This window comes from Halalkalibacter lacteus (assembly GCF_036663595.1).
Lineage (GTDB): Bacteria > Bacillota > Bacilli > Bacillales > Bacillaceae_D > Halalkalibacter > Halalkalibacter lacteus.
This window is the reverse complement of the sequence record NZ_JAWRVL010000024.1, coordinates 1-57,671: the sequence shown is the minus strand read 5'-3', so window position 1 is coordinate 57,671 and position 57,671 is coordinate 1. Positions and strand designations below refer to the sequence as shown.

Annotated in this window: 61 protein-coding genes and 5 pseudogenes (1 of these 66 running past the window's edge); 49 read left to right on the top strand and 17 right to left on the bottom strand. The window is 36.7% G+C overall.

What is annotated here, in order from left to right; all coding sequences use genetic code 11:
- The 8 genes and pseudogenes from SAZ04_RS16375 to SAZ04_RS16335 all read left to right on the top strand — a co-directional run.
- Positions 1-839, top strand: partial view of an MFS transporter gene (locus SAZ04_RS16375; protein WP_332697180.1) — the 3' portion only. It extends 349 nt beyond the left edge of the window; 839 of the gene's 1,188 nt are visible here — the last part of the coding sequence; its start codon lies beyond the left edge, outside the window; it ends in the stop codon at positions 837-839.
- 28 nt (positions 840-867) lie between these two features.
- A complete protein-coding gene (locus SAZ04_RS16370; protein ID WP_332697178.1) occupies positions 868-2,697 on the top strand; it encodes an IucA/IucC family protein in 1,830 nt (609 codons plus the stop codon).
- 401 nt (positions 2,698-3,098) lie between these two features.
- Positions 3,099-3,920, top strand: coding sequence for a nicotianamine synthase family protein (locus tag SAZ04_RS16365; protein WP_332697176.1), 822 nt, complete (start codon positions 3,099-3,101; stop codon positions 3,918-3,920).
- Between the two features lie 19 nt (positions 3,921-3,939).
- Positions 3,940-5,267: pseudogene (locus SAZ04_RS23535) on the top strand (opine metallophore biosynthesis dehydrogenase).
- 38 nt (positions 5,268-5,305) lie between these two features.
- The gene (locus tag SAZ04_RS16350; RefSeq protein ID WP_332697170.1) at positions 5,306-5,569 is read left to right on the top strand and encodes an EamA family transporter; all 264 of its coding nucleotides are present in this window, start codon (positions 5,306-5,308) and stop codon (positions 5,567-5,569) included.
- A complete protein-coding gene (locus tag SAZ04_RS16345; RefSeq protein WP_332697168.1) occupies positions 5,530-6,183 on the top strand; it encodes a DMT family transporter in 654 nt (217 codons plus the stop codon). The genes SAZ04_RS16350 and SAZ04_RS16345 overlap by 40 nt, the downstream gene beginning before the upstream one ends.
- Before the next feature lie 343 nt (positions 6,184-6,526).
- Positions 6,527-6,715 (top strand): hypothetical protein, encoded by a 189-nt coding sequence (locus tag SAZ04_RS16340; RefSeq protein WP_332697166.1) that lies wholly within the window; start codon positions 6,527-6,529, stop codon positions 6,713-6,715.
- 131 nt (positions 6,716-6,846) lie between these two features.
- Entirely contained in the window at positions 6,847-7,239 is a 393-nt protein-coding gene (locus tag SAZ04_RS16335) for a GntR family transcriptional regulator (RefSeq protein WP_332697164.1), read from the top strand.
- A gap of 481 nt (positions 7,240-7,720) precedes the next feature.
- On the opposite strand, the gene SAZ04_RS16330 is transcribed toward SAZ04_RS16335, so the two are convergent.
- Complete coding sequence (locus SAZ04_RS16330; RefSeq protein WP_332697162.1) at positions 7,721-7,867, bottom strand: YjcZ family sporulation protein; 147 nt, start codon at positions 7,865-7,867, stop codon at positions 7,721-7,723.
- A gap of 383 nt (positions 7,868-8,250) precedes the next feature.
- Between SAZ04_RS16330 and SAZ04_RS16325 the strand changes: the two genes are divergently transcribed.
- On the top strand, positions 8,251-8,472 hold the full coding sequence (locus tag SAZ04_RS16325; RefSeq protein WP_332697160.1) for a phage holin: 222 nt from the start codon (positions 8,251-8,253) through the stop codon (positions 8,470-8,472).
- Positions 8,473-8,719: 247 nt separating this feature from the next.
- Entirely contained in the window at positions 8,720-8,929 is a 210-nt protein-coding gene (locus tag SAZ04_RS16320) for a hypothetical protein (protein WP_332697158.1), read from the top strand.
- A gap of 94 nt (positions 8,930-9,023) precedes the next feature.
- Here the strand turns inward: SAZ04_RS16320 and lexA are convergent, their stop codons facing one another.
- On the bottom strand, positions 9,024-9,647 hold the full coding sequence (gene lexA, locus SAZ04_RS16315) for a transcriptional repressor LexA (protein ID WP_332697156.1): 624 nt from the start codon (positions 9,645-9,647) through the stop codon (positions 9,024-9,026).
- 148 nt (positions 9,648-9,795) lie between these two features.
- Between lexA and SAZ04_RS16310 the strand changes: the two genes are divergently transcribed.
- The 7 genes from SAZ04_RS16310 (at position 9,796) to mnmH (ending at position 15,392) form a co-directional block, all read left to right on the top strand.
- Positions 9,796-10,032, top strand: a complete 237-nt coding sequence (locus tag SAZ04_RS16310) for a hypothetical protein (RefSeq protein ID WP_332697154.1) — start codon at positions 9,796-9,798, stop codon at positions 10,030-10,032.
- Entirely contained in the window at positions 10,025-10,675 is a 651-nt protein-coding gene (locus SAZ04_RS16305) for a YneB family resolvase-like protein (protein WP_332697152.1), read from the top strand. The genes SAZ04_RS16310 and SAZ04_RS16305 overlap by 8 nt, the downstream gene beginning before the upstream one ends.
- A gap of 212 nt (positions 10,676-10,887) precedes the next feature.
- Complete coding sequence (locus SAZ04_RS16300) at positions 10,888-11,127, top strand: DUF896 domain-containing protein (RefSeq protein WP_332697190.1); 240 nt, start codon at positions 10,888-10,890, stop codon at positions 11,125-11,127.
- Positions 11,128-11,269: 142 nt separating this feature from the next.
- Positions 11,270-13,267 (top strand): transketolase, encoded by a 1,998-nt coding sequence (gene tkt, locus SAZ04_RS16295; RefSeq protein ID WP_332697150.1) that lies wholly within the window; start codon positions 11,270-11,272, stop codon positions 13,265-13,267.
- A 177-nt stretch (positions 13,268-13,444) separates the two neighbouring features.
- Positions 13,445-13,903: a sporulation inhibitor of replication protein SirA gene (gene sirA / locus SAZ04_RS16290; protein WP_332697148.1), complete on the top strand. Its 459-nt coding sequence runs from the start codon at positions 13,445-13,447 to the stop codon at positions 13,901-13,903.
- A gap of 127 nt (positions 13,904-14,030) precedes the next feature.
- On the top strand, positions 14,031-14,246 hold the full coding sequence (locus SAZ04_RS16285; RefSeq protein WP_332697146.1) for a YneF family protein: 216 nt from the start codon (positions 14,031-14,033) through the stop codon (positions 14,244-14,246).
- A 90-nt stretch (positions 14,247-14,336) separates the two neighbouring features.
- Positions 14,337-15,392, top strand: a complete 1,056-nt coding sequence (gene mnmH, locus SAZ04_RS16280; RefSeq protein WP_332697144.1) for a tRNA 2-selenouridine(34) synthase MnmH — start codon at positions 14,337-14,339, stop codon at positions 15,390-15,392.
- Between the two features lie 102 nt (positions 15,393-15,494).
- On the opposite strand, the gene SAZ04_RS16275 is transcribed toward mnmH, so the two are convergent.
- Entirely contained in the window at positions 15,495-15,665 is a 171-nt protein-coding gene (locus tag SAZ04_RS16275) for an aspartyl-phosphate phosphatase Spo0E family protein (protein ID WP_332697142.1), read from the bottom strand.
- 268 nt (positions 15,666-15,933) lie between these two features.
- Here SAZ04_RS16275 and SAZ04_RS16270 point away from each other — a divergent pair, with 268 nt between their 5' ends.
- Complete coding sequence (locus SAZ04_RS16270; protein ID WP_332697140.1) at positions 15,934-16,431, top strand: CcdC family protein; 498 nt, start codon at positions 15,934-15,936, stop codon at positions 16,429-16,431.
- 606 nt (positions 16,432-17,037) lie between these two features.
- A pseudogene (locus tag SAZ04_RS16265) lies at positions 17,038-17,343 on the top strand (group II intron maturase-specific domain-containing protein); the annotation flags it as partial.
- Between the two features lie 55 nt (positions 17,344-17,398).
- On the opposite strand, the gene SAZ04_RS16260 reads toward SAZ04_RS16265, so the two are convergent.
- Entirely contained in the window at positions 17,399-17,527 is a 129-nt protein-coding gene (locus SAZ04_RS16260; protein ID WP_332697138.1) for a DUF6254 family protein, read from the bottom strand.
- Between the two features lie 189 nt (positions 17,528-17,716).
- Positions 17,717-18,151 (bottom strand): DUF2621 domain-containing protein, encoded by a 435-nt coding sequence (locus SAZ04_RS16255; RefSeq protein WP_332697136.1) that lies wholly within the window; start codon positions 18,149-18,151, stop codon positions 17,717-17,719.
- A 122-nt stretch (positions 18,152-18,273) separates the two neighbouring features.
- Here SAZ04_RS16255 and SAZ04_RS16250 point away from each other — a divergent pair, with 122 nt between their 5' ends.
- The 9 genes and pseudogenes from SAZ04_RS16250 (at position 18,274) to SAZ04_RS16210 (ending at position 23,647) form a co-directional block, all read left to right on the top strand.
- Positions 18,274-18,693: a hypothetical protein gene (locus SAZ04_RS16250; RefSeq protein ID WP_332697134.1), complete on the top strand. Its 420-nt coding sequence runs from the start codon at positions 18,274-18,276 to the stop codon at positions 18,691-18,693.
- A gap of 139 nt (positions 18,694-18,832) precedes the next feature.
- Complete coding sequence (ald, locus tag SAZ04_RS16245) at positions 18,833-19,954, top strand: alanine dehydrogenase (RefSeq protein ID WP_332697132.1); 1,122 nt, start codon at positions 18,833-18,835, stop codon at positions 19,952-19,954.
- 249 nt (positions 19,955-20,203) lie between these two features.
- Positions 20,204-20,398 (top strand): hypothetical protein, encoded by a 195-nt coding sequence (locus SAZ04_RS16240; RefSeq protein ID WP_332697130.1) that lies wholly within the window; start codon positions 20,204-20,206, stop codon positions 20,396-20,398.
- Between the two features lie 99 nt (positions 20,399-20,497).
- Positions 20,498-20,611 (top strand): annotated as a pseudogene (locus tag SAZ04_RS16235) (NAD(P)H:quinone oxidoreductase, type IV); the annotation flags it as partial.
- A gap of 167 nt (positions 20,612-20,778) precedes the next feature.
- On the top strand, positions 20,779-20,985 hold the full coding sequence (locus SAZ04_RS16230) for a hypothetical protein (protein ID WP_332697128.1): 207 nt from the start codon (positions 20,779-20,781) through the stop codon (positions 20,983-20,985).
- Positions 20,986-21,152: 167 nt separating this feature from the next.
- The gene (locus SAZ04_RS16225; protein ID WP_332697126.1) at positions 21,153-21,365 is read left to right on the top strand and encodes a hypothetical protein; all 213 of its coding nucleotides are present in this window, start codon (positions 21,153-21,155) and stop codon (positions 21,363-21,365) included.
- Between the two features lie 249 nt (positions 21,366-21,614).
- A complete protein-coding gene (locus SAZ04_RS16220; RefSeq protein WP_332697124.1) occupies positions 21,615-22,382 on the top strand; it encodes a gamma-glutamyl-gamma-aminobutyrate hydrolase family protein in 768 nt (255 codons plus the stop codon).
- On the top strand, positions 22,357-22,992 hold the full coding sequence (locus SAZ04_RS16215) for a hypothetical protein (protein WP_332697122.1): 636 nt from the start codon (positions 22,357-22,359) through the stop codon (positions 22,990-22,992). The genes SAZ04_RS16220 and SAZ04_RS16215 overlap by 26 nt, the downstream gene beginning before the upstream one ends.
- Positions 22,993-23,155: 163 nt before the next feature.
- Positions 23,156-23,647 carry a YajQ family cyclic di-GMP-binding protein gene (locus SAZ04_RS16210; protein WP_332697120.1) on the top strand — a complete coding sequence of 164 codons (492 nt, stop codon included), beginning with the start codon at positions 23,156-23,158 and terminating at the stop codon, positions 23,645-23,647.
- 283 nt (positions 23,648-23,930) lie between these two features.
- Here the strand turns inward: SAZ04_RS16210 and SAZ04_RS16205 are convergent, their stop codons facing one another.
- Positions 23,931-24,140 carry a CDGSH iron-sulfur domain-containing protein gene (locus SAZ04_RS16205; RefSeq protein WP_332697118.1) on the bottom strand — a complete coding sequence of 70 codons (210 nt, stop codon included), beginning with the start codon at positions 24,138-24,140 and terminating at the stop codon, positions 23,931-23,933.
- A 69-nt stretch (positions 24,141-24,209) separates the two neighbouring features.
- Complete coding sequence (locus tag SAZ04_RS16200; protein WP_332697116.1) at positions 24,210-24,407, bottom strand: hypothetical protein; 198 nt, start codon at positions 24,405-24,407, stop codon at positions 24,210-24,212.
- A gap of 403 nt (positions 24,408-24,810) precedes the next feature.
- Between SAZ04_RS16200 and SAZ04_RS16195 the strand changes: the two genes are divergently transcribed.
- Positions 24,811-24,933 carry a hypothetical protein gene (locus SAZ04_RS16195; RefSeq protein WP_332697114.1) on the top strand — a complete coding sequence of 41 codons (123 nt, stop codon included), beginning with the start codon at positions 24,811-24,813 and terminating at the stop codon, positions 24,931-24,933.
- On the opposite strand, the gene SAZ04_RS16190 is transcribed toward SAZ04_RS16195, so the two are convergent.
- The 3 genes from SAZ04_RS16190 to SAZ04_RS16180 form a co-directional block, all read right to left on the bottom strand.
- Entirely contained in the window at positions 24,930-25,277 is a 348-nt protein-coding gene (locus SAZ04_RS16190; RefSeq protein ID WP_332697112.1) for a YhjD family protein, read from the bottom strand. The genes SAZ04_RS16195 and SAZ04_RS16190 overlap by 4 nt on opposite strands.
- A 62-nt stretch (positions 25,278-25,339) precedes the next feature.
- Complete coding sequence (locus SAZ04_RS16185) at positions 25,340-25,702, bottom strand: hypothetical protein (RefSeq protein WP_332697110.1); 363 nt, start codon at positions 25,700-25,702, stop codon at positions 25,340-25,342.
- A gap of 233 nt (positions 25,703-25,935) precedes the next feature.
- Positions 25,936-26,100: a hypothetical protein gene (locus SAZ04_RS16180; RefSeq protein WP_332697108.1), complete on the bottom strand. Its 165-nt coding sequence runs from the start codon at positions 26,098-26,100 to the stop codon at positions 25,936-25,938.
- A gap of 232 nt (positions 26,101-26,332) precedes the next feature.
- Here SAZ04_RS16180 and megL point away from each other — a divergent pair, with 232 nt between their 5' ends.
- From megL to SAZ04_RS16140, 8 genes are all read left to right on the top strand, one after another.
- Positions 26,333-27,523 carry a methionine gamma-lyase gene (megL, locus tag SAZ04_RS16175; RefSeq protein WP_332697106.1) on the top strand — a complete coding sequence of 397 codons (1,191 nt, stop codon included), beginning with the start codon at positions 26,333-26,335 and terminating at the stop codon, positions 27,521-27,523.
- Positions 27,524-27,994: 471 nt separating this feature from the next.
- Positions 27,995-28,453, top strand: a complete 459-nt coding sequence (locus SAZ04_RS16170) for a response regulator transcription factor (RefSeq protein WP_332697104.1) — start codon at positions 27,995-27,997, stop codon at positions 28,451-28,453.
- 11 nt (positions 28,454-28,464) lie between these two features.
- A complete protein-coding gene (locus tag SAZ04_RS16165) occupies positions 28,465-29,202 on the top strand; it encodes a HAMP domain-containing protein (RefSeq protein ID WP_332697102.1) in 738 nt (245 codons plus the stop codon).
- Between the two features lie 186 nt (positions 29,203-29,388).
- Positions 29,389-29,784, top strand: coding sequence for a sensor histidine kinase (locus tag SAZ04_RS16160; protein ID WP_332697100.1), 396 nt, complete (start codon positions 29,389-29,391; stop codon positions 29,782-29,784).
- Between the two features lie 557 nt (positions 29,785-30,341).
- Entirely contained in the window at positions 30,342-31,742 is a 1,401-nt protein-coding gene (locus SAZ04_RS16155; RefSeq protein WP_332697098.1) for an efflux RND transporter periplasmic adaptor subunit, read from the top strand.
- 17 nt (positions 31,743-31,759) lie between these two features.
- Entirely contained in the window at positions 31,760-34,882 is a 3,123-nt protein-coding gene (locus tag SAZ04_RS16150) for an efflux RND transporter permease subunit (RefSeq protein WP_332697096.1), read from the top strand.
- Between the two features lie 95 nt (positions 34,883-34,977).
- The gene (locus SAZ04_RS16145; protein ID WP_332697094.1) at positions 34,978-35,211 is read left to right on the top strand and encodes a hypothetical protein; all 234 of its coding nucleotides are present in this window, start codon (positions 34,978-34,980) and stop codon (positions 35,209-35,211) included.
- A 163-nt stretch (positions 35,212-35,374) separates the two neighbouring features.
- Complete coding sequence (locus tag SAZ04_RS16140; RefSeq protein WP_332697092.1) at positions 35,375-36,550, top strand: TraB/GumN family protein; 1,176 nt, start codon at positions 35,375-35,377, stop codon at positions 36,548-36,550.
- Between the two features lie 235 nt (positions 36,551-36,785).
- On the opposite strand, the gene SAZ04_RS16135 is transcribed toward SAZ04_RS16140, so the two are convergent.
- A complete protein-coding gene (locus SAZ04_RS16135) occupies positions 36,786-37,598 on the bottom strand; it encodes a LysM peptidoglycan-binding domain-containing protein (protein ID WP_332697090.1) in 813 nt (270 codons plus the stop codon).
- 537 nt (positions 37,599-38,135) lie between these two features.
- Between SAZ04_RS16135 and SAZ04_RS16130 the strand changes: the two genes are divergently transcribed.
- On the top strand, positions 38,136-39,584 hold the full coding sequence (locus SAZ04_RS16130) for a DEAD/DEAH box helicase (RefSeq protein ID WP_332697088.1): 1,449 nt from the start codon (positions 38,136-38,138) through the stop codon (positions 39,582-39,584).
- 159 nt (positions 39,585-39,743) lie between these two features.
- Positions 39,744-42,188 carry a transglycosylase domain-containing protein gene (locus SAZ04_RS16125; RefSeq protein ID WP_332697086.1) on the top strand — a complete coding sequence of 815 codons (2,445 nt, stop codon included), beginning with the start codon at positions 39,744-39,746 and terminating at the stop codon, positions 42,186-42,188.
- Positions 42,189-42,273: 85 nt separating this feature from the next.
- On the opposite strand, the gene crcB is transcribed toward SAZ04_RS16125, so the two are convergent.
- The 4 genes from crcB to SAZ04_RS16105 all read right to left on the bottom strand — a co-directional run bounded on the left by crcB (position 42,274) and on the right by SAZ04_RS16105 (position 44,267).
- Entirely contained in the window at positions 42,274-42,657 is a 384-nt protein-coding gene (crcB, locus tag SAZ04_RS16120) for a fluoride efflux transporter CrcB (RefSeq protein WP_332697084.1), read from the bottom strand.
- The gene (locus tag SAZ04_RS16115; protein ID WP_332697083.1) at positions 42,654-43,070 is read right to left on the bottom strand and encodes a fluoride efflux transporter FluC; all 417 of its coding nucleotides are present in this window, start codon (positions 43,068-43,070) and stop codon (positions 42,654-42,656) included. Before SAZ04_RS16115 ends, crcB begins: the two co-directional genes overlap by 4 nt.
- Positions 43,071-43,491: 421 nt before the next feature.
- Positions 43,492-43,671, bottom strand: coding sequence for a sporulation histidine kinase inhibitor Sda (gene sda, locus SAZ04_RS16110; protein ID WP_332697081.1), 180 nt, complete (start codon positions 43,669-43,671; stop codon positions 43,492-43,494).
- A gap of 386 nt (positions 43,672-44,057) precedes the next feature.
- Entirely contained in the window at positions 44,058-44,267 is a 210-nt protein-coding gene (locus SAZ04_RS16105; RefSeq protein ID WP_332697079.1) for a YolD-like family protein, read from the bottom strand.
- Between the two features lie 196 nt (positions 44,268-44,463).
- Here SAZ04_RS16105 and SAZ04_RS16100 point away from each other — a divergent pair, with 196 nt between their 5' ends.
- The 8 genes from SAZ04_RS16100 (at position 44,464) to SAZ04_RS16065 (ending at position 51,165) form a co-directional block, all read left to right on the top strand.
- Positions 44,464-45,069 carry a hypothetical protein gene (locus SAZ04_RS16100; RefSeq protein ID WP_332697077.1) on the top strand — a complete coding sequence of 202 codons (606 nt, stop codon included), beginning with the start codon at positions 44,464-44,466 and terminating at the stop codon, positions 45,067-45,069.
- Positions 45,070-45,116: 47 nt separating this feature from the next.
- Positions 45,117-45,890 carry an APH(3') family aminoglycoside O-phosphotransferase gene (locus SAZ04_RS16095; RefSeq protein ID WP_332697075.1) on the top strand — a complete coding sequence of 258 codons (774 nt, stop codon included), beginning with the start codon at positions 45,117-45,119 and terminating at the stop codon, positions 45,888-45,890.
- Positions 45,891-46,394: 504 nt separating this feature from the next.
- Positions 46,395-47,102, top strand: a complete 708-nt coding sequence (locus SAZ04_RS16090) for a DNA alkylation repair protein (RefSeq protein ID WP_332697073.1) — start codon at positions 46,395-46,397, stop codon at positions 47,100-47,102.
- Positions 47,103-47,334: 232 nt separating this feature from the next.
- Entirely contained in the window at positions 47,335-47,796 is a 462-nt protein-coding gene (locus tag SAZ04_RS16085; RefSeq protein WP_332697071.1) for a 2-thiouracil desulfurase family protein, read from the top strand.
- 338 nt (positions 47,797-48,134) lie between these two features.
- The gene (locus tag SAZ04_RS16080) at positions 48,135-48,725 is read left to right on the top strand and encodes a TetR/AcrR family transcriptional regulator (RefSeq protein ID WP_332697069.1); all 591 of its coding nucleotides are present in this window, start codon (positions 48,135-48,137) and stop codon (positions 48,723-48,725) included.
- Between the two features lie 85 nt (positions 48,726-48,810).
- Positions 48,811-50,187, top strand: coding sequence for an MFS transporter (locus tag SAZ04_RS16075; protein ID WP_332697067.1), 1,377 nt, complete (start codon positions 48,811-48,813; stop codon positions 50,185-50,187).
- Between the two features lie 47 nt (positions 50,188-50,234).
- Entirely contained in the window at positions 50,235-50,849 is a 615-nt protein-coding gene (locus SAZ04_RS16070) for an FMN-dependent NADH-azoreductase (RefSeq protein ID WP_332697065.1), read from the top strand.
- Positions 50,850-50,928: 79 nt separating this feature from the next.
- Positions 50,929-51,165 carry a luciferase domain-containing protein gene (locus SAZ04_RS16065; RefSeq protein ID WP_332697063.1) on the top strand — a complete coding sequence of 79 codons (237 nt, stop codon included), beginning with the start codon at positions 50,929-50,931 and terminating at the stop codon, positions 51,163-51,165.
- Positions 51,166-51,725: 560 nt separating this feature from the next.
- On the opposite strand, the gene SAZ04_RS16060 is transcribed toward SAZ04_RS16065, so the two are convergent.
- Together SAZ04_RS16060 and SAZ04_RS16055 are read right to left on the bottom strand one after the other, a co-directional pair.
- Entirely contained in the window at positions 51,726-51,995 is a 270-nt protein-coding gene (locus SAZ04_RS16060; RefSeq protein ID WP_332697061.1) for a hypothetical protein, read from the bottom strand.
- Positions 51,996-52,524: 529 nt separating this feature from the next.
- Positions 52,525-53,046: pseudogene (locus tag SAZ04_RS16055) on the bottom strand (LLM class flavin-dependent oxidoreductase); the annotation flags it as partial.
- Between the two features lie 306 nt (positions 53,047-53,352).
- Between SAZ04_RS16055 and SAZ04_RS16050 the strand changes: the two are divergent.
- Together SAZ04_RS16050 and SAZ04_RS16045 are read left to right on the top strand one after the other, a co-directional pair.
- Positions 53,353-54,634: pseudogene (locus tag SAZ04_RS16050) on the top strand (IS110 family RNA-guided transposase).
- A gap of 1,976 nt (positions 54,635-56,610) precedes the next feature.
- On the top strand, positions 56,611-57,564 hold the full coding sequence (locus SAZ04_RS16045) for a DUF4367 domain-containing protein (RefSeq protein WP_332697059.1): 954 nt from the start codon (positions 56,611-56,613) through the stop codon (positions 57,562-57,564).
- Positions 57,565-57,671 lie beyond the last annotated feature (107 nt).

Below are 57,671 nucleotides of genomic sequence, written 5' to 3'. Positions count from 1 at the left end.
ATCCTTTGCTGATTGAGCTAAATGGAAAGGGGAAACGGTCTCGGGTTGTTGGAACGTACCATATGCTTTTTCACGGAGCGATCATCTTAGGGACGTTATCAGGGGCATGGATCATGAAACTTGAAGATCCTTTGCTCTTATTTTACGGGTTAGCTGTAATCGAGGTAGTCATTTGGATGATTTGTTGTTTCACATTTCGAAAGCTATCGTCAAGGAAAAAAACGGCACCTACCAAACAGTTGGGTCGCTCAGGAGAAAAGCAATTCCGTTTTTTAGTGACAATCGGTCTTGTCATTTTTGCCTTTCATACAGCGAACAATATGATTCGTCCTTACTTTGCAACGTATACCATTACTGATTTTCAGCTTTCGTTAGTTGAGAGTAGTGTCTTATTTATGATACCGAGTGTAATGGCGATTATTGCTTATCCAACGATTCGGAAAATCTGTTCACCGGAGAAAGTATCATTTGTTTTTGTGTTCGCTTTAGGTATTTTAGCTATAAGTCTTATGTTACAAGGAATGACTAGTAGTTTACTTGTGTTATGTATTGGAAGGAGTATGTACGGTTTCTTTCTGGCGATTGCCCAATCTGCACTCGAACTTTCCTTATTTAATAATAGTAGCAATCAGCTACACGTTAACTATACGATCGCATCATCATTCCAAAATGGAGGTTTGCTCGTCGCACCATTGCTCGCGTCAACGTCAGTTAGTTCATATAACTTAGCAACGCCTTTCGTTTTTGCCGGAGTCATTTGTTTGCTTACACTGTTTGTAGCACGCCTAACGATATGTAAAGATCAAAAGCCGCCCGTTCAAAAAGTAGATGCTGCGTAAAATAATGAAAATATAGGAGAGTGGAATCATGCAAAATAGTATCGATGTACAAGAAATATTGAAACCAGCAATTTGGGATCAAGTTAGCCTGAACTTATTATCAAAAATGATCACAGAATTTATGTACGAGGAAATCATACACCCTGACATTATTGAGGAAACAGAACGTGGCACCGTTTATCAACTTGTCCTCAAGAAAGGCGAGAGCGGTCAAGAAGTCCGCTACCAATTTGAAGGGAAAAAACGTTTAATGGACAGCTATCGAATTGATCCAGAAACGATCCGTTGCCTACGAAATGGAGAATGGAAAAAAGGCAATAAACCGATTCAATTTCTTTTAGATATTCAACAAATGGTCGGAATGAAGCCTTTGACAACAGCACATCTCATGAAAGAATATAACAACACCTTAGTAGCAGATGCCCATATTCTACAGAAAAAAGAGCAGCAAAGTGTGGAAGAGCTAGTCGATATGGATTATGGAGAATTAGAAGGAGAGATGGAAGGACATCCATGGATTACATACAATAAGGGACGAATTGGATTTGATTACCAAGACTACCTTTCTTATTCACCAGAACAAAAAAAGCGAGTGAAGCTTTCATGGGTAGCCGTTCATAAGGATTATGCAACCTTTCAGTCTGTTTCAACAGTAGATTATGAAACGTTACTTCAAGCAGAGCTAGGGAAGGAAAGATTCGAGCATTTTATGGAACTTTTAAGTAAAGAGGTAGAATCTGTAGATTACCTGTTCCTACCTATCCATGAATGGCAATGGAATAATATCATCATTCAGTATTTCCCAGAGGATATCGCTCAAAAACGAATCATTCCTCTTGGCGAGGGAGAAGATGAGTATCTTCCGCAGCAGTCGATTCGGACGTTTGTGAATACAAGTGACAAAGGCAAACATCACGTTAAATTACCAATGAGTATTTTAAATACGTTAGTATACCGTGGTCTCCCTGGGGAACGAACCGTTGTCGCACCAATCATTACGGAGTATATTCACAGCATCCGTGATCAGGATTCTTTCTTGCGAGATGAATGCCGATTGATCTTGCCTGGAGAAGTGGCTAGTGTAAACTATGACCATCCATATTATTCAACGCTTGTGGGAGCACCTTATCAATGTCTTGAAATGTTAGGTAATATTTGGCGTGAGAGCATCTACTCATTTTTAGACGAAGGAGAACAACCAATCACATTGGCTTCTTTGCTTTATGTAGACAACGCAGGCAAGCCATTTGTGGCATCCTTAATTGAAAGATCGAAGTTATCGGTTGATGAGTGGATAGAAAAGCTATTTAGCGTAACATTGCCACCACTCTTGCATTATCTTTATCAATATGGAACGGTGTTTTCACCACACGGACAAAATACCGTATTAGTGTTAAAGGATTATGTCCCGCATCGTTTAGCGATGAAAGACTTTGTGGATGATGTCAATGTTAGTGACGAGCCACTTCCTGAACTACAACAGTTACCGGAGGAATTAAAGCCTATTCTTCGCAGTGAAGGGGCAGAAGGGTTATGTCAATTTATTTTCACGGGGCTTTTTGTCTGCCATTTCCGTTACTTAGCTGATATTTTGGAAACCTATTATCAATATGATGAGGAAAGATTTTGGTTTTTACTACGAGAAACGATACTTGCTTACCAAAGCCGTTTTCCAGAACTTACGGAAAGGTTCGAACTGTTTGATTTGCTAAAACCATCTTATACGAAGCTATGCTTAAACCGTAACAGAATGATTGATTATGGCTACGAAGATGATGACGATCGCCCACATGCATCTGAATTTGGAAACGTTCAAAATCCGTTGCATTTCGTAGCTAAAGAAAGAGTGACATCGTAAGCGGGATGCTGCATAGTTATAACAAATTGCAGTGATCATCATAACGCCTATATTTTAAGATAAATAAACGCTAGGATAGTGGCTGATCCTAGCGTTTATTATTACCGTTTTTCTAAACTATTATTTGAATTCATCTTCTATTGACTATTGCTTCAGCCATGATTGGTGTGGATACCTTCCTTGTTACTTCTCATGACTTACTGTTAATATATAATGCCTGAGATAGTCCTTAGGACACAAAAAGAGGATATATATACGGTTCTAATATACTCATTACGTTCGCTATTTCTAACTATTATAGGGTATATTTACATATTTACAACAGGTGTTCTTGTATTATACGATTTAAATCGTAATCATTACGATTTAAATATAGGATTAACCAAGGTGAGGTGGATGCAGTGGATGAAAAAGAGAAATACATCTTTATAATCTGTTTAAAATTATTAGAGTTTGAAATTAAAGAGCTTGGCGTTCTCTCAAAGAAAAGGTCAACTTGTTATGATCTTTTAAGACAAAAAATTGATACTCTATCCTCGTTTGTAGTCTCTGAAAGTAACAGAATGTTATGGGAGAAGTGGGGAGGAGATCCAGAAGTGAAGAAACAGACTAATAATTTGAGAGAAATGATTGTTCAAGCAATCTGTGATTTAGAAAAATATGAGTCTAAACAAATTATCGATCAAGACATTAATACTGGCTCTTATTTTAAAAGTCTTTCGGAACAGGTTGAGGTAGAGACTAAAACTTATGATATTAATGAAAATTCTTATGTCTTATTTATTGGTGCCGGTGCTCTCCCAATATCAGCCTTAGCAATTGCTAATAAAGCGAATGCTCAAATGGTTTGTATCGATATTGATATTGATGAAGAAGTAATACCCTTAGCAGAACGAGTCACAACTAGTTTTAGACTTGATTCGCTTGTATCTTTCTCAAATTTAAAGGCATCTAGTTTACCTACAATTCATAAAGTTACCCATGTAATTGTAGCATCATTGGTAAAAGATAAGGACGGAGTAATCTCAGATTTATATGGTGTACTTAAACCAGAGTCAAAAATAATTGTGAGATATGGGAATGGATTAAAGTCAATATTCAATTACCCATTAGAAAAAAACAATTCGTTACTTTGGAATTGGCGAAAAAGAGAGAGAAAAAAGCAATTTTATGATACGGCGCTAGTTAAATGGTTCTCCACAAATAATGTAGGTGTAAATTAAGGAGAGAGGAGGAAATCTTATGAAGCTCTATGAAGTACAGGCTAATGCTAAAAATAAGACGGAGTTAGGAAGAGTATTAATTGTTGGGACTGGTCCAGTGGCTGTTCAGCTTGCCATCATACTTTCAAAGATTGGTATAAAACAAATTGGCATGGTAGGTCGGAGGAATACATGGAATTATGGATTGAAAACCCTTTATGAATCAGATCAACTTTTATTTCACTCTGAGATACATAAAAAAGGCTATCCTATTTTTGAAGGAAAGGTTAAAATAACAAGTTTTTTTCTTCACCTAAAAGACGTAGATCAACCATGGGATACCATCTTTTACTGCACTCCAAGTGATACATATTCATCTGTAACCAAAGAAATCAATAATCACTTTTTATGTAATTTACAAACTATCGTTTTAATGTCACCTAGTATTGGAGCGAACTTACTCGTTAAAGGTCAACTAGAAAAGGATATTGAAGTGATTAGTCTATCTACTTATTTTGCAGCAACAAAATGGAAGACAATAATCGAAAAACTCAGGTATGTATTACGAAAGCAATAAAAAAAAGGATTTATATCGGTTCAACACAAGGTGTTTCAAAAACTTGTTCATTCATGAAATCATTAATAGAAAGAATTGGTGTTGAGTGTACCATTTTAAAAAGTGCATTAGCAGCTGAGAGTAGAAGTATCACCACTTATGTTCATCCACCACTATTTTTGAATAGAATGGCTTTACATGACATTTTCTTTGGAGAAGGTGCTAAAAAAAGCATGTACAAACTGTTTCCCGAAGGACCGATTACTCCACCTGCAATAAAGAACATGGTATCTTTATGGAAAGAGATCTCAACGTTTTTACAATCGTTTGGAATTACTCCTTTTAATTTATTGAAATTTTTAAACGATGATAACTATCCAGTTCATGAAATGATGTTGTCGAGGACGAACATAGATGGTTTTATGAATTGCGACAGTCTTGAGCAAGAGTACTTATTATATGTGCGGTATACCGGACTATTAATAGATCCTTTTTCAGAACCGGATAAAGAGGGAAGATATTTTGATTTCTCGCGAGTTCCTCTTGAACGGGTAAAACAAGTAGAGGGTAGATGGGAAATTCCTAGAGTACCGTTAGAGGATTACAAGAAACTAAAGCTATTGTCGAAACTAGCTTATTGTTTAAAACAGGATCTTCCGACAGTTAATGATTTAGTACAAAATTTTGAAGAGGTCGTTTCCTTGTTTGGAAGCAAGGAGGGTTTAAACTTTGACTTGGAGGATTTCCAACAGCAATTAAATAACGAGGTTTCATTCATACTAAAACATTATCAGGATAATGAAGCGAAATAGAACTATTTGTTTCTTGAACAAATATTGGAGGTTTTCTAGTGAAAAATGGTGTCATTCTTGCTGTTGCATCAGCGTTTATTTTTAGTATTATGAATGTCTTTGTCAAGGCAGCTAGTGAGACAATTCCGGTTTCTGAAATTGTTTTTTTTCGAAGTGTAATTGGTACGCTAATCATTTTATTTCTGATGAGGAGAGCAGATGTTTCTTTTTCAAAAAAAGGGGTTCCGATGCTAGCTCTTAGGGGATGTTGGGAGCTTTGTATTTGCTCGCGTACTTTTATACCATTGCCCATATTCCATTAGGAGATGCTAGTATACTTGCTCATCTTTCTCCATTCTTTGCCATTTTGTTATCTGCAATCTTTTTGAAAGAAAAAGTCAGTAAAAACATAATAATAGTTTTTCCATTCTTTGTTATTGGGGCGGTATTATTAATTAACCCTTTTAGTTATAGCTCCTATACATTGTATGCCCTAGTGGGGGTACTTAGTGCATTATTAGCTGCTGGAGCAGCCACGAGCATTCGTTTTTTGACCAAGTCTCACCATAAGTATGAAATTGTATTTTACTTTCTTGCAACCGGGACAGTAGTATCTATTCCACTTATGTGGTATGAATTTGTAATACCTTCATTTATTGGTTGGGTTTACCTAATTTGTATTGGTGTCGTCTCTCTAATTGGACAGCTCGTCTTAACAAGTGCTTTTACTCACGAAAATGTTATGGTTGTCGAGGTTGTTCGTTACATAGGGATTTTCTTTAATATGCTCTGGGGGTTCATTATTTGGGGCGAGACACTAACGATCTTTTCAATATTAGGTGGTACACTTATTATAGCCGGATCTATTGCTCTTTCAAGACGTAAAAAAGAAATTCTATCTGTTAAACAAGATACTATTAAAAAAGGTATTTCTTAGAAATGATAATCATAATAAATGAAGTACTGTTTGTTCATGTATAAATTTCACACAGTATATAAATGTATAAGCCACCTTATCAATAAGTTGAAAAAACAAATAATTATTGGTTACTGACAGGAGCCTTTAGGCTTCTGTCTTTTTCTTAGGCTGTTTTCGCAATGATTATTGCTTATGAAATTAAAGAAGGAAAAAATTCACTTTAATATGATTAGTGCAATCATCCTCCTTTCAATAGGTGGATCTAAATGTTATAGTGTTAATGTGAATATATACACTATAACAGTAAAAAAGACAGCGTTTATTTTAATTTTTCCTAGGATAGAAAAAGAGGGGATATACTATGGTACAACAAGCCTTTTGGTTAGCGGAGAAAGAACTGAAATCAAACTGGATTGCACTTATATTTACCGGAACTGCTACGGTTTTCTATGCTCTGCTTTCCATTATTCTTCTTGAGCAGGATTCAAGAAATTTATTCGGTACGGAGACGATGTATTATAATAATTTTTTACTTGATATCACCTTTTAGTAAAAGATTACGGATGGATGATAGCGTTGATTTCTGTCGTGATGGGATTAATTGGTTGTTATGTATGGAATACATTACTCAAACTTCGTTTAGTCAAAAGAGATTATTTATAATGGAAGGAGGATGGAAATATGAAGTTGCCAATTCGTGTCTCCGAAGAAAGCAGAGAGCCGATTTATCATCAAATTGAAACACAAGTTAAGGCGCTTATTGTAAGTGGTCAACTTCCATCTGGTACCCCGCTTCCTTCCATTCGAGCAATGTCAAATGAGTTAGCGTGTAGTGTCATTACAACAAGAAGAGCTTATCAAAATTTAGAAACTTGCAGTTTTATTAAAACAGTTCAAGGAAAAGGCACATTTGTAAAAGAGGTAGAAGGGTTAAGAAAAGAAGAGACAAAGCAAAAGGTTGTTTATGATGCCTTTGTAAAGGCATTTGAACATGCAGAGCGAATGGGCTGTTCTGTAGAGGACATGCAGAAAGTCTTTAATGTCGTTATACATAACAAAACGAGTGGAGGGTGAACATGAATAACGTAGTAGATCTAGTTTGGTTAACGAAGCATTTACAACAGACCTATTTGGAAGTGGATAGGCAATGAGATAGGTGTGATTTTCAAACTTATACGGTTATCAGTATAATAGCTGACAACCGTTTTTTTTGTCGAAGTTTTGTAATCAAAATTGTTGAAAATGAAGATTTACTTGAACCTCCAAATAAAGCAGAACAAATGTCGTTGTCAGTTGGCAAAACGACAATTAAATCAGGTTATCGATTAGCTTGTTTAGCCAAATTTAAATAAGATGTACATATAAATTTCAACTACCGAACTAGCAAGATTGAAAAGCCCACTAATAGAAGTCTTTCTAATTAGCGAGCTGTTGATTGGTTTTAAGCCTAATATGAGTGGGTTTCTTAATTCACAGGGTGTTACACGTTGCTAGCTAAGTGAAGCCATTGCACCCATTTTTTAGACATTCTCTATTGCTCAAAAAACGAGACTAATTATGAACAAAAATAAACGCCAATAATGATCAACAAAATAAATAATACAAGAATCAATATAAAGTCTGTTCCATAACTGTAACCGCTCTTTGTATCATCAACTGGTCCTCCGTACCCATATCCACAATTGTACCCATAATAACTCATTGAGATTCCCACCTTTCCAATATAAGAACACATAAATAACAATCTAGATTGAAAGAATTAACTAACAAATAGTTAGTGAGGTCCTGAGCTGCTTTCTCATTTATCCTATGCAGGATTATGAAAAGTGACAAAAGCCTATAATGAGAATTTGTCCTAACAGGCTGAAAAACAGAGTGGATCGATAGTACGACTTTATAGATTGCACTAGAAAGAGAAATGGTCATTTCTGTTCGGATAAAACATAGACTAGCTCTATATGAACTAATTAGAGCTAGTACTTTGCGGGTCTATCAAAGTTGCCGAGAGTATCCCTTTTTCAAATTTTTGTCAGGAAATTGAGTGGGGCAGCGTTCATAATGGATATAATAGGGGGAGGTAGTGAAATGGACAAAGCATCAATTTCACGTTTTACAGTTCTTATTGCAGCGGTCATTAATGCAGTTTTAAATTTACTTGGCTATCAAACGATCTCAGAGCAATTTATTAATGATGTAGTTGCAATCATTTCAGGAGTTTATTTTATTTGGGCAGGTTGGAAAAATAATTATTTAAGTAAAAAGGGTCTTCAACAGAAAAATGTACTAAAGAAACATAAGCTTCATTAATGAATAAGGGTGTCTCTTAACGATACTGGATCCAATGAGACACCTCATATAACATGGTTTCAGTTGTGGTTTGTGAAGTGATATTCAGAACCATGTTACATATAGAATGACCTAATCCTTTCATAATTATGAATTTAAAAAGTGAATTTTTAAAAATTAGCGAATCGTTTTCTTATTGCATGTTTATTGACTATTTTTATATTGTAATCGTACTGTCTATCACTAATAATGAAAGTGAGGTGGTTAGATGAGTAAAAAGACAGTTCTATTGATCATGTATGTATTATCTTTTATGTTTTTCGTACGCAGTGTTTTTCGAATCATAGTGAATGAAGGAACAGGTGGCTATGGCATGGTGATTGTTAGTGCTTTAGTGATGACGTTTATTCTTCGTATTTATTTAAAAGAAAGAAGAAAAGAGAAGGGAAAACAAGACGTTGAAACAGCATCCGAATAATGGGGATGCTGTTTTCTTGTGGAGGAGAGAAGGAGCTTCTGTAGTAAAACAACAAAAAAAGAACCTGCCCAATAAATGACAAGTTCGCTTACCTTTAATGTATAGTCCGAAATACGCCAATCACTTTCCCTAGCACCGAACATTCTTTTAGAAGAATTGGCGCCATTGTGGAATTTTCAGGCTGCAGGCGAATATAATCTTTTTCTCGGAAAAAGCGTTTTACCGTTGCTTCGTCATCTTCAGTCATCGCAACAATGATGTCTCCATTATTAGCAGTTTGCTGCTGGCGAACAATTACCATATCACCATTGAATATCCCTGCTTCTATCATACTATCACCTTGAATGACAAGAACGTAAACTTTGTCATCAGAAACAAGGTGTTCAGGTAGTGGAAGATAATCCTCTATATTTTCAATTGCAGTAATCGGTAGACCAGCAGTTACTTTCCCAAGAACTGGTACATATGTAGTTTTTTTATCTGGAAGTGAAACAGCTTCGTTTTCAAGGTTCAACACTTCAATTGCTCTTGGTTTCGTAGGATCTCTTCTAATAAAACCCTTTTTTTCTAAACGTGAAAGATGTCCGTGAACAGTAGAACTTGAAGCAAGGCCAACAGCCTCTCCAATCTCTCGTACGGATGGAGGATATCCTTTCTTTTTCACTTCTACTTTAATAAAGTCTAGTATTTCGAGCTGTCGTTTTGATAGCTTTGTCATTTAGTACACCCCACTTACTTTCCTAATTAGCTAAATTGTACCATGCGAACGTACGTAATGCAAACGTTAGTTCTGAAAAAAGCATTGACACAAACGAGTGTTCGTATTATTATTTAAACGAACAAATATTCTTATCGAGGTGGATACAATGATTAAACGTTTTACAAGTCAAGAAATTTTTATAATTCTAGCGGCAGTGTTTGTATTGCTCTTTATGTATATAACGATTATTTTGTCGGCATCGTCAAGTGAAGCAAGTGATGTAAATGATGAAATTGATCAGAGTATAGTTTCTGTTGAGATTGAATCTATGTTCGAGCAAACTAGTAGTCAATATCGTATTCTAGCTTTAAATATAGGTGGCGTGGGCAAGAACAATGAATAAGGCGATTATCTATTGTCGTGTCAGTACCGATAAAAGGGATCAAGATACTTCATTACAAAGACAAGCTAATGAACTTGTGAGATTAGCTAATCTGCATGATTTAGAAGTAGTAGATATTATTGAAGAAAGAGCAAGTGGATATGATGTAGATCGTGAAGGGATGCTTACTGTATTAGCGCGTTTAGGAGAAGGAACGATTCAAGCTTTATTAATTCAAGATGATACGCGATTAGGAAGAGGACATGCGAAGATTGCTCTATTGCATCAATTACGAAAATTAAACGTCCAAGTGTTAACTATACAAGACAATGGCGACTTATCCTTATCAGAAGCAGATGAGATGGTGTTAGAAATAGTCTCCATTGTAGAGGAGTTTCAACGTAAGTTACATAATAGCAAAATTAGAAGAGGGATGAAAGAAGCTATTAAAAATGGGTATCGTCCTGAATCAAATTTAAAAAGAGGGTCTAGTGGTGGTCGAGCGAAAAAAGAAGCTCCTTTAGAAGAGATTGTAAGACTTCGAAAAATGGATCTAACGTTTCATGACATTGCAGCAACATTAAGAGGATTCGGATATGATATTTCCAAAGCAACCGTTCACAGGCGTTTTCAAGAATATCGTAATCAGCAAATGAGAGAATAGACTGACTTCTTTGTTTTAAGCCTGCTATGTATGGGTTTCTCAATCCGCAAGCGCAACGTGCGGAGCCATTGCCGCTTCTTCGAGGATCTATTTAAGGTCTTTTTTTACTTTTCCAGTGCCCGCCTTTATACAACCGGCTATTTTAGTTGAAAACATCGTTCTGATCATGTAAAGTAGGGAAATGAATGTTTGTCGAAAGAGAGGTTTCTCACGTGCTATCAAAGGAAAAGCTAAGTAGAATTAATGATTTGTCTAAACGGGCGAAAACAACAGGATTAACGAAACAAGAAGAAAAGGAACAACAAGCGCTACGTAAAGAATACATTCAGACATTCCGTAAATCGTTTAAAAATCACCTTCATTCCGTTACGGTTGTGGATGAAAATGGAAACGATGTTACGCCGGATGCTTTAAAAGAAAGCAAAAAAAATCAAGATAAACCTATGCATTGATAAGTCTCCAGTTTCGTCTTTTGGAGGCTTTTTTTGTAGAGACCTGCCGATTACTTGAATGCTTGTGAAAAATAAGGATACAGTATAAGATGAAAAAGGTAGTAATACATTTTAGTTTATTTTGGAAGGTAGGGGTATTAGAATGTCAAAACAAGTAGAACAACTTGCAGTTAATACAATTCGTACACTATCAATTGACAGTATTGAAAAAGCCAATTCAGGTCATCCAGGTATGCCAATGGGAGCTGCACCTATGGCCTATAGCGTCTGGACGAAATTTATGAGCCATAACCCAGCAAACCCAGAGTGGGCAAACAGAGATCGATTTGTCTTGTCTGCAGGTCATGGGTCAATGTTGCTTTATAGCCTATTACATTTAACAGGTTATGACTTGTCTTTAGAGGATTTACAACAATTCCGTCAATGGGGAAGCAAAACACCAGGACACCCTGAATATGGCCACACACCAGGAGTTGAAGCAACAACTGGACCGTTAGGACAAGGGGTCGCAATGGCTGTAGGGATGGCAATGGCCGAACGTCATTTAGCAAGCACTTACAATAAAGAAGATTTCGAAGTTGTGGATCACTATACATATTCAATTTGTGGTGACGGGGATTTAATGGAAGGTGTTTCGGCAGAAGCTGCTTCATTAGCAGGACATCTTAAATTAGGTCGTCTGATCGTCCTTTATGATTCAAATGATATTTCATTAGATGGAGATCTTCACATCTCATTTTCAGAGAGTGTGGAAGATCGTTACAAAGCTTACGGTTGGCAAGTAGTTCGTGTAGAAGATGGGACTGATCTGGACGAAATCAATCGTGCCATAGAAGCAGCGAAACTAGACGATCGTCCGACTTTAATTGAGGTGAAAACCGTAATTGGCTACGGCTCACCTAACAAATCAGGAAAATCAGCTTCTCACGGTGCACCACTCGGAAAAGACGAAGTGGCTCTTACAAAGACCTCATATGAATGGACACATGAAGAGGAATTTCATATCCCACAAGAAGTAAGTGAATTATTTGCTGCTGTTAAAGCAGAAGGTGAGAAAAAAGAAGCAGATTGGAACGAACTTTTCGCGAAGTATAAGCAAGCTTATCCAGAATTAGCTGCTCAATTTGAGCGTTCTATTACTGGTGAATTACCAAAAGGTTGGGACTCAGAAGCACCTGTTTATGAGCCTGGTTCTAGTGTGGCAACTCGTTCGTCTTCAGGGGAAGCATTAAATGCTTTTGCTAAAAAAGTTCCTGAATTGTTCGGGGGATCTGCTGATCTTGCTGGCTCCAATAAGACCTATATGAAAGATCTAGGTGATTACTCTCGTGACAACTACGAGGGACGTAATATTTGGTTTGGAGTCCGTGAATTTGCAATGGGTTCTGCTGTAAATGGAATGGCACTTCATGGTGGAGTGAAAGTATTTGGTGCTACTTTCTTTGTATTCTCGGATTATTTACGTCCAGCTATTCGATTAGCGGCATTAATGAAACTGCCAGTTATTTATGTATTCACTCATGATAGTATAGCTGTAGGGGAAGATGGACCTACTCATGAACCGGTTGAACAACTTCCCGCCTTACGCGCAATGCCAGGTTTGTCTGTTATTCGTCCTGGTGATAGCAACGAGACGGTTGCGGCTTGGAAAGTCGCTCTAGAAAGTAAGGATACACCAACAGCACTTGTTTTAACGAGACAAAATTTAAAAACTTTAGATCATACAGGCGAACTCGCGTATGAAGGTGTTAAAAAAGGTGCGTATATTGTTTCTAAATCAAGTGGGACAACGGACGTTCTTCTTCTTGCATCTGGTTCAGAAGTACCATTAGCTGTGGAGGCGCAAGGAGTTCTTGAAAAAGATGGAATCCATGCTGATGTTATCAGTATGCCAAGCTGGGACCGTTTTGAAGCACAGCCTAAGTCTTACAAAGACGAAGTGATCTCACCAAGCGTGAAGGCGCGTCTTGGAATTGAGATGGCAACTTCATTAGGATGGTCTAAATATGTAGGCGATCACGGTGATGTTCTTGCCATTGATCAATTCGGTGCATCTGCACCTGGAGAGAAGATCATGGACGAATATGGGTTTACTGTTGATAACGTAGTTGCAAAAGTGAAAGTGCTTTTACAGAAATAGTTTTACATGGAACTGGCTCTTTAGGTTGATTCTAACTTCTTTTGAGGATAGAAGCTGCCTATGTGAGTCAGTTTTCTTTATGTTCGACAAAACTAGTGGTTATCTTCTCCGATTTCAGACAATCATTTTACTAGTGCTCTCGTATACTTAGAGAAAACAAAGTACGAGAGGGTGTCCATGATGAGACATTATGAGTTATATATTTTTGAAGAAGATGTTGCTCGTCAATATTACGGACAAGAATCGAAATTATTTTATCTTTTTCTAGAACACGAGAAGGCGAAAGGGTCACAAAAAGAAATTTTACGAAAACAAATTCAATATATTACAAAGCCAATTCCGTCTCTTCTCTTACAACAAAAGTTAAAACAAAATTTAGTGAAGGTCGAGGAGTACAGAAAGAAAAAGAATACACATGTTATTGAAATGAATGAACGTGATTCTAAAGCAGAATTAGTAATTGAAGCAGATGCTCTTTATTTAACTGCGGCAGGATCTTTTGAAGTGGAAACCATGTTTTTTGAAATTCTTAGAAAATGCGAACCTGCATTTTTTGCATTTTCAATTGAAGAACACCGCTATGGTTGGTTGAAACCACTGAAACAAGAGGATTTCTTACGAACAAATCAATTATAATTTTCGCTTGCTCATGATATTTTTCTGAAGTGCTTTTAAATCCCTTGTCATTAAGATATAATAGATAAGGTTAATTCGGGAATGATCCCGATCAGGTTTAGATAGCACGAAGGAGGACGTTGGACTTATGTGGATTCATATTTTAGGGTATACACTAGCTGTTGCTGCTGGTCTTGCAATTGGCTTCTTTATAGCACGTAAGACGATGATGTCTTATTTGAAAAAGAACCCACCGTTTAATGAGCAAATGCTCCGTGTCATGATGATGCAAATGGGCCAAAATCCATCGCAGAAGAAAATCAATCAGATGATGAAGGCGATGCAAAAACAACAAACAAAATAGTTTTTGATGGACAAGCACCTCATTTTTTGAGGTGTTTTTCTACTTAAATCTTTTTCATACGTAGGAAGTTAATAGCGAGGAGAATGGTCTGTGTCAACTGTAGAGGTAAAGCAAATTACGTTAGCTGATGTATCATTCGAAGAAGATATTTTGATTGATGTTCGCTCCCCCGCAGAATTTGCTGAATATAAAATTCCAAATGCAATTAATGTTCCGCTCTTTTCGAATGAAGAACGAGCAAAAATTGGGACAACATATAAACAAAAAAGTAGAGAGGACGCTGTAGAGCTCGGCTTATCGATGTATGCACCTAAAATTCCTTCCTTTTTCCAGAAGTTAAAGGGATTACAAGTAGAAATGCCGAATAAACGTATGGTTATTTATTGCTGGAGAGGTGGAATGCGTAGTAAAACGATTGCGGGAACAGTCGGTTTATTAGGAGTGGAGTGCTATCAGCTAGAAGGAGGAATACGCTCATTTAGACAGTATGTGCGGGAAGGGTTAGAACAAGTTGCCCGAAAAAAGCGTGATTATGTTGTGATTGCTGGACATACAGGTTCTAAAAAAACGGAGATCCTTTCTATTCTTAAAGAAAGAGGGTATCCAGTTATCGATTTAGAAGAGCTTGCAGGTCATAGAGGGTCGATATTTGGACATATAGGAATGAACCCAAAAAGTCAAAAGCAGTTTGAATACTTATTACTGGAACAAATACAACAGTTAGAAAACTCGAGTTACATGATTATAGAAGCAGAGAGCAAACGAATTGGCCATATTGTTCTTCCCGATTTCATTATTAAAGGGAAAGAAAATGGAGTAAGAGTTGAGCTCGATTATCCGCTTTGGTCTAGAGTTGAGCATATTTATAACACTTACCAACCCCAGAAATATAAAGAAAACATCCAAGAGGCAATAGGGAAATTGCGTAAATATTTATCTACTCAGTTGTTAGATGAACTTGACGCTCTTCAACAGAAAGAAGATTATAAGACAATCTTATCAAGATTTTTGGAAGAATATTATGATCCAAGATATGCTCATGCTTCTTCAAAATATCAAACTACAGCAACCCATCTAGCATTTGAAGATTTGGATACAGGTGTTGAAAAGGTAGTTTCGTTTATTGAAAAGATGGTACAAAGATAGAAGACGAACCACGTCACGGTCTTTAGGAGAGGTGTCGTAGTTAATAGATGGAGCACTAATTTCTTAAGCAAATGCTCTATAATTCCGAAGAGAGAACCAACTTCATTTTTGAAGTTGGTTCTCTTTTTCATTCTGGTTTTCATAATGATTTAACAATGAATCTAATTCTTGGCTAAGAGTCAGGACGGCTTGTGATGATAGTCCTTTAATTAGGGCTAGCTCTATTAATTCACTTCGTTTTTGTTCAATGATTGTTAGTAATCCTTCGCTCATAGAGATTCCCTTCTTCTCTAAATCTTGTAATAATTATACAAATTACTGACTAAATTTACAACCTTTACTGGAGGAAAGGTAAGGAAACAATTTTTGGGAAAGGTGTATAAAGTCCGCGTTCGAAATTTCCATTCCTTAATTACGCACCGCAGAGAATGAAAACAATCGCTTCGAGTTTGCTAGTTGAAATGAATTGAAACAAGAAGAACTTTCCTGTATCTTAAAGAGGGATTACCTTCACCGTGTCAATGAGAAAGGGGTGAACAGCTTGAATGACATCTATGTTTGGCTAACATCTATTGGAGCGATGGTCATGGCATCATTAGCTATTATTATTCGAGTAAAAGCAACGAAAAGACCGGTTTCAGAAAAGAAGATTATCTTTCCTCCTGTTTTTATGTCAACCGGATTCTTAATGTTTTTATATGAGCCAGCTAGACCAGCTTTTTTACAAGTATTAGAAGCTGTTGCTGTAGGAATGGTTTTTTCGATTCTCTTAATAAAAACATCGAAATTTGAAATTAGGGATCAGCAAATTTATTTGAAAAGGTCAAAAGCGTTTGGATTTATCTTAATCGGCTTATTGCTTGTGAGGATTGTCTTTAAGTTGCTAATAGGAGATGCAATAAATGTTGAAGAACTAGCAGGAATGTTTTTTCTTCTTGCTTACGGGATGATTATACCTTGGCGTATTTCAATGTATATAAACTTCAAGAAGATCGAGAAAGAACTTGATTCAAATTGCATGGTGCCTGCACAAACGTGAGTCTAGTTCTAGACAACTTCCAATATCTACGAAAGTGGTAGTTTAGAACTGAATCATTTGTAGCTACGAAAGGCAGACAAGGTAACCTCTGTCTGCTTTTTAAGATTGTATTGAGGTTGTCTGAATCAAAGATGAAAGAATAGCAAAGGGATTCCCTTTGCTATTCTTTAGGTGTGCCCGGCATGTCTAACAGCTAGGTGGTGAAAGTCCACTACAGGCTTGGCAGTGGGAACTGTTAGCGAATGGCAAGGGTGTCTAGGGTGACCTAGAATCTGAAGGAAGCCGGACGCAAAATCTCGAGACAACGAACAGAAACTGGATATAAGGCTGACTGGAGACGGACGAGTTTGCCTAACGAAACGAAGTCCTACACTGCCCGAATCTCCTGCAGTAAATCCAGTGTCTACGAGAGGAAAGCGGTTAGACTTACCCGGGGAGGTCTTACCGGGGTTTTCGAGATGAAGAAACTTCATAAGAAAACAACGAACTCAGTGATGAGCTCGTGAACGGTAAGAAGTCAGCAGAGGTCATAGTAATCCAATGGATGAAGGACCGAACAATAAGAATCTTGGAACTAACGGAGGTGAGAAGTAAGTAACAAGAGGCTGGATCAACTATTATGGAGTTGGTCTAATGAAAACCTATGTACAACAAATTGATCGATGGATACGCCGACGGATTAGGCAAATGATCTGGAAAAGATGGAAGAGGATTAATACTCGCTTTAAAAGCCTAATGAAATTAAAAATTCCCAAGCAAAAGGCATGGGAATGGGCAAACACTCGGAAAGGATACTGGCACATATCGAACAGCTTCATTCTAAATACCTCTATTCAAAATCATCTTCTTGAACGCATTGGATTACTTAATCTAACACGCTTATACTCTACAATTCATTCCAAACACACTTAACTTATTGAACCGCCGTATACGGACCCGTACGTACGGTGGTGTGAGAGGTCGGAGGCTAATTGCCTCCTCCTACTCGATTATCCTCTTCAGAAAGTTGTTTTAGTGACTTGATTTTCCCGTGGGGATTTTGGGCTTCTTTACGTTTTCTGAATTGTCTTTCTTCTTGTCGTTTTGATTGTGTCATACTATTCCACACCTTTTTTGTTTAATGAATACTAACGTCAAACTATAATGTATTTTGCCACATAGAATGTAAACTATTCTTACACCTTGGTTAATGCTTAATTTGGCAATTTAGTCAGCTTTTGGATTAACTGTTCAAAAAAAGAGGATGCACAATCTTTTGTGTCATCCTGTCGTACCAATTAAATAATTATGATGTTTCTAACAAATCTTGATATGGTGTCATATCGATATTTTTTTCGCGTAATTTCTTTTTGAGGAATTTATGGTCTCGTTTAGGCGTTGCTAAAATATAACCTTTAATAATATAATCTTGTGTCAAATGGTCAATTTCATCTTGCAGCGCAAGTTCCCCGATTTTTCCTGCTATCTTTCCTTTCGCAACATCGCGAAACAATTCAGGAACGGGTTCAACTAAGTCGTTTAATAATTGACGTTGCTCCTCTTCCCAAAGATGTAGCGTTTGTTCAATGTAATAATCTTGCCAGTCAAGAATTGATTTGCCATCTTCTTTTGGAAATCGTTTTAGGAATTTTCGAAACATAAAATACCCACCAATAAACATCACTGTTATTAGAAAGATTGTCCATAAGACAATGAACCACATAAACCAAGTAGGCATCATTTTTCACCTCAGCTTTTTTAACATCTTTATCCTACCACAAAAAACATTGTGCTGGAAATAGTATAGATGATTCCATAATCGAGATACGTTTGGTAAGATGAATAATCGAGGTGATAATAATAATGTTGTATTTAATTAGCTATGCGTTTCATATGCTAGTCTCGTTTTTGTTTTTTTTGCTTATTCCGTTTCCATTTTTAATCAAGGGGAGCTTATTGGATGAGCCAGGCAGATTTGACCTATTGTTACGCATTTACAAACGAATCATTTGGTTAGCACATGGTGGAGTAATAATAGCACTCATTTCTGGTTTTATAATGTCTACACAATGGGTAAGTGTTTGGTTTGTAAGTGTATTGTTCATTTGGCTTGTTCTGAGTGCTCTCTTAGGGATGACGGCGAAAATGGTTCGAATCATTTTAGAAAAGAAGGAAAAAAATGCAGAAGTTGTAGAAGAAATAAATAAATTACGATTGTATAGTCTCTTTCTTATGGCTGGGATTATCACGATGTTTTTCATGAAATTTCTCCTCTATATCTAAAAAATGGTAAATGTTTGGTATTGTTTTTGTGGAAACTAACAAATGAAAAGAGATACGTTTTGCGAAGTAAACAATGTCAAGTTCCTTTGAAATGGCTATACTGACAATAAGTAAAGTATTTGTTAGAGGAGGACATACCATGTTAATTGGAGTTCCAAAAGAAATTAAAAACAACGAAAATCGTGTAGCGATGACACCAGCAAGTGTTATGACACTTGTACTGGCAGGTCACCAAATCATTATCGAAAAAGGTGCTGGACTTGGAAGTGGATTTGAGGACAGTGCTTTCATTCAAGCTGGAGCTGAAATTGAAGCCGACCCAGTAGCAATTTGGGGAAAAGTAGATATGATTATGAAAGTAAAAGAACCACTTCCATCAGAGTACAACTACTTCCGTAAAGGTTTAATTTTATTTACGTATTTACATTTAGCTGCAGAACCTGAACTAGCAAAAGCGTTAGTTGAAAAGGAAGTTACAGCTATTGCTTATGAGACGGTGCAAGTTGGACGTACTTTGCCATTACTGACTCCTATGAGTGAAGTTGCAGGAAGAATGGCTGCTCAAATTGGAGCACAATTTCTTGAAAAACCCAAAGGTGGAATGGGGATTCTCCTATCAGGAGTACCTGGTGTGCAACGCGGAAAGGTAACTGTTATCGGTGGTGGAGTTGTAGGAACGAATGCAGCTAAAATTGCGATGGGTCTTGGGGCAGATGTGACCATAATGGATTTAAGTCCAGATCGCTTGCGTCAACTAGACGATTTGTATGGAACAGATATTCAAACGTTAATGTCAAATCCTCTTAATATTGCAGAGTCAGTAGCAGAGTCAGATTTAGTCATTGGAGCAGTTTTAATCCCAGGTGCTAAAGCGCCTAAGCTTGTAACGGAAGCAATGATTCGATCAATGAAACCAGGATCTGTCGTTGTTGATGTTGCGATTGATCAAGGTGGGATTATTGAAACTGTTGACCGAATTACAACTCATGATGAACCGACTTATATAAAGCATGATGTTGTTCATTATGCAGTAGCAAATATGCCTGGTGCCGTACCTAGAACGTCAACAATTGCGCTAACAAATGTTACGATTCCTTACGCTCTTCAAATTGCGAGTAAAGGAGTTCATCGTGCATTAGCAGAGAATCATGCACTAGAGCTTGGTTTAAATACAGCAGCGGGTGCTATCACGTATGCTGCCGTAGCTGAAGACCTAGGGTTTGATTATCTTCCTGCAGCTGAAGCGCTAGAGAGGGTATAAATCATAAAGAGGTTGGACTTAGGTGGAGGCACTGAAAAGGTGAAAATCGACCTTTTTCATTATCCTCGACATCGGTCGGCCTTTTTCTTCATTTCCCTACTTTTGGACACACGCCCATATATTAAAAATACAAAAATACTCTCGTACTAACGCTGTAATTTATTATCTGATAAAATAAGGTAGCAAATATGATTAGTCTGCTCTTAGATTAATTCTAGTTATATGGTGTGAAGAAAGGAAGGTAATCACATGGATCAAGAAGAAGTGTTAGGCGTTTTACAGAAGCTCCGAAATAATGAAGTGGATTCATATCGAGTAGCGAAAGAAGAGTTTCTTCATTTCTGTGCGGTATTATTGAAGCAAGAGGATGCTATTGACTTTCGTGGTAATGCACAGCATCATGGTGAGACGATCTATACATATGAACCAGGTTGGACAAAATAAGGATAATAGTGATAACTTGATTTGCCTGTACATATAGTTAGGTAAATACTATACCAAAGAAAGTGCCTGTTACATTAAAATGGGTGCTTTCTTTTTCTTTTAGATCAGACTGGTGGACTTTGGTTTAATGGAAAGCTAGTAAATAAAGTAGTAAGTGCGATGTCTTCAGCTCAAAATGCTCATGGTGGACAAGAAGCAACTATTCTTTCATTGAAGGTTATCTTTCCTGGAACGATTGTTAAAACGAAATGTTTCAGCTTAATTTGATTTACTCTAATGGATCGTTTTCTTTGCTATACGTTTGTTTAACCTTTAATTAAATAAAACAGCTGTTTAAGGTGAAGAAACAGCGGGAAAGTGTAAAGCAAGGAGGGGTTATAATGAATCAATACGAGAAAGAATCAAATGTAAAGCATCGAAATAAGGACAAACTTGCCTTTAAACAAAGCAAAAAAAAACAAGCTGAGCGAGATCAACTCGTTATGCCGGTTGATGAACTGCCTTTAGAAGAAATAAAACATGAAGCGGAAGACGAGAGAAATAAAAAGAAAACAAAAAATGATTCATCAAGTGAGAAGGGAGAATAGTTGTTTTTCTGTTTGAATGAAAACATCTTTTGTTCTCTTAAAGTCATTGGTGAATGGTTTGATTAAGTAGCTTGTCTTTATTTTGGCAAAAAAATAATACATAAAGACGCTCACATCCGTTGTTGATCGCATACTATGTATCAACAATAAAGAACGGAGAGATGAGGATGGCTACGAATAAGAAAAAGAAAAAAGTGACTCCGAAAGTAGCGGCAAATGAAAAGTACCAATACACTTTAAAACTCGTTACGTCAGAGACCTGTTTTACTTGTAAACAACAGTGTCCACGGGGATTGGCTTATTTAGAAAAAATGAGTGTACCTGGGGCTATAGGCAAAGGCGTCCCTTGTAGGTTAACGAAAGGTAAAGGATTTAAATAAGGAACGATGCCAAATAAATAATCAAACGCAGGGCTAAACTAAATAGGTTAGTCCTTTTTTTTATTGTTTAAGAGAATCTGTGTTCCTATGTGATTTTTCTTTAAGTTGCGTATTTGCTATATCAAAGCTATATAATGTGATGTATTTATCGTCGTTTATCCGTATAAAATAAGTTGTGAGACCTTGATTATGGTACCACTTCTCAATTTGAAAAACGTGCCTCATAACATCATTAGAGGAGATGAGAGTTTGAAACGCTCTACTAAACCTATCATTGCAATTTCTAGCTCGATTGAATTCCATAATAATATTCCAAGTGTTCTTCTACATGAGAAATATATTCATGCAGTCATTGAAGCAGGAGGGATACCAATCGTCATTCCAATGGGTATTGAGGGAATGTTTGAACATTTGGTTGCTCAATGTGATGGTGTTATTTTAAGTGGTGGAGAAGATATTGACCCACATTATTATAAAGCACATCCTCATCCAAAGTTACAAAAAACGAATGGGAAACGTGACAAAATGGAGATTGAACTCGTTCAAATTGCAAGAAATCAGCAAAAGCCGATCTTAGCAATTTGTAGAGGTGTTATGATCGTTAATGTTGCTTTAGGAGGAACTGTGATACAGGATATTGAAACAAGTATACCTAATGCAATCAACCACTCTCAGAAAGCTGCAAGGTCAGAAGCCACTCATAATATTCAGATTGATAAAACAAGTCGTTTGTATCAAATTTTCAAGTTGGCCAAAATCCGTGTGAATAGCATGCATCATCAGGCTATTGATGAGCTTGCACCTACCCTTAGGAAAGCAGCTGTTGCTCCAGATGGTGTGATTGAAGCGGTTGAAGGAAAAAGTGAATCCACCCTATTATTAGGTGTTCAGTGGCACCCTGAGGAAATGGCTAGCGAAGATCGGAGTATGACTCATCTATTTAAAGAGTTCATTGCTGAATGCTTACATAACAGAAAGTTAGGAAGGATGGATGAGATTAAAGATGGATACAAGTAATTATATTTGGTATGCGAGTTATGGTTCTAATTTAAGTAAGGATCGCTTCTTGTGTTATATAAGAGGTGGAAAACCAATGGGTTCTGAAAAAGTAGAAGTTGGTTGCACGGACCAGTCACCTCCATTAAAAGAAGCAACATACGTAATGAATTATCCTCTCTATTTTGCAAAAGAATCACATCGTTGGCAAAAGCAAGGAGTCGCTTTTATCGGATTAAGTAAGGATGAGAAATACAAAACCTATAGTAGGAAATATTTAATAAAAGAAGAGCAATTTATGGATGTAGTTAAACAAGAAAATAACGGGGTTGAATTACATATCGATTTAAATGAAGTAATGGAAAATGGGTACAAGACCCTTAGAGATTCTTGGTATGGAACGATTCTATACTTAGGTAAAGAGGAAGGAATCCCCATCTTTACGTTTACAGCTGATTGGGACCTAGATGTTCCTTTCAATAAACCGTCTAACGAATATTTAAGGATGATCATAGAAGGTTTAAAAAAGAATGTGAAGCTTAGCGGTCCAGAAATTATCGATTATTTATGTGTGAAACCAGGTGTCACTGGCCATTACAATTACAAAGATATTGAACAATTAATTAAGTGATTGGAAAGGTACAGGCTAAAAGTAACTACTCTAGTCAAATTACTTATCTCGCTGTAGATCTATTGATGAATCATTTTCCTACATATTGATTTATAAAGGTGTTTAGTTGAAGATGCAGTGGTTTATCCCTTATAATGATAGAAATACAATTCGGAGGTAGATTATGTCAAAAGAGAGTTCATTTGATATTGTTTCAAAAATTGATTTATCAGAAGTGACCAATGCAGTCACGATGGCAACGAAAGAAATTCAAACCCGATACGATTTTAAAGGAAGTAAAAGCAGCATAGCTTTTGAGAATGAAGAACTTGTGTTAGTATCCGATGATGAGTATAAATTGGAGCAGTTGAAAGATGTCTTAATCAGCAAACTCATTAAGCGTGATGTGTCTATTAAGAATATAGATTACGGCAAGCTTGAAGGTGCTTCCGGTGGAACAGTTCGTCAACGTGCTAAACTCATACAAGGTATTGATAAAGAACAGGCGAAAAAGATCAATACGATCATAAAAAATAGCGGTGTGAAAGTGAAAAGTCAGATTCAGGATGATCAAATCCGTGTTACAGGCAAAAAACGTGATGAATTGCAAGCAATCATAGCGGCAGTACGCGGAGCAGACTTGTCGATTGATGTTCAATTTATTAATTATCGCTAATTTTTGATACGTTCTTATCGGAACCTAAGCAATATTTGATACTACTATCGTTAATATGAGGTAAATGCGAGAAGGAATACAACTGGAAATGCGAATGGTTATTAAAATGCAGGCTCACTTACGATGAGCCTGCATTTTTTAATTCAGAGGTGAGCTATCTTTTATCGATTCTCTTATTCTGCTATTCTTACTAATACGATAATCTTCTGGGGTTGACTAAGTTGGAATGCTTCTTGTTATAATTAAGTAAAAATACGACCTATTTAACGGGAGATTGACAATATTATTTTGCTCTAGGAGCACTGTTAAATGCAATGGATTTATGTGCACCATCGCAAAATGGTTTGCTATTCGATGCACCACATCGACAGAGAGAGAAGGTTGGCTTGGTTGTATAAATATTTCCTTCTGCATCAATGAGTTCTACATCACCTGTGACACGAATCGAGCCATTGTCGTTCACTTTTACGATAACCTTATTGCCTTCGCTCAAAAAAATCACTCCTTCATTTTTGTTATTGACCGATGTGGACAAAGAAAACAATGAAAAAATGAAACAGGATTAAGCTGAATTGCGTTTTGCTTTTTTTACGTGAATATTTTTAATTTTCGCAATGTTTAATACATAGTTATCGTCAGTAACGATGCATTCCTCACCATTGATATTGAGGCGATACATTTCCTTTCTAACATCTGACTTAGTAGTGAAATCAACTTTCTGTCCGCTAATAAATTCGACGGATACTTGAAATTTTCGCATACTAATCAGCTCCTTTAAGAAAGTATAACACGTTTCTGTAGATATCTATAATTTCCTTCTTATCAGTAGTCATGATTAAGCTACTTTCTTATTAAAATAAGCAGAGTGAAGTAGTTGAATGAATAGGAAAATGCAGAAGGCTTTCTCAATGTTGAAGAGAAAGCCCATTTTTATTTTTACATGGTTTGTGCTGTTTTGTGTGAGGTGTATCTAAACCATGTTACGATCATTATTTAGTAATCTTATTCATGAAAATATCAATTTATGAAAACGCTTGCAAGGTTTCCTCTTTAAACTATATAATGATTATATAGTTTAAAAAATGACAGATTGAGAAAAAGGTCGATAAAATTCTTGTTCAAAAGGAAAAAATAAAACAATAAAGAGGAAAGGGGTTGGTAAGATGGTAACGACAGAAGAATTAATACAACAATTTGAGAATAAGTTACAAAGAGAGCTTACAGAAGAAGAAGTAAGCTTTATTCAATGGATGGTTGCATTACAGTCTCATGAAGCATCAGCTTAAATTTCAAGGAAGTACTTCTTCATATACTCCATAACATCATTCTTCATCAAATGAGGGAAAAGGTTCATCTTCTGTCGATAGCCACGACAGACAATTAAGTATATACACCGTTGTTCGACGTTACCTTGGTCATACACAGTGATTCCTTTTTTGAAAAGTGTTTTTTTAACCTTACCTAAATCCATTCCTACTTTGTTAATGACCTTCTCCATAAATAGAATATAAGGTTCAGTAAATTTCACTTTTGAATTCTTTACTTTCTCAAGATCTTGCACCAAGATTTTTCTAACTAAGGGGAGATAAATAAAGTCAAATATTAATCTTTCCTCTTCCTTATTTAACATACAAATCACCTTTTTACTTCACTATACAAGAACTAATGTTCGTTTGTCAATTCTCCTTCATACTAACGTCTAGTAAAACCATCTAATCGAAAAGGGCTATACGTGTCGATTGAATGAGCCATTATAGCCCCTGATTTGGGAAGATGCTTTCTTAATTCTCGACAAGCATTCACTCTGTAGTCATTAAGATGTGTGATGTTGGAATCATACTTAACGAGAACCTCAGCCATGACAGAGATAGAAGTAACACGCTCATTATGTCTTTCATCAAAGTTCGTCTTAATAATACGTACGTCAGTAACTTTTACGGTGTTGCTTCGAACATTTTTTAAGATATTTAAACGATTAACTAACTCCTCGCTCTGTTCATCTGGTTTTGAATATAAGTAGATGCTAGCTTCACAAAAGGCTTTTCCTCTATACAAATAATAACCCCCTAATTAACTTTAGGTCCATTTTAGCAGAAAGAAAGAATTTCGAGCAATTAGATAAGGATCAGTATGTGTTTAGAGATTGTGTGAATTAGAAGTGATTTCGATTTGGTTGGCGGAAGAGAAAATAATCAAAAGTATGATGTGAAAAGGTAGGTGGGGGGAACTCCAGCGCTTCCCTGAAGCTAGTACGTTAGCTCCTGTTGAATAGCGCTGGAGAGCAATAATTAAAGTGAATAGTCTATTTCTCTAATGTTGTCTTTATATTGCTCTCTAATTTGGCTCACTTCTTCTCTCATTTGCTCCTGTGCAAGTTCCTCAGTATCTGAAGAGCCAAATTGAAGGATATAATCACCATTTTGTAAGAACGCTGTTACTTTCCAATGCACCATAGACATCTCCTCCTGAAAGTAATGTAACAAAAATATATTCACGTAAATCCAAAATAATGATGAAATACAATTGAATAATTTCATCTAATATACTCAAGTTCCTATATAATCATGCAATGAATTTACTAAATAGATAGAACAGGCTCAATTAAAGATTAGAAATAATACAATAATAAAAGAGAGCGCTTTCTACTTTGCTGTGTTATTAAGTATGCGGACAAGGGGGAGAACAATGAAAAAAGAAGAGAAACAACGTTTTGAAACAAAAGCGGTCCATGCAGGGTATGATTCAGAACGTCATTTTGGTAGCTTAACCCCACCCATTTATCAAACATCGACCTTTACTTTTTCTTCGTTGGAGCAAGGGGCGAAGCGTTTTGCGGGTGAAGAAAAGGGATATATCTATTCTAGGCTTTCCAATCCAACCGTTTCGATTCTAGAAGAACGTATAGCACGATTAGAAGGAGGTGAAGCGGCACTTGCATTTGCTTCTGGCATGGCAGCTGTATCTGCAGCATTAATAGGAATTACGAAGATGAATGATCATATTCTATGTTCAAAAGGGGTTTACGGCTGTACGTTTGGACTGTTACAGATGCTTAAGGAAAAATATAATATCGATCACCACTTCCATAATATGATATCTGCAGAAGGGATCCTTTCCAATATTCGAGAAAATACAACTTGTATTTTTATTGAAACACCGATCAATCCAACTATGAGAGTAATTGATTTAGAATTGGTTACAACGGTTGCTAAGAAAAAAGGAATAAAAGTCGTCGTAGATAATACATTTTCTACTCCTTATTTACAAAAACCTTTACAAATGGGCAGCGACTTAGTCATTCATAGTGCGACGAAATACATTGGTGGACATGGTGATGTCATAGGGGGGATAATTGTCGGAAATGGTGATACGATTCGTTATTTGCAGAAAACAACTCAAAAAGATATCGGAGGAGTCATTTCTCCATTTGATGCGTGGTTGCTATTGCGTGGAATCAAAACAATTGCAGTAAGAATGGATCGCCACTGTAAAAATGCCGGGAAGCTTGCTGAGCAATTGAAAAACCATCCGAAAATAAAGGCTGTGTACTATCCTGGTGACCAAGATCACCCGGATTACGAAATCATGAAGAGACAAATGAAAAAAGGCGGGGGTCTTCTTTCATTTGAAATAGATGGGACGTACGAAGACACTGTAAACGTAGTCAATCAACTTAATCTAATACAAATCGCTGTTAGCCTAGGTGATGCAGAAACACTAATCCAACACCCCGCTTCGATGACACATGCTGTCGTTCCTAAAGAAGTGAGAAAAGAAATGGGTATTTCAAATCAATTATTACGTTTATCGGCCGGTCTTGAAGCACCAGAAGACATTTGGGAAGATTTAGAGCAGGCACTAGATTCATTACGGTAAATAAATAGGTTTAGGTGCAATAGAAAATGAACAGCAAGCCTCATTTATTATTAATGAGGTTTTATCTTTTGCTGTTATTTTTTTGCTCAGTTCATTTTCAGTTCACAATCTGGTGTTATTATTGGGTGAAATCCTCTCATATTTGATAGAGATTTAGGTTTACGAAATAAAAAAATAAGTTATACATAGAAAGTTATAAATGGAAGTGAATGAAATATTTTATCGATTAGATGAGAAACAATTGTATGCAATTAAACTTCTTACATTAGGAAGGTTCTCTTGAAGAGGTCGCTAAGTAATGCTGTATTACAAGAATGACGTTATGGAAATGGCGTCAACAACCTTCGTTTAAAAGGGCATTAGAAATTGCATGGGATGTTAAGAATAAGTAGAAGGTAAATGTATAAGGGAAAAACCCCTTTCACTTATCTCGAAAGTAGCATTTATAAAAGCTGGAGGAGTAGAGTAATAATGAATACGATTCTTGTAGTCGATGACGATGCACATATTCGGAAACTGATAAGGTTATATCTAGAAAATAGCCAATTTCCCGTAATAGAAGCTTCCGATGGGAGAGAAGCTATAGATATTTTAACGGATCAACAAGTTGCATTGGCCATTATTGATGTGATGATGCCTCATGTTGATGGAATTGAATTAACAGAAGATATTCGATCATTTTTACCGATTCCTATTTTAATGGTTACAGCAAAAGGAGAGTCACAGGATAAAGTAAAAGGGTTTAGTGCTGGAACAGATGATTATTTAGTGAAACCATTTGATCCAGTAGAGTTAATTCTACGAGTGAAAGCATTGCTAAAACGCTATAATATAGGCTCAGAAAAACTAATTAACATAGGATCAACATCGATTGATTTAGATCGACATGTGATTCAGACTCGAGATGCTACGGTACATTTATATGTGTAGTTATCATTAGTTTGATTGTTTCATATTTGATAACACACTTCTTCTTTCATGAAGAGGTCGTTTTTGAAGAAGAAATGATGAGAGTAACAGAGGGAGTAGTGAGCCTTATAGACATAACAGAAACTGAAAAGATCCCCGATTTAATTGATATGTTAAGTCATTATAATTTTAAATTGTCGATTTTGAATGAAAACAATGATCCTCCTTTTCAAGGAGATCGATCACCTGCTATTACAGATGATATGGTTTTAGAGGTTTTGCACTCATCGGATAATGCTCCTGCTATTTCACCTCATTCTAGAAGAGAAGCAACAAGGATAGTCGGGGTTCCAATTGAGGTTAATGATGAGCATTACGCATTATTTCTTACATTTGATTATCGAGAAGAATTTGCAGCGATCAAAAAAGTCATCCTCGTATCGCTACTATTAGTTTTCGTAGTAGGCAGTTTGTTAATATTTCTAGCATCCCGAAATATTGTGAAACCAATAAAAAAATTAACGACTGCAGCGAAACAAATGGCAATAGGAAATTTTTCTGTTCGGTTAAAAAGCAAAAATAAAGATGAAGTAGGTGAATTAATTACTACTTTTAATCATATGGCAACCGAGTTAGAGAAAATCGATAAGATGCGAGAAGATTTTGTCAGCAACGTATCCCATGAAATCCAATCTCCTCTTACCTCTATTCGAGGATTTACCAAAGCGATTAGAGATGATGTTGTACCAAGACAAAATCAGAAAGAATAGGATATCATTTATCAGGAAACAGAAAGGCTATCTAGACTTAGTGAAAATTTACTACGACTTGCATCACTTGATTCTGAGCATCATCCTTATCATCCAGTTCTGTACAGGCTTGATGAACAACTAAGAAGATCTGTTCTAGCAACAGAGCCTCAATGGAACGAGAAAAACCTGCAAATTCATCTAAAGTTGGATAAACTAGAAGTTTATGCTGATCAAGATCTATTAGAACAAGTTTGGTTAAATCTAATTACCAATGCCATCAAATATACTCAACATAATGGAATCATCGACATCACGATGAACAAAAATGATAATGAGATGTCAGTTAGCATAAGAGATACGGGTAAAGGAATTCCTCCAAAAGCCATCCAAAACCTCTTTGATCGCTTTTATAAAGTTGATAAGGCTCGAAGTAGTTCGGTTGCAGGAAATGGGCTTGGGTTATCAATCGTTAAAAAGATTTTGTCGATTCATCAATATTCATTGAGGTTTCAAGTGAAGAAGGAAATGGCTCAGTCTTTAAGGTCGGTATTCCTAATCAGAAAGCAGCGAAAAAAGCTTAAGCAATATATAAAGAAGTGAGAAAGCTACGAGATTGTTCATAGAAAATATCAAATTAAGCTCTGATAGAAAGTATGATCGTCTTTCATACAAGTTCATACTCATTTCATAGTAGGCGTTTATAATTAGTGAAGAAATATGTAGAAGAGGTGAAGGGATTTGATGAACTATGACAACCCAAATAGAGCAATCGGTTATGTTGCATGGCTCCAATGCAACAAATCATGTTTCTCTACAAAAGAATTTAATAGAACAGATAATAGAAAAGTTAAAGAGCCAACGTGTAATGCTGAGTTATGTAAAAGAGATAAGAGGATGGGTACATAATTGAACGGTCATTGAATAAAAGAAGTCTATAGAGAAAATAATTTTCCAATAATATTCTTTTTGAAACATGGTTGAACTTGAATTATATGAATGGAGTTACTTTTCTAAGCTTTTTTATTTGTTCAATATTAGTTCATATTCAGTTCATGTAGGAGTGATAAAATATCAAATAGGAAATTAGCCTGTATGGTTAGCAAATTATTATAACTGGCAAGAAAATATGATTCTAGTAATATGTGGAGGGTAAGAAGATGGTCGCAAAAAAAAGTATTTGGCCTATATTCATCATGATGATAATGGTCTTAGTAGGTTGCAATTCTCAAAATACTGAAAATCAAGTGTCTGCTGATGAAGAGGAAGCACCTATTCATCCGGTTGAAATCAGTGAGGTCACATCAGGTGAATTAACAAGTGAATTAACTTTAACAGGGAATGTAATGGCAGGTTCGCACATGGCAGTTTTTCCGATGTTAACAGGTGAAGTAAAAGCTGTGCATATAAAGAATGGAGATACAGTGCAACGCGGAGATGCGCTTATAGAATTAGATGCTTCTGATATAGAGTTAAGCAACGCTCAAGCAAGTGCTGGGTTAGAGGCTGCCGAAGCGAGTTTAACAAGTGCGAAAAATATGAGAGAACAAAGCATGAAACAAGCTGAGCTACAATTAGAACAAGCAAAGGACATGTATGATATGGTGGCAAATGCCGAGGCTCCTGAGAACACGGCTCTAGAAGATGTACCAGAAGAGCTTCAAGGAGTATTTGCTAGTTTACTAGGTGGGAATATGCCAACAGAACAAGATAAAACTCAAGCAAAAACAGCTGTCAAGCAAGCAGAAATGGGGTTAGAGCAAGCGAAGTCAACTGATCAAATTAAGGCTGCAGAAGCTTCTGTTAAACAGGCAGAAATTTCAAAGCAAATGGCGGAACAACAAAAGAACCAAGCTGTTGTAACGGCTCCTATGTCGGGACAAGTGACGAGTCTTTCTGTGAGTGCTGGTGAAATGGTTTCACCTCAGGCTCCGCTGATGCAATTAGTTCAAATGGATACACCGATTGTTGAAGTACAAGTAAATGAATCAATGTTACCTAGTCTTGAGGAAGGTCAGAGTGTTGTGGTTCATATTCGTTCTTACAATCAAACGTATGAAGGAAGCATCAAATATATAAGTTTGATGCCAGCTGAGCAAGCACGTACTTACCCAGTTGAAATTGAACTTTCTAACACAGATTCAAACCTCAGAGTAGGGATGTTGGCAGAAGTGAAGGTTGATACTGCTGCATTCAATGAACAAGTATTAGTTCCTGTTGAAGCTGTAACAGAAGAAAATGGCGAACAGTTCGTCTACGTTACGACTGATGGAGAAAGTGTAGAGCGCCGTATAATTACGACTAACGGTGAAACAAGAGAGTGGTTTGGGGTTGAAAGTGGACTTAATGAAGGAGAATACGTTGTTGTCAAAGGAAGTCATCAGTTGTATGAAGAGGCTCTAATTACTATTCGTAATAATATTGATCCAACATCTAATCAACAGTCAGATATAAATGAAGGCGAGCACGAAGAGACAGAAGAAGATCAATTGGAAAATCAAGAAGACCAATCAGAAGACTCTGAAGAAAGCGACCAAGAATCTTCTGCTAAAGGAAATTAAAAACGGAGGTACATTAGTTGAAGTTGATAAATGAATCTGTCAAGCGACCGGTAGGTGTTGTCATCATTACACTTGTAATGATGATATTAGGAGGAGTTTCCTTAAATGGATTAAAGGTTGATTTAATGCCAGATATGGATTTGCCTGTTGCTGTTGTCATGACACCGTATAATGGTGCTGCCCCTCAAGAGGTGGAAAATTTGGTTACTCGCCCTCTTGAAGGAGCCGTAAGTGCTACTGAAGGGTTAGATACGATGCAATCGATCTCAGCCCAAAATCAATCGGTCATTATATTAATGTATGATTTTAATACCGATTTAGATGTCGTCATGTTAGACCTTAGAGATCGGATTGATATGGTTCGTCAGGCGCTCCCTGATGGTGTTGGATCACCTAGTGTTATGCGCTTTGATCCGAACCAAATGCCAATTATGCAAATAGGCATTTCAGCGGAAATGGATCTAACGAGACTAACTCACATTGCAGAGGATTCGATTATTCCTCAAATGGAACGGATTCCAGGTGTGGCTCAAGTCGAACTAACAGGTGGGCAAGTAAGAGAAATTATCGTTGAACCAGATCTGACTATGTTACAACGAAATGGTTTAACAATATCTCAATTATCTCAGATTATTGGTGGAGAAAGTATGAGTGCTTCTGCAGGAGAGGTTGAGCGTGGAGGTCAGGAAGTACCTTTACGAATTGTAGGAGATTTTCGTACAACCGCTGACATTGAGGATATAAATATACCTCTGCCAACTGGACAGTCGGTAAAGCTTTCTGATGTCGCAACAGTAAAAGATACGTTTAAAGATACAGCATCTTTAGCTTATGTTAATGGACAACCAACGTTAAGCATCGATATCGTTAAGCAAGGAGATGCGAATACAGTAGACGTTTCCGAAGCTGTTACAAATCAGTTAGATACAATTCAACAACAGTTATCTCAAGAGGTAACATTAACGAAAATAATGGACTCTGCAGAATTTATCAATGACTCGATCAAAAGTGTAGTTATAAATATGATTCTTGGTGGAGTGATGGCGGTTTTTGTCCTTCTTATCTTTTTAAGAAGTGTTAGAAGTACATTAATCATTGGATTAGCCATTCCTATTGCATTAATTTCTGCTTTTACATTGCTTTACTTCGCTGGGCAGACAATTAATATTATTACGTTAGGTGGATTGGCATTAGGAATTGGGTTGTTAGTAGATAGTTCCATTGTCATTCTAGAAAATATTTATAAATATCGGGAAAGAGGTTACAGTCGCGTTGAAGCAGCTAAAAAGGGAGCTGCAGAAATTTCCTCAGCTGTTGTAGCATCAACTTTAACTAGTTTAGTTGTCTTTCTTCCGATCGTGTTTACAGGTGGAATAGCGGCTGAACTGTTTATGCCGTTAGCATTAACAGTTGGTTTTACATTAATTGCTTCGTTAATTGTTGCTTTGACAATTGTTCCGATGCTTTCTGGCTTGTTATTGCCGAAAATTATTGTTGAAGAAGACCCCAAAGGGTTAGCGAAAATAAGTGCTAATATTGGAAAGGTATTTGATAAAGTTGATAATCTGTATCGTTCTGTTTTAAGATGGGTTATCAATCACAAAAAAACGATTGTATTTGGAACACTATTTTTGTTGATAGCTAGTTTAGGTGGCGTGAAATTCGTCGGTGTTGAACTAATTCCAGCGTTTGATCAAGGTGAAATTTCAGCTAGCTTTGAAATGCCTCCTGGTACCTCATTGGAGGAAACAAGAGAAACTCTCACGCAGCTTGAGGAGTATTTATTACATACAGGAGTAACAGAAGTTGTCTATACCTCTGTTGGTGGAGGAGGTATGATTGGACTGGGAAACGGAGGAGACTCCAATAGTGGAGAACTCTATATCCGTCTCGTTTCAGCGAGTGAGAGATCAGTAACGACCAACGAGGTCATTGAAGAATTTAGTGAATATGCAGAAACCATTCCTGATATGGACTTCACTGTTAGATCGTTTGAAAGTGATGGCATGGGTGGGAACCCAATTGAAATAGAAATAAGAGGAGAAGACTTTGACACTCTTAACTTACTTGCAGATGATATTCGCGATATTATTAGTGAGGTGCCAGACACAACAAACGTTACGCATTCAATGGGAGAAACAAGACCAGAGGTGCAAATTCATGTTGATCGTGATCTTGCTTCTCAATATGGGTTATCATACGGAGAAGTCATGCAGACAGTTATGAACAGTGTGACAGGCGTTGTTGCGACCAAAATGAGAACGGATGGACAGGAAATTGATGTTACTGTTATTTTGCCTGAAGAATCTCGAGATAACTTTAATCAAGTACAAAATCTTCCTTTATTAACACCTGCTGGCGATACAGTATTACTATCAGCCATTGCTGATTTTGTACAAGCAGATGGGCCGACTGTTATTAACCGTCAAGATCAAACACGAGGAGTATCAATTACAGGCGATATTATGGATAGAGATTTAGGAAGCGTCATGGCAGACATAGAAACAAAACTAGACCATTATATTTTCCCAGAGGGTTATGATTATCAAACTGGTGGAGATTATGAGATGATGATGGAAGCGTTTATAGACCTGTCTCTGGCGCTAGCGCTAGCTATCTTTCTTGTCTATGCTGTAATGGCTTTCCAATTTGAAAAAGTCATGTACCCTTTTATTGTTATGTTCAGTTTACCGGCTACGTTTATCGGTATAATACTAGGTTTTGTCTTAACAGGTAGACCGTTAAGTGCACCGGCCTTTATTGGGGTCATTATGCTGGCTGGGATCGTTGTTAATAATGCCATTGTCTTAGTTGATTACATTAACAAGCTAAGAGAACGTGGGCTAGCCAGAGAAGAAGCTATATTAGAGGCAGGACCAACAAGATTACGCCCAATTCTTATGACGATGCTGACGACCGTTTTAGCAATGGTACCGCTGGCGATCGGATTTGGTGAGGGAGCAGAACTACAAGCTCCAATGGCAACAGTTATTGTGTTTGGTTTATCTTTCTCAACATTTATCACATTAGTTCTTGTACCAGTAATGTATATTTATACTGATAACTTTACGAATTGGTGGAAAGGCTTATTTTCTCGTAGAAAGAAAAGAAGGAATGAAGTCGGTCAAGAGGAAAGTTAATTTATAAATTTAAAAGAGGAGATAGTCCAAATTTGGACTATCTCCTCTGCTTTATTATCTAGGCTAAAAATGCATGAAAATAAGTGAGGTTACGAATGATACAGTTTAATTCATTTACACTGTTACATACGCAAGAAATGTTGATTGAACTTGATGAACAAAACCTTATTGGAGTAGGAAAGGTTTGGTACAACGGAACATTAGTCGACGAAGAGGAAATGCCATTTACGAAAGACTATTTTAAACCTGTTAGCGAGTCATTGGATAATCGTCAAGGCGTTACGGAAGCGAGTCATAATTTGAGCTTTATGCTTAAAACAAAGAAATAGTCAAGTTTTTTTAGCGTCAAACCAACCTATTTTCTAAAAGTAGATAAAGATAATTGAAATTTATGCTAATCTAAGTCATTATTGTTTTATGCTCTAAATTATTTTCATAAAAACAAGATTATGGATAGTTTAGGTTAAAGAACTTATAAAAGGAAGGGCCTTTATGTCAGAAGAGAATATTACAAGATTGCAGTTAGATGGTAAGGAGCTTATCCTTATTGGAACCGCCCATGTTTCCAAGCAAAGTGCGGAGCAAGTGAAAGAAGTAATTGAAACAGAACGACCAGACTCTGTTTGTATAGAATTAGATGAGCAGAGATATCAGTCAATTAAGGCTGGTAATAGTTGGAAGGATATGGATATCTTTAAAGTAATAAAAGAAAAGAAAGCAACTCTTCTTTTAATGAACCTTATCATATCCTCTTTTCAAAGACGGTTAGCAAAGCAGTTTGGGATAAAACCTGGACAAGAAATGATTCAAGGAATTGAATCAGCCGAACAAACAGGTGCGACCATTGTCCTGGCAGATCGTAATATCCAAATAACGTTTGCCCGAATATGGCATAATGTAGGACTTTTCGGAAGGGCTAAGCTACTTTTAGAAATTATTTATAGTATTTTTAGTAACGATGATATCTCAGAAGAGGAACTGGAAAAATTAAAGACGCAAGATATGTTAAACAGCACACTTCGTGAATTTACTGTTGCTTTTCCAAAATTAAAGGTCCCTTTAATTGATGAACGAGATCAGTATTTGGCTCAGAAAATTAAAGAAGCCCCAGGGAAGAAAATCGTTGCCGTTTTAGGAGCAGCTCATGTACCTGGAATTAAAGAAGAAATTAAAAAAGATCATGATTTAAAAGCACTATCCAAACGTCCGGCCAAGTCGAAAGCTCCAATTATGATTGCATGGATAATCCCACTGCTTATCCTTGGTATAATTGGTTATACTTTTTATGCAAATCCTACGGTTGGTGTCGATCTAACGATGAGCTGGGTATTATGGAATGGCATCTTTGCAGCACTTGGCACTGCGATTGCTTTTGGACATCCTCTTACCGTTATAACGGCGTTTGTTGTTGCTCCTTTTACGTCATTATACCCATTACTAGCAGCTGGGTGGTTCGCGGGACTTTTAGAAGCATATATTCGAAAACCAAAAGTAAGAGATTTTGAAACGTTGTCAGAAGATGTTTTTACCGTAAAAGGGTTTTGGAGTAATAAAGTAACGCGTATTCTCTTGATCGTTGTCTTAGCAAATTTAGGTAGCACATTAGGGTCAATCATAGGTGGGGCAGATGTAATTCGTTTGTTCTTCCGTAACATACTAGGCGGGTAATCGCTAAATTAGTACTTGAGAATCGTACCGTGTTGGATGATATCTTCTTGAAAAGGTGCTCTCCTAACGCAGGAGGTCACTGAAAAAGTCTATCGAGGAAGCGGCAATGGCTCCGCACGTTGCGCGCCCGCTATGAGAAACCCACTCATAGCGGGCTTTAAAACAAGGCAACGGCTACGCTCAGTGCCCTCTAACACAGGAGGAGCATCTTTTTTGCTTTTAAACCTATTGGTGACTACAAGTTCTCAAACAGTACTTTCGTGCGAACCAAATCCTGAACGGAACCATCTTTAGCACTTCTCGTGTAGACCTGTAGTTCACCTTGTGTAGCTGAAGGAGGAGTATCAAAAGGAATTCTGTCTCTGAAACGGCTATACGACGGTGCCCCGGACTCCGCGGTTGTAAATGTTTCCTCCGTAACTATAACCTTGTTATCATCAATTAGTCGATAGAGTACATTGGCTTCAAAAGCCCTAGCAAAGCCTCCTATCACTTCGTTTTCTCGAACGACTGTCCCTGGAAAAGGCTGAGTAACAACAATATTTTCAGACATTGGAAAAGGGACAATTAGGTTAACTCCTTCAAAAATAAGATCTGGGGATATACTTAGTCGATTGACATTTGCTTGAAGCATTTCATCTTTAGATACACCAGTTCTTTCAGCAATTGACCAGAAGGAGTCACCAATATTAACATTATAAATAAAAACGGGGATTTGAATTTGTTGGGTAGGAACGATGAAATCAGGGTTATGGATCGTAGGATTGATTCCTACTAAAAGTGCTGGATAAGTTGAAAAATGATTTGATATAGATCCAATTGTATCTCGCGGTTGAATAACATAAAATGTTTGCGTTTCAGTTGAAAGAATTTTAGGGATGACTAGCACTTGACCTAAAAATAGACCATAAGGATCGGTGAACGGTGGATACAGAGAATTGGCAAGAGTAATAGCATTGACAGAGCTTTGATACTGAACTGAGAGGCTGTAAACTGTATCGTTAGGCTGAACCGTATGAATGATATGAGTTCCTCGCTGTATAGTCAAGTGAATCCCTCCATATTAGTCGTCATTTATATGTATGAAGGAAGAACGAGTAAATATGCTCAACGGGGGAACAGTTGTCTATTTAACAATGTAAGTAGATACTACCGTAAACAAAGTAGACAAAAAAGGACCCCTAAATTAGAGTCCTTTTTTGTATTGGGATTTTTTTTGAAAAAGAGGCGGACTATTGATTTCTCTTATAAAGTCGGAATATAGAGCTTTTTGTTAATAACTCAAAGTCCATATGTTCGGATTGATGGCTCCGACATTTATATTCTAGTCAGCCTCAAAGACAGCATGTTACAGGTATTAAAATAGTTAAATGGTTACACGAAGCATAACACAATATTTTTAAAATACCTAATTTAATTTGAAAAAAGCTTATGAAATGGACCTAGTAATGTATGGGAATGCAAGATAATAGTCGAGTTGTTGGAAATGTAAGGTATAATGAACATATTCAGATTTTGCATATGATACTGCTTTGAGAGAATCCTATAGATAAGTCGGATAATAAAGAAAAAACGAGGTAACTACATGAGTGAAAGAAATTTTGACGATTACCAATTAAGCGATGAAATTAGAAGAGCCCTTGCTTTGTTGAAATACGAAACCCCCACAGAAGTTCAAATGGAAGTAATACCAAGAGCCTTGGAAAACCAAGATGTTGTAGTGAAATCTCATACAGGAAGCGGCAAAACGGCATCCTTTGGTATCCCTATTTGTGAGATGATTGAATGGGAGGAAAAAAAGCCACAAGTTTTAATACTTACACCAACTCGGGAGCTTGCTGTTCAAGTTCGAGAGGATATAACGAATATTGGAAGGTTTAAACGAATCAAAGCTATGGCCGTTTATGGAAAAGAGCCATTTGCGAAACAAAAAGAAGAATTGAAACAAAAAACTCATGTGGTCGTTGGTACGCCAGGTCGTGTAATGGACCATATCGAAAGAGAAACCCTAGATTTAGAACAAGTAAAGTATCTTATTATAGATGAAGCGGATGAAATGTTGAATATGGGTTTTATCAACAAAGTAGAAGCAATCATAAAAGAAATTCCTGCAAACAAAGTAACGATGGTATTCACTGCTACATTGCCTAAAGATGTTGAGAACCTCTGTCATAAATATATGAAAGATCCTGTTAATATTGAGATTGCTGCGACTGAGGTAACAACTAATTCAATCGAACATAGTTTAATCGAAGTGAAAAAAGAAGATAATAAGATTCCGTTGCTTAAAGACGTCACGGTTGTTGAAAATCCAGATAGCTGTATCATCTTCTGTAAAACGAAAGAACACGTTAATACTGTGTTTGCCGAATTGGAAAACTCCAATTATTCTTGTGAAAGACTCCATGGAGGATTAGAACAAGAAGATCGGTTTGCCGTTATGGATGGTTTTAAATTGGGGAACTTCCGTTATCTTGTGGCAACCGATGTCGCTTCGAGAGGAATAGATATTGATAATGTGACTCTTATCATAAACTATGACGTTCCAATGGAAAAAGAGGGCTATGTTCACCGAACTGGAAGAACAGGCCGTGCTGGTAATAAAGGTAAAGCGATTACGTTTGCGACACCTCATGACGCGAAATTTCTTAAAGCCATTGAAAGATACATCGGCTTTGACATACCTGTAAAGGAAGCTCCTAGACATTACGAAGTTGTTAAAGGAAAAGCTGCTTTTGAAGAGAAAATTAATGGCCGCCGCGTCGTTAGAAATAATAAAACGGAAAGAATAAACAAAGATATCACGAAACTCCATTTCACCGGCGGAAAAAAGAAGAAAATTCGAGCTGTAGATTTTGTTGGAACGATTACGAACATTCCTGGAGTAACAGCAGATGATATTGGAATTATAACGATCCAAGATACGTTATCATATGTTGATATTCTTAATGGAAAAGGTTCGTTAGTCTTACAAGCGATGGAACAAACAACAATCAAAGGAAAGAAACTGAAAGTTAGCAAGGCGATTAAGTAACCAATTCTTTAAAAGACCGATTATGCCATAATCGGTCTTTTTTATTTAAGTATGACAGGTTATAGGTTCGGTCATTTCAGCGACTGCTCTCTTGTTTTAGTTTTTACAAATAGGGAATGTAATAGTGTAATCGTTTATATATGTCCTGAGGTGAGGTTTATGGAGAAAGAACATGAAACAACTAGGCAAGGAAAAAAACAAGTGAAGAAAAAAAAGAAAAATCTTCTCTTGAAAATCTTTATCATATTAATATTATGTTTACTTGTTGCTGGGATAGTAAGCAGCATTCAATTATATGGTTTGGTTCAAGGTGCACCTGAAATTGATGATGATAGCTTTAATTTTTCGTACTCATCAACACTGTATGACGAGAATGATGAACCATTGGCTACCTTAAGTAATGGAGAACGTCGTCAATCGATCAAAGTTGAGGATATACCTCAACATGTTAAAGATGCGTTCATTGCAATTGAAGATGGCCGCTTTTATGAACATTCAGGTCTTGATCTAAAAAGGATTGGTGGAGCGGTTTTATCCAATATAACAAATGGTTTTGGTTCAGAAGGGGGAAGTACGATAACTCAGCAAGTAGTCAAAAACTCGCTATTGACTTCGGAGAAATCAATTAAGAGAAAAATTCAAGAAGCCTATCTTGCTCTTGAATTAGAAAGAGAATATACCAAAGATGAAATTCTCGAACTTTATTTAAATATAATCTATTTTGGTAATGGTGCTTATGGGATTGAGGTCGCGGCAGATACATATTTTGGAAAAAACGCGGATGAATTAACAATTGAAGAAGCTGCTTTGTTAGCTGGTCTTCCTCAACGTCCTTCAAGCTATGATCCCTTTCAAGCTCCGGAGCAGGCAGCGGAACGTCGCAATACGGTGTTGTTTGTTATGAACGAAGATGAATTTGTAACGGATGAAGAGTATAAGGAGGCAAAAAATGTCTCAGTTGAAGAGATGGTACAAGAGAAAAGAAGCCAGGGAGACATTTCAGATGCCTTTATGGATCAAATATATAAAGAACTTGAAAGCATTGAAGAAATCGATGCTTCAATGATCTACAACGGGGGACTTGAGATTTATACGACCTATGATAAAGAGGCACAAGAGCATGTTGATGAAGTGTTAAATTCAGATGAATTTGTCATGTACCCAGATGAACGTTTTCAAGCAGGAGTAGCACTTATTGATAATCGAACAGGTGAAATCAAAGCGATTGGAGGAGGCCGTAATCAGGAGCCAGGAAAGAGTCGTGCAAACTATGCAATGAATATCCAACGCTCACCAGGTTCCACGGTTAAACCTATACTAGATTATGGACCGGCCATTGAATATTTAAATTGGTCAACATATCAGCAAATTGAAGATGAAGAGATAACCTATACAGGGTCGGATCAAGTAATACATAATTATAACGGGAATTATCACGGTATTGTATCCATGCGTGAAGCATTAACACAATCTTGGAATATACCTGCAGTAAAAACGTTTAAAGAAGTTGGACAGGATCGCGCGAGTGAGTTTGCCGCAAATGTAGGAATAATGATAGAAGGATCTCTTTATGAATCCTATGCGCTTGGAGCCTTTAAAGAAGGAATTTCTCCGTTAGAACTTGCAGGTGCGTATGCAGCATTTGGAAATGAAGGAACATATAATGAACCTCATGCGATTAGAAAAGTTGTATTTCCAGATGGAAAAGAAATTATTCTGCAGCCTGAATCGATTGAAGCAATGAATGATTCTACGGCATACATGGTAACAGATATGTTACAAACGGTTGTAGAAGAAGGAACGGGTACACTTGCTAATATTGAAGGTGTAGCAGTAGCTGGGAAAACAGGTACGACAAACTTTAATGAGGAAACAAAGCAAAAATATAATATATCAGAAGGTGTACCGGATGTATGGTTTGCTGGTTACACATCCAATTATACGGCCGCTGTGTGGACAGGGTACCGACAAGTGAATGAAGAGAATTATATAAAAACGAGAGAAGACAGACAAATTGCTCAACAGATATTTAGAGAAGTGATGGTCAAAATGGTAGATGAGGAAACTCATGATTTCAAAAAGCCAGATACTGTAGAAGAAATCACCATTGATACAAAAACAGGCAAAAGAGCAACGGGAAGTTCTCACGACGATGGTATCGTGACGGAATTATTTGTTTCTGGAACATCGATTAAAGATGCATATAGCCTTGTTGAAGAAGAATGGAAGAAGAAGCAATTGAAGTCTGAAGATGATAATGAGAAATCAAATTCAAATCGCGGTGAAAGACGAGAAGAAGAAAACTCTATAGAAAAGGAAGCCGAAGTAAACGAAAAGGATACTGAAGAGAAGAAAGAAGAAGCAAATGAAAAACCTCGAGAGGAGACAAAAGAACCGGAATCAGAGCATACTGAAGGCGATGAAGAAGTGGAAGAAGTGGAAGAAGTAGAAGAACCAGATTCAAATGAAGACAAAAAAGAACCTGATTCAGAATCGGAAGAAAAAAATAAAAAAGAAGAGGAGAAAAAACAGGAAAAAGAAGATACAAATACAAGGGAAGAAGATGACACAGACGAAGAGGAATCTGATCCTGATGAAGGTTAGATTTAGTTACTATTTTATAGTAGAAGAGGTGCGTTAAAAAAATAAGCGCACCTCTTTTGGGATAGAGTAATGAAAGTCCTCATACTTATAATAATGTCCCTATATTAAATCCAATCAAAAAACAAATAATCGAACCAAAAATACTTAGCAAAACGTATGTACTTAGCTTTTTCCACTTTTTATTGTTATAAAGTTGTGTTGCTTCAACACTAAAAGTTGAAAATGTTGTGAATGCCCCAAAGAAGCCTATCCCAATTGACAAATAAACTGGATTTTCATAAGCCCCTAAAGGAATCAATCCAAAATAAAGGCCAAAGAAAGCACCTAAACCTATTGAACCAAGCAAGTTTACAATTAACATAGCAATTGGGAAGGGAGGAGTAGGATACCGTTTCATGATTCCTAAACCTAATAAATAACGTGAAATCGCACCAATAGAGCCGCCAATTGCGAGTAAGAAAAGATTCACCCTGGATTCACCTCTGTTTGTCTTTGCTTCATTTTCTTGGCTAAAAATCTTCCAATTAGATAACCGATGAATGCTAGTGAAATACCACCTAGCATAGATCCCAAAACGTATATGGCCGATTCAAAAGGTGTGTATGTAAGAAATAAAAAGGTTGAATCCGCTGCAAGTGTGGACATTGTCGTAAATCCACCACATAACCCTACCCCTAACCCAGTTTTTACCCACTCCTTTGGAACAAAAACAAGAAACCATGCTGTCAGAAACCCTAAAAGAAAACTTCCAAACAGATTTTCAATGATGGTACCAAACGGATATCCTGTTTCTAATGTTAGGAGATTTAACCAATAACGACTGATTGTACCGATGGCAGCACCAATGCCAATGGCGATTAAATTCTTCCATTTCGAACTCAAAAGCATTCCTCACTTTCATTGATTAAACGACAACCATATCATAACTGTATCATCTCTAATAGTGTAATTGACGATTAATGTAAGAGACAACAGTGACATTCTTAATAAAATGAGTCTTTCTAGTACTTTTTTAAACAAATAAGTTGCTGAGAGTACCCCTACTTCAAATTTTTTAAGGGAATTAAGTGATGGGAGCATTCATATTACAACTGAACCAAAATAATGTAGACGAGCTAGAAGTGAAATTCGACAGTGGTCCAAAGCTGAAAAAATGATAAAAAGCCCTCACTCCATCATGTGGGGGCTTAACACATGGTTAGACATATCAATCGCGAGATGTTGTTCACTATTTAGAACCATGTATTTTTAATATTATGCAGTAAATGTAATTATTATTCACGTAAAAACCGCTTAGTAAAGATCAATCAATAATAAGTGAAAAATTGTGACGATCAATCGCTGATATTCCTTTTAACTCTTCAGATAGTCCTCTTTCTTTAATCTCATCTTTTAAAATTGAAATAAATTCTATATCTAAGTTTAGTTTAATGGCTTCGTAATAGGATTCTAATAAAGACTCATCATCTAACAGGTCTAACATATGCTTACCTCCTTTTATCTATCTTCATTTACTATATATTTATCTTTATCTTAAACTGGCATGGTAGTATATGTAATTATTTTAACTATTTAAGTCATATTAATAAACCGAATTAGTAAAAAAAAAATTATTAATTTTTCGACAAAATATACAGTAAGCACCTAAAAAGTCGAAATATTCACCAAAATTGTTGACTAATTGTTATAAGTGCTATTATTAAAGAAAAAAACAGTTTTTCTAATGACATATGATAAACTAGCAAAGTATTTTGAAGAAAAATTAAAACGAGACTTAAAAGACGAAGAAATTGAATTTAATATATGGATGATTAAAAACCTTAAACAAAAAGGCTCAGCTTAACACGCACAAGACTTTGCAGATGGAACTTAGGAATCTAACCGTTCCACACTCTTTAAACAATCAATTGCATTATACTCAAAATCATCGCCAAACCTCAATTTAATCCGGTTAGCTAGAATATCAACTTTGTCAACTACACCAACAAGTTCATTGTAAAATCCATTATTCCAATAGGAACACTCACATCCCATTAGGGGTAGAGGGAGTTTATTACATCTTTTCACTATTATCAGCATTATCAATTTCCTCTTACAAATCGTCAATTTTCACATTCAAGAAACAGAAAAGACAATTTAACGTCATAATAAAAACCTCCTGCATTTTAATTGCAAAAGGTCGAATTTAGTTTGTATGTATGTATCAGCTTGTCCCATCTGTCATATCAAATAGTTCAAGGCGGTTTCATTAAAACCGACAATTAAGTTTTTTAAGATGATGTCAGCTGAGAAAGCATTCTATTATTTAGCAAAACATGTACTAAATGTAATGCAGTATAAAGATTTAGCTTTGGCAGATGTAGATGTACCAATCGTAATTATCGCTCCCGATGAAATTTATCTTGATGACAATGAATTGGCACTGTTACAAGAAGCCTCAAATGACAATGTTCTATCACACTTTGAACACTTATTTGATTTGAATTTTTCATCTCAAGAAAACGTTGAGAGATTTCTAGGGGGTATCGAGACTAACGAACAACTGATAGGTGCCCTGAAGAGACCAGAACGTTTATTGTTTGATAGTGATTGGAAAGAAGAACCTTTAACGGTGCAGTTAGAGAAGTGGAAGACTGAACAGCTAGGCCCACTTGCTTCTGATTTAAAAAAACGTTCACTTGGCAACATGCTAAAAATGCAAGTGACAGGCAGAATGATGCAAATGAATGAGGTGGCTATAAGATCTCTTCAATTCATTTTGAAAAAGTTTGATCAAAATTACCAAATATGTTGTTCCATTATAGGGCCATTTTCTGGAATAAGGCCTTATTGTACACTAATAGACGATCAGTTGAAGAAGGGATTGCATAATTACTTGTAGAAATAATTATTTTGAAGAAGAGTAAGTCTGTGAAAGTGGTGACATAAATGAAAGAAGTTCCACAAAGCTTAGCAAGATTGATAAATGGATACTCATGGAAACAAATTACAATTGGTCATTCAGATGCTAAGACTTTCTTGTTGAAAGGCCCTGTTTATAATCAATACCTTAAAATACAGCCCAATACTTCCATTGAAAACCTGAATCATGAGAAAGAAAAATTAGAGTGGTTACAGGGGAAGTTGTCTGTACCAGAGGTTCTTTATTATGACAAGGATGAAACAAACGAATACTTATTGATAACAGAAATAAAAGGTATTAACGCTTCGGATAAATCATATGAAGCAAGATTATCTTTCTTAATGGAACTATTGGCATCAGGGCTAAAAACAGTACATAGTTTAAATATCGAAAATTGCCCTTTTAATCAAAAATTGGATATTAAAATTAAAGAGGCAAGAAAAAGGGTTGAAAATGGACTAGTTGATGAAGGAAATTTTGATGAGGTAAGAAAAGGCTTTAAACCAAAGGAACTCTTTGATGAACTCATTTCAAAAAAATCAATAATTGAAGATTTGGTCTTTACTCATGGTGACTATTGCTTACCAAATATTATTATAGATGAGGGGAAAGTAAGTGGTTTTATTGATTGGGGGAGAGCAGGAGTTTCCGACAGATATCAAGATTTAGCTTTGGCAATTAGAAGTATTTCCTATAATTTTGGCAGAGAGCATATTCCTATTTTCCTTAAGGAGTATGGTGTTAAAGAATTAGACGAATCAAAAATCTTTTACTATCAACTCATGGATGAGTTTTTTTAATATATAGGGAGTCATGTTGAAAAAGGTATTTTGGCAATAAAAAGAAAATTAATAGAGAATAGATATATAGAATTTAATGGAGGATTTAGCATTGAAGTGGACAAAAGATGATTTTATCATATGTGATGATATATTATTAATAGATTTAGATACTGTTTAACATATGTTGTCGAAAACATACTGGGCTTCAGATAGAACAAAAGAAACAGTTGAAAAAAGTATTAAAAATTCTATTTCTTTTGTATGTATCACAAGGATAAACAAATTGGTTTTGCAAGGGGTTGTTACTGACAAAGCTGTATTTTTATGGCTTTTAGATGTTGTAATAGATGAAAATTATAGAAGGAATGGATTAGGTCAATGGTTTGGGATGATCTAACTTCTTTGGAATGGCAAGCTGCTTTTGAGCTTTTACATCAAGTTAAAGCATTATTTGATAAAGAATATCCAGCTAGATGGTTACAATGAAGTGGGTATGATTATAAAGGAAGGAAGTGCAAAACGATGGATTTCGAAATGGTTATGCAGGAACTGGAAGCGCTCGGCAAGGAACGAATTAAAAAGACTTACATAAGCAATGGTGCACACGAGCCGCTTTTTGGGGTGTCTACAGGCGCAATGAAGCCCCTCGCAAAGAAAATCAAGAAAAATCAGCCTTTAGCCGATCAGCTTTACGCCACCGGGAACTACGATGCCATGTATTTTGCCGGCATCATTGCCGACCCAATAACAATGACTGAGGCAGATTTTGAGCGTTGGATGGATGCGGCGTATTTTTATATGCTGTCAGATTTTCTGGTTGCAGTAACTTTGGCAGAAACCGAATTTGCGCAAGTTGTTGCCGATAAATGGATCTCAAGCGGTGAAGAACTTAGAATGTCGGCAGGTTGGAGCTGTTACTGCTGGCTTTTGGGTAATCGCCCGGACGCTGAATTTAGCGCCAGCAAGATTGCCAGTATGCTTGATCAGGTGGAAAATACGATTCACGATTCTCCTGATCGAACGAAATCCGCTATGAATAATTTTATTTACACAGTCGGGATTTCATATTTGCCGCTCCATGATAAGGCGGTTGAAACCGCTAACACTGTAGGGCCAGTCGAAATCAGGCGGGGCAAGAAAAAAAGCAGTATCCTGCTTGCTTCCGAAAATATTCAAAAGGATATAGATAGAGGGCGGCTTGGTTTCAAACGCAAAAATGTAAGGTGTTAGCATAGAGTGCTCAATACATCATTCGAAGGTTGCTGACAAGCAAGGACAGGTGGCTATTCAACGATCGGGCGCTTTTCTGTAACAAGGGAAAGTGTCTTATTTATGTATCGGGCCATATTCTTGAATAAGAGAAGGAATTATTAGAGAATAAATCGAAGCTTTATGTTATTCAATTAAAATTAACGGGGAGTAGTTGTACAAGGTCATAAGCTATTAAATTGAGGTGTTATCAATGATATTAGTGAGTTCTTGTTTAGCGGGGTTAGAGGTAAGATATAATGGTTCGCATAGTTTAGATCATAAGATCAGTAAATTAATAGAAGAGAATAAAGCAATACCTGTATGCCCAGAATTGCTTGGTGGTTTTTTAACCCCCAGAGAACCTGCTGAAATAATAGGTGGTAACGGGGAAGATGTATTGGATGGGAAAGCTAAAGTAGTCGAGAAATCAGGTAGAGACGTTACGGAACAATACATAAAAGGAGCTTACACAACTTTAAAAAAAGCTAAAGATTTTAATGCAACAGTAGTTGTTCTTAAGGAGTATAGTCCATCCTGTGGAAGTTCAATGATTTATAATGGTGAATTTATAGGGGAGAAAATTGCTGGGAATGGAGTTACAACTGCTTTATTAAAAAGAAACGGTTTACGAGTAATTTCAGAAGAAAAGCTTGCCGATAATTTCGATGAATAATATAATTTATCTTCAATGGGCGCTTTAGTTGCATATAGTAATAATTATAATAAGGCTTATTTTATAATATCATATTCAAGAGCAAACCTTACTTGGTTTGCTCTTGTTTTAGATCGATATAATGTTACAGCCAAAACTTCTTTCGCTTCTTGAATTTTCTTCACTATTATCCGTTTAGAATGATACATCGCAATGGTTCAAAAAAGTAAGAAAACCGATGGTCATTAATATTTTTCTTCCCAAAAGTGAAATTCACCCTTGACAAATTTATAACAGCTGGATTAGAATGAAACCAAACGACAGTCAGTACTGACAGTATATTTGGAAGGGGGGAGAATATGAGCAGCAGTAATAATTTAAGTAACGATGATAAGCTGCTGTTAGCAGCGATCGATCTAATAGCGGAGAAAGGCTACAATGGTGTATCTACCCAGGAAATCGCTGCTGCTGCAGGTTTGAGTGAAAAGACGCTGTTTCGTCGCTTCGGAAGCAAGCAAAATCTTCTTGAAATAGCATTTGACCGTTTTCATTATGCCGAAGAGATGCAATACCTTTTTAACGAGAAGCTTGCGTGGGAATTACAAACAGACTTACTCCTGATCAGCCGAACATATCATGAAATTATGAACCACAACCGAAAAATGATTATGATCAGCATCAAGGAGGAAGGTAATTTGCCCGGGTTTCGAGAAAGAACACAAAAGCACCCGCGACAGTTTCTGGGAATTTTGACAAATTATTTTACGGCTATGTATGAAAAAGGAAAACTGATTCGAACAGACCCAGAGCTACAGGCGTTGTCGTTTATGATGCTGAATTTCGGCGCTTTTATGAACAACCTGGATTCCAATGATAACTTTCCAACCGTGTGCCTAGAGGCATTTATAATGGAGAGTGTGCAAACATTCACTAGGGCTTTAACTCCCTAGTTTTTTCACCAACAATATGACAGTCAGCGCAGACAGTCATTTATCTTTTTTTAAATAGTACTTAAATGAAGGGCGGTTATAGAGAATGGAAAAGGAAGTATCTCAACAGACTGGAGAGAAATTAATGCGCATTGTGATGTTTACACTTGTCCTTTCAGCGATGAGCGTATTGATGTTCAACTTCGTACTTCCCGAAATTAGTAAAGCGTTTGATCTCACCACTGCTCAGGTAAGCTGGGTCACTTCATCTTATGCTTTGATTTACGGGATAGGAACAGTCATTTACGGGAAGTTGGCAGACCGATACAAGCTCAAAAATTTGCTGACGTTTGGATTGTTATTTTTTGCTGTCGGTTCACTAGTCGGCCTCGCCTCCCAAACTTTCTGGATGGTGCTTGTCGGAAGGTGTTTGCAGGCAGTAGGAGCTGCTGCTATCCCAGCAACAGCTATGCTTATCCCATTGCGCTACTTTCCTCCTGAGAAGAGAGGTCTAGCTATGGGTACGGCGTTTGTAGGTTTGGCTCTTGGTAGTGCTCTCGGTCCGGTTATTTCTGCATTAATTGTAAGTGTTGCTCATTGGCGCTGGTTATTCTGTATCCCTCTACTCACCTTAATTACGTTGCCCTTTTATCGTAAAAATTTGGGGGATGAACAAGGGGATCCCGGAAAACTTGACTGGGTTGGTGGTGGTTTTCTGGCCACTACTGTGACCTTGTTACTACTAGGCGTTACGAGTGGAACGTGGTGGTTTGCTATTGGCGGATTGCTTGCTTTAGCGCTGTTCATAGCACGAATTCGTTCTGTTTCTGAACCGTTTGTTCAACCTGGGCTCTTTACAAATAAGAGCTATACTCTCAGTATAACGATAGCTTTTCTAATAAGCGGAATTGGTTTTTCCCTTTATTTTCTAAGTCCACTGCTTTTGGCTGATGTACATCAACTGCCACCTAGCTGGATCAGTTTTGCGATGGTACCTGCTGCAGTAGCCTCGGCCATTCTAGGTAGAAAAGGCGGTCAACTGGCAGACTTGAAAGGGAATTCGTATCTCTTTTTTGTTGCATCTGGATCCTTATTGACCTGTTTTGTCTTACTTTCAACCTTCATCGGAATTTCTCCAGTATTCATTGCTATCTTTTTGATTTTTGGTAATGTGGGGCAATCCTTTATGATGATTGCTATGTCCAATTCAGTCTCTATGGCCTTACCGAAGGAACAGGCTGGAGTGGGAATGGGATTATTATCGATGCTGAATTTTATTTCAGGGGGAATGGCTTCTGGGGTTTACGGTAAGATGGTGGATCTTGGCTCCGATGTTTATTGGAACGCGGCAAATATCTATCCAAACGGCATCATTTACAGCAATATATTTCTCGTTCTTGCTGGTTTACATGTAGTCATTCTGTTGTTTTATTATTTCCAGTTTGGAAGAGCAAAGAGAAAAAGCGTTCAGTTGGAGGGTTGAAGTTAATTTATCTAGTTTTACTATCATTTTATTTGGAGGAGATTTAAATGACAACAACTTTATTTGTAAAAGCGAATAATCGTCAAGGATCTGTTACTGGGAAATTGTATGATGCATTTTTGGAAAGCTATAGAGCTTCACATCCCAATGATTCGGTGATTGAACTCGATTTATATAAAGAAACATTACCTTATTTAGGTGATGTAATGATTAGTGGGAATTTCAAATCATCTCAGGGAATGGAACTCACAACGGAAGAGAAGGCGGCACATGATATTGTCACTAAGTACCTAGAACAGTTTATCGCAACTGATAAAGTGGTCATTGCTTTTCCACTTTGGAACTTAACTGTTCCTGCCGTTCTACATTCCTATCTGGATTATATGCATCACCCACGTAAAACATTTAAGTATACAGCTAAAGGATTAGTCGGTCTATTACCAGATAAGAAAGTGGCTTTATTAAACGCAAGAGGTGGGGTATATGCTGAGAGAGATTCTTCTGAAATGACCGTAAGCTTTGTTAAGAATCATTTGAACGTTTTTGGTATAACAGACATCACAACTGTTGTCATTGAAGGGCATAATCAATTTCCTGATCAAAGTGAAGCTATTATTGAGGAAGGACTTCAGAAAGCAGCACAAGCTGCAAAAACATTTTGACATTTGTTTTATTTCAATAGGCCATATCAATACCAAATCAATTGTTTATAAAGCATTTTTAATAAGAAAGGTGAGGGGAATGATACTCGAATCGTTAAGACAGGAACTTCTTAGCATGGACGGTGTAAGCGAGCATACACCTCGGTTTGGGGGAGTGGAATTTCGTTATAAAAATAAAGAATTAGACATGTGCATGGCGAAAAGCTTGCACTTTCCTTTTCCTAAATCCGTTAGAGATGAACTCATTCAAGCAAGACTGGCGGAACCACATCATATTCTTCCCAATTCGGACTGGGTAAGTTTTTGGATTACTTGAAATCGATCAAAACACATCGCTAGCTCCAATATTATCTGAAACTGTCTTATACTGTGACTTTTGGAGTTAATTTGCGTTTATTTTAAGTGCTATTTTGCACATCCAACATTAAAAACCCAGTTACCTTCACATGAGAAGATTAGCTGGGTTTCTTAATTATTTACATCCAATCATTTATAGAACTATTCGGATCCGCCTAGTAAAAAGCGAATGCTTATTTTTCAGCAATCGCGCCCGATTACGGAAGATCAAAGACTGTCGAAGCCAGCTTGCACTTATAAAACCAAGCACCATTTAGTTTAAGAAATCACTTTCACAAGTCCCAGTTCCAATACCTAAGATTGAAAGAATGGATATTAGGGTTATTAGCAATCCCAGAAGAATTGCCACTCCTTCAAAAGAGAAAAGTGAAATCAGCTTTAAAAATTTGGGTTCATCTTTTGAATTAAAATAATAGAAAAATCCGCCAATTAACAGAAAAAACAGTCCAATACCTAAACCAATTAGGTCACACATTAAAAGCCTCCCATCAAAAAAAGAAAATACTACGCTCACCGTTACTATTTAATCGATAGCTTATCCAGTAATGATTTAAAAGACTTTTGAGCATTTGAATTATTTATCATTCTTTTAGTTAGAAACCGACTTTGTAAAAACTTCCTCACTCTCCTGTTCCCCCAAAATAAACGATGATACTTTTCATCACTATATAACTCATTGAACCATTTATATTTTCTTAACTCTTCAATATGTTTGTCTATCTTCTTTGTGTCTAAGGAATTATCTTGTCCGATACTTCCAAGTAGTCCAGCAATAATTTCAAAAATCATAAAAAAGTCTCCTTTTAGAGAAATAAGCATTAGTAACTTACCCCAAATAGTTGACACAAATGTACTAATCTTCTTCCGCTATATGCTTCTATAGATTAATTACATTTCTTCACAATCCCAGACTTATATTAACATAAATACCCAGTATTGTTTGGAAGTCTTATTCCATTAAAGGCCCGTTTGTTGAATAGCATGACTGGCGTTTTTTAAATAACTTTATTGTTACTTAACAAAATTAAGGTTGTTCATTTGGAACTCTCTTCACCCCGTCCGTTTAAGTACACTTTTACAGACAAAAGAGGAAGAGCAGTGCTTATTCAGCATCGCTCTTCCCCTCTCTTACTTTGCGGTTATAATAGACCCTACTTGTAATAAGCTGCCATATGTTATTTTACATTGTCTATGAGGAAAAATATCCTTTTGAACTTAAGGCATTTTAAGATTCTATAAATAACTCTCGTCACTATACAAAACAGCAGCCCCCTCAATACGCCATCAAAATTATACAGATTTATAGAAGTGCTGCCTTTTATTCAAATAAGGCATTAATAACCTGCTTAAAGGTATCATATGAATGAATTTCCTTATTTGGTTCATAGATATTGGATATGACAATGATTTCATCTACTTGGTACGTCTGTTGGAATTCGATTACTTCCCGACGGATAGTTTCTGGATCGCCCATGATTGTATATCCTAGGCGATGATGAAGAATTTCTAATTCAACTTGTGATAACGATTCAAGAAAGTCTTTAGTAGGTGGGATAAGCTGACTTAAATTATTTGTATAAATATCGATATACACTTGCAAATGACTTGAAGAAATCAACGCTGCCTCTTCCATTGAATCCGCTGCAATCACATTAATGGCAGCGATCACATAAGGCTCTTGTAAACAAGCAGACGGCTGGAAATTTTCTCGATAAATAGCGAGTGCTTCTTCCATCACATCCGGTGAAAATTGAGCACCAAATGCATAAGGCAACCCTAGATTGGCAGCGATTTTAGCTGAATCCGTTGAAGAACCTAAAATTAGAACCGGCACATTCGTAAGCGCGTTCTTCATTGAACGTGCTTTTTCTATATTTAATGGATTAAGTGATTGAGTAATATTACAAAATTTGAAATAATTTTAATTAAGCTAAAGGGCCATATAATTGAACAAAATCTTTAAAGAAAATTGAATATTTATTTTGAATATAGATGAGATTGTGAAGGAATGTACTTAAAGTAACGGGCAGCATTCCTGTAATGGTTAAAAATGAAGTTTGAACAAAAAAATAACCTCTTGGTATGATATGAGTGTCCGAAGCTGGCCAGCAAAGGGACAAATCATATAAACCAGGAGGCCTTCAATATGAATTATAACCAAAATAATAAAATTGCTCAAATTACTTCTCAAACACTAATTATAGGTGTTGATATTGCGAAATTCAAGCACGTAGCTCGTGCGCAGGACTTCAGAGGTTTGGAGTTTGGTAAACCTCTATACTTTGAAAATGCGAGAGACAGTTTCGATAGATTTGTTGAATGGATTAAAGAGATTCGGGATCAACAAAACATGGATAAAGTAATCATTGGTGTTGAACCTACGGGACACTACTGGCTTAATTTAGCCCATTATCTTAAGAAAACTGATCTCAAGTTAGTGGTGGTCAATCCAGCGCATGTTAAGAAGACAAAGGAATTAGATGATAATTCCCCTACAAAGAATGATGTGAAAGATGCAAAGGTCATTGCTCAATTAGTGAAAGACGGGAGATACGCTGAACCTAATATTCCAGAAGGAATATATGCCGATCTTAGAATTGCAAGAAAGATACGTGATCAACTATCTGTCGATCTACAAGCAGTACAAGGGCAAATCCATAATTGGGTTGATCGATATTTCCCTGAATTCTTAACAGTTTTCAAGAATTGGGAAGGGCTGTCAGCTCTGCAAATATTAAAACTGAATCTACTACCGCATGAGTTAGTTCCCTGATCAAGAGTTATTAGCTCATATTAGAAAAGCAGCGAAACGTGCAGTGGGTATAGGTAGAATAAAAGAATTAAAGAAGGCGGCCAGTATTTCCATTGGAATCCGTGAGGGTTCAAATTTGGCCAAGTTAGAGTTAAGCACATTGTTAGATAAGTATGAACTCATTACAAAAAAGTTTGAACAATTAGAGGTTAAAAGGGACGAGCTATTAGAACAAATACCAGGTGTACACCAAATGCTAGCGATTACTGGTGTTGGAAAAGATACAATTGCTGGATTCTTCGCAGAGATAGGAGATTTACGGTACTACTCACATCCAAGGCAAATTATTAAACTTGCAGGATTAAGCTTGATGGAACACACATCAGGCAAACATAAGGGACAAACCAGAATAACCAAAAGAGGCAGGAAAAACCTAAGAGCCCTTTTGTTTAGAGTTGTCATGCCCCTTGTAGCTAAGAATTCTGCTTTCAAAGCTTTACATGAATACTATACAAAACGTCCTGACAACCCTTTAAAAAAGATGCAGTCACTGATTGCTTTATGTAATAAGTTGATACGAGTGTTATTTGCAATAGGTAAGAAGCAGTTTGTGTTTAGTGAAGAAAGAATGTTGAAGGATATTCCTCATATGGCTGAATTGCCAAAGGTAGCTTAGAATTCTAGATACGTATAGATCAAGGTTTTATAGTAATTAATCTCAATGATTAATAGACATTTGAAGCACGGATTAGTCAGTAACACAACTAAAATACGGACATAGATCCTGTCGGGCAGCATAACTGACATCTACCTCATGGAAAGGTTGGACGAAGGAATTTTGGAGCATAGACTCTGCGAGATATGGGAGGGTTGACCTCCATGAGAAATGTAGACATCCACCAGTGCAACCATACTTTAGCTAAATATCCACCTTTTGGATAGAGGTGGTTTGGGTACCTACAGTCTTTTTTGCTTCTCTAATCCAAAATATACCTGATACACAACTTTATTCCATGTTATCAATGTTTATTAAAAATGGATGACTATGAAATCATGAGAAAACACGAGAAATCGAGAGATTTACCTTTCTATATAGAGGGAGAATAGTTGAGGATGATACATTTAAAATCATAAAGAATAAACGAGTTGGAGAGAGACTCTCCAACTCGTTTTATAAACTTAAACCTATATTAACGGAAACTAACAACTTTGTTTAAATCAAATTGGTGAAAAGGATAGACTTCACTTTGTTTATTTTATTTTTAATTAATTGCCCATACCATATTAGTAGTTGTTATAGTTGTTATCATAATCATATGGGGAGAAGTAATCTATTGGGCGACAACGGAAAACCCATCTACATTCACGAACCCAGCGACATCGTGGAGGTCGAGGGGGATAGTAAGGCTGTCCATAGGGCTGTCCATAAGGTTGTTGTCTATTAAAAGCATCGATGTAATTAGATTGTTGTAGGTCGTTAGGATTCATTTCAGGTTGGTATTGATAATTCAATGAAATCTCTCCTTTTCTGTGTATTCAAGAATAACATATGTGGAGTAGGCAAATCGTGTATAGACGGATGTCACACCTAAATCAATAAAAGTAAACGAACTTACTAAAGGGAGAAAGGAAAAAACTTTCTATGTGACAGATTTTCTTATTAAAGTAACGGGTGCGCGCGACAAGTTCTGTTATAAGCGTTATTCAGCGTGAAAGACAGGAAGTTTATTAGATTTAAACTTCAACTTTACAACGGAGGATAGGAATGATGGAACCATGTTTTCAGAAACTATCCCATCAATACTCCTGCATGCGTCTTGACTGACAGGTCATGGGGTGTGAAGCACAGGTAGATTCGGCAGAAAGAAGGCTAGAGCCACTTCAATGGAGAAGGTATGCCAACCGATATGCCGCATGGCTGAAAAACTAGATAGGGTGAGAATGTTCCGCAGAAAGGAACTGACGAACTTCTGAAAGTACGGGTCTAAAGTTAGAACATAGGGAAAACCTATGTGCCATCCAACGATGGGGTGAGTGGTGTTTAGTAAAAATGCACCCTCTGAAAGACACTATACCGAACAACGGCGGTATCCAGCTCACAGGCTTACAGGAAGCACCTACGTCTAGAATGTATAGCTACGTTGTAAGGTACTTGGAAAGCAAGGAACGTTGAATCAAGGGCTGTCACCCAAAACGTTTGCTATAAGGCACAAGCTAAAAAGCATTCATCCTTGTGAGGGTAGGGGTATGACCGTAGAATCTTCTGTAATGGGAGTGGAGGAACAGCCCCAAGTCTAGTGAAATGGAATGATTATTTTCCAAGCGTTCATCGCGCCGATCGGGTAGGAACGTGGGGATTTCCACAGTGCGAGCTTTTAGCAGGAAGACTTAAGACACCTTCTTGTCTAAGGGTAACGAGGAACTTATAGTCTAGTACAGATCGCTAGATGGAGCGCGGAATGACGGGAAACTGTCACGTTCCGTGTGGAGCAGGGGAAAAGCTGGAGATCACTTCAAACGCTTACCTATTGCTAACGATTGCTCAAAAAGTGTAGTCACTTCTTCTTGTAACGTGCAGGTTAAGTTTAAGAATTTTCCTGTTGTGACACCCTAAAAAGAAGGATTTATAATTTATAAAGGTGTGATGTAACGGTGGTAGATAAAATCAAGATAATATTAACACTAATTTCTATTGCTTTAATTTCCTCATTTTTTTATGCCATATTCCAGGTATTGTTAACTCAAATAATAAATTTGAGTACAGATATTTGGTTCGCTTTTTATATTTTCCCACATCTATTTGCAGGTACATTCCCATATTTCATTTTAGCTTGGGTTCCATTAAGCTTGTTAATCGAGAAGCTAATTCAATATTACAATATTCACGGGTACTTATTTAAACTCATCATCTACTGTTTTGTAGGGTTTATTTCATTTTTCATATATGGAATAGTTCTGAATTTAGGAAATATCTTTTTTCTTTCCATTTTAACATTTAGTCTTATTTTCGGGATTACTACTGCATTTGTTTTTTATAACACAATGATTTTATATAAGGCTACATTGAATAAAGAATTAAAACCTAATACCAAAAGGCTAATTACTTTATTTGTTCTAGTTTTAGCTGTTTTCAGCTTAAATTTAACAATTACAGGTGATTATAGTAACCATAGTTTTGAGGAATTTTACAATATCGAGGAAGTTCTAGAAAATTCCCCTTTAGGTCTTAAATTACCTTCTAATTTACCTGATGGAGTTTATTTTAATAACGCACAAATATATCAAGACCGCAATGAAATAATAATCACTATTAGTTATTCAGGTAATAAGAAAGAATTTGACTGGGATACACCTTTGATTTTGACAGTTACGGATAAAAACATGAAAAAGGAACTGTTAGAACGCCATGACAAACTAAAAGAGATTTCGATAAACGACAATAAAGGTTATATAGGACGTTCAGCAATTATTGGTGATTATGAATATATGGACGTGACGCTAATGTGGAATGAAAATGAGATTTATTACTCACTAAGTACCAATGTTTATGAAAATTCAATTTTGGATGAGGATGACCTTTTGAAAATAGCTAAATCTTTTAAGTGAAATGAGATTGTGAAGAAATGTACTTAAACAAAACCAGCTAATAGTTTGTCAACATTTTTCAATAAAAAGATTAATAATCTCATGATATACTGAATTTACACATGCTA

Bases quoted from the DNA above. Each gene is read 5' to 3' on its own strand.
- SAZ04_RS16250 (WP_332697134.1), top strand. From the start codon at position 18,274: ATGTTGTATTTAATTAGCTATGCGTTTCATATGCTAGTCTCGTTTTTG.
- SAZ04_RS16255 (WP_332697136.1), bottom strand. From the start codon at position 18,151: ATGATGCCTACTTGGTTTATGTGGTTCATTGTCTTATGGACAATCTTT.
- SAZ04_RS16125 (WP_332697086.1), top strand. From the start codon at position 39,744: ATGGAGAAAGAACATGAAACAACTAGGCAAGGAAAAAAACAAGTGAAG.
- SAZ04_RS16170 (WP_332697104.1), top strand. From the start codon at position 27,995: ATGAATACGATTCTTGTAGTCGATGACGATGCACATATTCGGAAACTG.
- SAZ04_RS16335 (WP_332697164.1), top strand. From the start codon at position 6,847: ATGAAGTTGCCAATTCGTGTCTCCGAAGAAAGCAGAGAGCCGATTTAT.
- SAZ04_RS16215 (WP_332697122.1), top strand. From the start codon at position 22,357: ATGAGATTAAAGATGGATACAAGTAATTATATTTGGTATGCGAGTTAT.
- SAZ04_RS16260 (WP_332697138.1), bottom strand. From the start codon at position 17,527: ATGACACAATCAAAACGACAAGAAGAAAGACAATTCAGAAAACGTAAA.
- SAZ04_RS16105 (WP_332697079.1), bottom strand. From the start codon at position 44,267: ATGCTGATAATAGTGAAAAGATGTAATAAACTCCCTCTACCCCTAATG.
- SAZ04_RS16070 (WP_332697065.1), top strand. From the start codon at position 50,235: ATGACAACAACTTTATTTGTAAAAGCGAATAATCGTCAAGGATCTGTT.
- SAZ04_RS16145 (WP_332697094.1), top strand. From the start codon at position 34,978: ATGATACAGTTTAATTCATTTACACTGTTACATACGCAAGAAATGTTG.
- SAZ04_RS16085 (WP_332697071.1), top strand. From the start codon at position 47,335: ATGATATTAGTGAGTTCTTGTTTAGCGGGGTTAGAGGTAAGATATAAT.
- SAZ04_RS16285 (WP_332697146.1), top strand. From the start codon at position 14,031: ATGTGGATTCATATTTTAGGGTATACACTAGCTGTTGCTGCTGGTCTT.
- SAZ04_RS16195 (WP_332697114.1), top strand. From the start codon at position 24,811: ATGGTAACGACAGAAGAATTAATACAACAATTTGAGAATAAGTTACAA.
- SAZ04_RS16225 (WP_332697126.1), top strand. From the start codon at position 21,153: ATGGCTACGAATAAGAAAAAGAAAAAAGTGACTCCGAAAGTAGCGGCA.
- SAZ04_RS16275 (WP_332697142.1), bottom strand. From the start codon at position 15,665: ATGAGCGAAGGATTACTAACAATCATTGAACAAAAACGAAGTGAATTA.
- SAZ04_RS16190 (WP_332697112.1), bottom strand. From the start codon at position 25,277: ATGTTAAATAAGGAAGAGGAAAGATTAATATTTGACTTTATTTATCTC.
- SAZ04_RS16200 (WP_332697116.1), bottom strand. From the start codon at position 24,407: ATGCGAAAATTTCAAGTATCCGTCGAATTTATTAGCGGACAGAAAGTT.
- lexA (WP_332697156.1), bottom strand. From the start codon at position 9,647: ATGACAAAGCTATCAAAACGACAGCTCGAAATACTAGACTTTATTAAA.
- SAZ04_RS16330 (WP_332697162.1), bottom strand. From the start codon at position 7,867: ATGAGTTATTATGGGTACAATTGTGGATATGGGTACGGAGGACCAGTT.
- megL (WP_332697106.1), top strand. From the start codon at position 26,333: ATGAAAAAAGAAGAGAAACAACGTTTTGAAACAAAAGCGGTCCATGCA.
- SAZ04_RS16310 (WP_332697154.1), top strand. From the start codon at position 9,796: ATGATTAAACGTTTTACAAGTCAAGAAATTTTTATAATTCTAGCGGCA.
- SAZ04_RS16340 (WP_332697166.1), top strand. From the start codon at position 6,527: ATGGTACAACAAGCCTTTTGGTTAGCGGAGAAAGAACTGAAATCAAAC.
- SAZ04_RS16370 (WP_332697178.1), top strand. From the start codon at position 868: ATGCAAAATAGTATCGATGTACAAGAAATATTGAAACCAGCAATTTGG.
- tkt (WP_332697150.1), top strand. From the start codon at position 11,270: ATGTCAAAACAAGTAGAACAACTTGCAGTTAATACAATTCGTACACTA.
- SAZ04_RS16100 (WP_332697077.1), top strand. From the start codon at position 44,464: ATGATGTCAGCTGAGAAAGCATTCTATTATTTAGCAAAACATGTACTA.
- SAZ04_RS16065 (WP_332697063.1), top strand. From the start codon at position 50,929: ATGATACTCGAATCGTTAAGACAGGAACTTCTTAGCATGGACGGTGTA.
- sda (WP_332697081.1), bottom strand. From the start codon at position 43,671: ATGTTAGACCTGTTAGATGATGAGTCTTTATTAGAATCCTATTACGAA.
- SAZ04_RS16155 (WP_332697098.1), top strand. From the start codon at position 30,342: ATGGTCGCAAAAAAAAGTATTTGGCCTATATTCATCATGATGATAATG.
- SAZ04_RS16230 (WP_332697128.1), top strand. From the start codon at position 20,779: ATGAATCAATACGAGAAAGAATCAAATGTAAAGCATCGAAATAAGGAC.
- SAZ04_RS16075 (WP_332697067.1), top strand. From the start codon at position 48,811: ATGGAAAAGGAAGTATCTCAACAGACTGGAGAGAAATTAATGCGCATT.
- SAZ04_RS16325 (WP_332697160.1), top strand. From the start codon at position 8,251: ATGGACAAAGCATCAATTTCACGTTTTACAGTTCTTATTGCAGCGGTC.
- SAZ04_RS16240 (WP_332697130.1), top strand. From the start codon at position 20,204: ATGGATCAAGAAGAAGTGTTAGGCGTTTTACAGAAGCTCCGAAATAAT.
- ald (WP_332697132.1), top strand. From the start codon at position 18,833: ATGTTAATTGGAGTTCCAAAAGAAATTAAAAACAACGAAAATCGTGTA.
- SAZ04_RS16180 (WP_332697108.1), bottom strand. From the start codon at position 26,100: ATGGTGCATTGGAAAGTAACAGCGTTCTTACAAAATGGTGATTATATC.
- SAZ04_RS16320 (WP_332697158.1), top strand. From the start codon at position 8,720: ATGAGTAAAAAGACAGTTCTATTGATCATGTATGTATTATCTTTTATG.
- SAZ04_RS16140 (WP_332697092.1), top strand. From the start codon at position 35,375: ATGTCAGAAGAGAATATTACAAGATTGCAGTTAGATGGTAAGGAGCTT.
- SAZ04_RS16130 (WP_332697088.1), top strand. From the start codon at position 38,136: ATGAGTGAAAGAAATTTTGACGATTACCAATTAAGCGATGAAATTAGA.
- sirA (WP_332697148.1), top strand. From the start codon at position 13,445: ATGATGAGACATTATGAGTTATATATTTTTGAAGAAGATGTTGCTCGT.
- SAZ04_RS16060 (WP_332697061.1), bottom strand. From the start codon at position 51,995: ATGATTTTTGAAATTATTGCTGGACTACTTGGAAGTATCGGACAAGAT.
- SAZ04_RS16095 (WP_332697075.1), top strand. From the start codon at position 45,117: ATGAAAGAAGTTCCACAAAGCTTAGCAAGATTGATAAATGGATACTCA.
- SAZ04_RS16305 (WP_332697152.1), top strand. From the start codon at position 10,025: ATGAATAAGGCGATTATCTATTGTCGTGTCAGTACCGATAAAAGGGAT.
- SAZ04_RS16210 (WP_332697120.1), top strand. From the start codon at position 23,156: ATGTCAAAAGAGAGTTCATTTGATATTGTTTCAAAAATTGATTTATCA.
- SAZ04_RS16090 (WP_332697073.1), top strand. From the start codon at position 46,395: ATGGATTTCGAAATGGTTATGCAGGAACTGGAAGCGCTCGGCAAGGAA.
- SAZ04_RS16080 (WP_332697069.1), top strand. From the start codon at position 48,135: ATGAGCAGCAGTAATAATTTAAGTAACGATGATAAGCTGCTGTTAGCA.